The organism is Roseburia sp. CLA-AA-H209 (assembly GCF_020687575.1).
Lineage (GTDB): Bacteria > Bacillota > Clostridia > Lachnospirales > Lachnospiraceae > Roseburia_C > Roseburia_C amylophila.
Genome location: NZ_JAJEQU010000014.1, coordinates 1 through 57,671 on the forward strand (window position 1 = coordinate 1; position 57,671 = coordinate 57,671).

50 protein-coding genes, 1 tRNA gene and 1 other RNA gene (1 of these 52 running past the window's edge) are annotated in these 57,671 nt (G+C 41.0%); 3 read left to right on the top strand and 49 right to left on the bottom strand.

All coding sequences use genetic code 11. From position 1 onward, the window contains the following. Positions 1-303 precede the first annotated feature (303 nt). The 21 genes from LKD41_RS12055 to gap form a co-directional block, all read right to left on the bottom strand. Positions 304-543 (bottom strand): DUF6061 family protein, encoded by a 240-nt coding sequence (locus LKD41_RS12055; protein ID WP_020994096.1) that lies wholly within the window; start codon positions 541-543, stop codon positions 304-306. A 286-nt stretch (positions 544-829) separates the two neighbouring features. Further along, the gene (locus LKD41_RS12060; RefSeq protein WP_227701329.1) at positions 830-1,075 is read right to left on the bottom strand and encodes a hypothetical protein; all 246 of its coding nucleotides are present in this window, start codon (positions 1,073-1,075) and stop codon (positions 830-832) included. A gap of 187 nt (positions 1,076-1,262) precedes the next feature. Next, positions 1,263-1,606: a transfer-messenger RNA gene (gene ssrA / locus LKD41_RS12065) on the bottom strand. Positions 1,607-1,708: 102 nt separating this feature from the next. Next, a complete protein-coding gene (gene smpB, locus LKD41_RS12070) occupies positions 1,709-2,176 on the bottom strand; it encodes an SsrA-binding protein SmpB (RefSeq protein ID WP_022242388.1) in 468 nt (155 codons plus the stop codon). Continuing rightward, the gene (rnr, locus tag LKD41_RS12075) at positions 2,157-4,322 is read right to left on the bottom strand and encodes a ribonuclease R (protein WP_227701330.1); all 2,166 of its coding nucleotides are present in this window, start codon (positions 4,320-4,322) and stop codon (positions 2,157-2,159) included. Before rnr ends, smpB begins: the two co-directional genes overlap by 20 nt. Before the next feature lie 142 nt (positions 4,323-4,464). Then, complete coding sequence (gene secG / locus LKD41_RS12080; protein WP_022242390.1) at positions 4,465-4,704, bottom strand: preprotein translocase subunit SecG; 240 nt, start codon at positions 4,702-4,704, stop codon at positions 4,465-4,467. Positions 4,705-4,816: 112 nt separating this feature from the next. Then, entirely contained in the window at positions 4,817-6,082 is a 1,266-nt protein-coding gene (eno, locus tag LKD41_RS12085) for a phosphopyruvate hydratase (protein ID WP_022242391.1), read from the bottom strand. A gap of 84 nt (positions 6,083-6,166) precedes the next feature. Beyond that, positions 6,167-7,600: an adenylosuccinate lyase gene (purB, locus tag LKD41_RS12090; RefSeq protein ID WP_022242392.1), complete on the bottom strand. Its 1,434-nt coding sequence runs from the start codon at positions 7,598-7,600 to the stop codon at positions 6,167-6,169. 131 nt (positions 7,601-7,731) lie between these two features. Further along, positions 7,732-9,177 (bottom strand): amidophosphoribosyltransferase, encoded by a 1,446-nt coding sequence (purF, locus tag LKD41_RS12095; RefSeq protein ID WP_227701331.1) that lies wholly within the window; start codon positions 9,175-9,177, stop codon positions 7,732-7,734. 21 nt (positions 9,178-9,198) lie between these two features. Beyond that, on the bottom strand, positions 9,199-10,071 hold the full coding sequence (locus tag LKD41_RS12100; protein ID WP_022242394.1) for a phosphoribosylaminoimidazolesuccinocarboxamide synthase: 873 nt from the start codon (positions 10,069-10,071) through the stop codon (positions 9,199-9,201). Positions 10,072-10,410: 339 nt separating this feature from the next. Next, positions 10,411-11,952 (bottom strand): 2,3-bisphosphoglycerate-independent phosphoglycerate mutase, encoded by a 1,542-nt coding sequence (gpmI, locus tag LKD41_RS12105; protein WP_118638855.1) that lies wholly within the window; start codon positions 11,950-11,952, stop codon positions 10,411-10,413. Between the two features lie 40 nt (positions 11,953-11,992). Beyond that, positions 11,993-13,405: a CapA family protein gene (locus LKD41_RS12110; RefSeq protein ID WP_227701332.1), complete on the bottom strand. Its 1,413-nt coding sequence runs from the start codon at positions 13,403-13,405 to the stop codon at positions 11,993-11,995. Between the two features lie 117 nt (positions 13,406-13,522). After that, positions 13,523-13,951, bottom strand: coding sequence for a Fe-S cluster assembly sulfur transfer protein SufU (gene sufU, locus LKD41_RS12115; RefSeq protein WP_022242397.1), 429 nt, complete (start codon positions 13,949-13,951; stop codon positions 13,523-13,525). Beyond that, positions 13,941-15,152: an aminotransferase class V-fold PLP-dependent enzyme gene (locus LKD41_RS12120; protein WP_227701333.1), complete on the bottom strand. Its 1,212-nt coding sequence runs from the start codon at positions 15,150-15,152 to the stop codon at positions 13,941-13,943. The genes sufU and LKD41_RS12120 overlap by 11 nt, the downstream gene beginning before the upstream one ends. A 1-nt stretch (position 15,153) precedes the next feature. Beyond that, positions 15,154-16,230 (bottom strand): SufB/SufD family protein, encoded by a 1,077-nt coding sequence (locus tag LKD41_RS12125; RefSeq protein WP_227701334.1) that lies wholly within the window; start codon positions 16,228-16,230, stop codon positions 15,154-15,156. A gap of 21 nt (positions 16,231-16,251) precedes the next feature. Continuing rightward, on the bottom strand, positions 16,252-17,658 hold the full coding sequence (sufB, locus tag LKD41_RS12130; protein ID WP_227701335.1) for a Fe-S cluster assembly protein SufB: 1,407 nt from the start codon (positions 17,656-17,658) through the stop codon (positions 16,252-16,254). 3 nt (positions 17,659-17,661) lie between these two features. Further along, positions 17,662-18,414: a Fe-S cluster assembly ATPase SufC gene (gene sufC / locus LKD41_RS12135; protein WP_227701336.1), complete on the bottom strand. Its 753-nt coding sequence runs from the start codon at positions 18,412-18,414 to the stop codon at positions 17,662-17,664. 17 nt (positions 18,415-18,431) lie between these two features. Then, positions 18,432-18,872: an RrF2 family transcriptional regulator gene (locus LKD41_RS12140; RefSeq protein ID WP_022242402.1), complete on the bottom strand. Its 441-nt coding sequence runs from the start codon at positions 18,870-18,872 to the stop codon at positions 18,432-18,434. A 195-nt stretch (positions 18,873-19,067) separates the two neighbouring features. Continuing rightward, a complete protein-coding gene (gene tpiA, locus LKD41_RS12145; protein WP_022242403.1) occupies positions 19,068-19,820 on the bottom strand; it encodes a triose-phosphate isomerase in 753 nt (250 codons plus the stop codon). A 66-nt stretch (positions 19,821-19,886) separates the two neighbouring features. Beyond that, the gene (locus tag LKD41_RS12150; protein WP_022242404.1) at positions 19,887-21,098 is read right to left on the bottom strand and encodes a phosphoglycerate kinase; all 1,212 of its coding nucleotides are present in this window, start codon (positions 21,096-21,098) and stop codon (positions 19,887-19,889) included. A gap of 181 nt (positions 21,099-21,279) precedes the next feature. After that, on the bottom strand, positions 21,280-22,296 hold the full coding sequence (gene gap, locus LKD41_RS12155; RefSeq protein ID WP_022242405.1) for a type I glyceraldehyde-3-phosphate dehydrogenase: 1,017 nt from the start codon (positions 22,294-22,296) through the stop codon (positions 21,280-21,282). 849 nt (positions 22,297-23,145) lie between these two features. Between gap and LKD41_RS12160 the strand changes: the two genes are divergently transcribed. Then, on the top strand, positions 23,146-23,958 hold the full coding sequence (locus tag LKD41_RS12160; RefSeq protein ID WP_177387629.1) for a histidinol-phosphatase HisJ family protein: 813 nt from the start codon (positions 23,146-23,148) through the stop codon (positions 23,956-23,958). Positions 23,959-24,310: 352 nt separating this feature from the next. On the opposite strand, the gene LKD41_RS12165 is transcribed toward LKD41_RS12160, so the two are convergent. The 12 genes from LKD41_RS12165 to LKD41_RS12220 all read right to left on the bottom strand — a co-directional run bounded on the left by LKD41_RS12165 (position 24,311) and on the right by LKD41_RS12220 (position 39,538). Next, positions 24,311-24,898, bottom strand: a complete 588-nt coding sequence (locus tag LKD41_RS12165; RefSeq protein WP_177387627.1) for a hypothetical protein — start codon at positions 24,896-24,898, stop codon at positions 24,311-24,313. 5 nt (positions 24,899-24,903) lie between these two features. Further along, the gene (locus tag LKD41_RS12170) at positions 24,904-26,241 is read right to left on the bottom strand and encodes a deoxyguanosinetriphosphate triphosphohydrolase family protein (RefSeq protein ID WP_177387625.1); all 1,338 of its coding nucleotides are present in this window, start codon (positions 26,239-26,241) and stop codon (positions 24,904-24,906) included. A 177-nt stretch (positions 26,242-26,418) separates the two neighbouring features. After that, complete coding sequence (locus LKD41_RS12175) at positions 26,419-27,714, bottom strand: DNA cytosine methyltransferase (RefSeq protein WP_227701337.1); 1,296 nt, start codon at positions 27,712-27,714, stop codon at positions 26,419-26,421. Between the two features lie 11 nt (positions 27,715-27,725). After that, a complete protein-coding gene (locus LKD41_RS12180; protein WP_227701338.1) occupies positions 27,726-28,607 on the bottom strand; it encodes a hypothetical protein in 882 nt (293 codons plus the stop codon). A gap of 10 nt (positions 28,608-28,617) precedes the next feature. After that, positions 28,618-29,091: a hypothetical protein gene (locus tag LKD41_RS12185; protein WP_227701339.1), complete on the bottom strand. Its 474-nt coding sequence runs from the start codon at positions 29,089-29,091 to the stop codon at positions 28,618-28,620. Positions 29,092-29,863: 772 nt separating this feature from the next. Next, the gene (locus LKD41_RS12190; protein ID WP_117840778.1) at positions 29,864-30,676 is read right to left on the bottom strand and encodes an HAD family hydrolase; all 813 of its coding nucleotides are present in this window, start codon (positions 30,674-30,676) and stop codon (positions 29,864-29,866) included. Next, positions 30,676-32,289 (bottom strand): phosphoenolpyruvate--protein phosphotransferase, encoded by a 1,614-nt coding sequence (gene ptsP, locus LKD41_RS12195; protein ID WP_227701340.1) that lies wholly within the window; start codon positions 32,287-32,289, stop codon positions 30,676-30,678. The genes LKD41_RS12190 and ptsP overlap by 1 nt, the downstream gene beginning before the upstream one ends. 19 nt (positions 32,290-32,308) lie before the next feature. Beyond that, on the bottom strand, positions 32,309-33,745 hold the full coding sequence (locus tag LKD41_RS12200; RefSeq protein WP_022242409.1) for a glycoside hydrolase family 1 protein: 1,437 nt from the start codon (positions 33,743-33,745) through the stop codon (positions 32,309-32,311). A gap of 173 nt (positions 33,746-33,918) precedes the next feature. Beyond that, a complete protein-coding gene (locus LKD41_RS12205; RefSeq protein ID WP_227701341.1) occupies positions 33,919-35,859 on the bottom strand; it encodes a beta-glucoside-specific PTS transporter subunit IIABC in 1,941 nt (646 codons plus the stop codon). A 297-nt stretch (positions 35,860-36,156) separates the two neighbouring features. Then, on the bottom strand, positions 36,157-36,993 hold the full coding sequence (licT, locus tag LKD41_RS12210) for a BglG family transcription antiterminator LicT (protein WP_227701342.1): 837 nt from the start codon (positions 36,991-36,993) through the stop codon (positions 36,157-36,159). Between the two features lie 230 nt (positions 36,994-37,223). Continuing rightward, a complete protein-coding gene (mnmA, locus tag LKD41_RS12215; protein ID WP_022242412.1) occupies positions 37,224-38,303 on the bottom strand; it encodes a tRNA 2-thiouridine(34) synthase MnmA in 1,080 nt (359 codons plus the stop codon). Positions 38,304-38,371: 68 nt separating this feature from the next. After that, complete coding sequence (locus tag LKD41_RS12220; protein ID WP_227701343.1) at positions 38,372-39,538, bottom strand: cysteine desulfurase family protein; 1,167 nt, start codon at positions 39,536-39,538, stop codon at positions 38,372-38,374. Positions 39,539-39,622: 84 nt separating this feature from the next. Between LKD41_RS12220 and LKD41_RS12225 the strand changes: the two genes are divergently transcribed. Beyond that, on the top strand, positions 39,623-40,945 hold the full coding sequence (locus LKD41_RS12225) for a polysaccharide biosynthesis protein (RefSeq protein WP_227701344.1): 1,323 nt from the start codon (positions 39,623-39,625) through the stop codon (positions 40,943-40,945). Here the strand turns inward: LKD41_RS12225 and LKD41_RS12230 are convergent. The 12 genes from LKD41_RS12230 to LKD41_RS12285 all read right to left on the bottom strand — a co-directional run bounded on the left by LKD41_RS12230 (position 40,942) and on the right by LKD41_RS12285 (position 53,317). After that, positions 40,942-44,130, bottom strand: a complete 3,189-nt coding sequence (locus LKD41_RS12230; RefSeq protein WP_227701345.1) for an FtsX-like permease family protein — start codon at positions 44,128-44,130, stop codon at positions 40,942-40,944. The genes LKD41_RS12225 and LKD41_RS12230 overlap by 4 nt on opposite strands. A 40-nt stretch (positions 44,131-44,170) precedes the next feature. After that, positions 44,171-44,872, bottom strand: coding sequence for an ABC transporter ATP-binding protein (locus tag LKD41_RS12235; protein WP_117840773.1), 702 nt, complete (start codon positions 44,870-44,872; stop codon positions 44,171-44,173). A gap of 526 nt (positions 44,873-45,398) precedes the next feature. Beyond that, entirely contained in the window at positions 45,399-45,797 is a 399-nt protein-coding gene (locus tag LKD41_RS12240; RefSeq protein ID WP_227701346.1) for a serine/threonine protein phosphatase, read from the bottom strand. 17 nt (positions 45,798-45,814) lie between these two features. Further along, entirely contained in the window at positions 45,815-46,105 is a 291-nt protein-coding gene (locus LKD41_RS12245; protein WP_022242418.1) for a hypothetical protein, read from the bottom strand. A 19-nt stretch (positions 46,106-46,124) separates the two neighbouring features. After that, the gene (locus tag LKD41_RS12250; RefSeq protein ID WP_227701347.1) at positions 46,125-46,358 is read right to left on the bottom strand and encodes a helix-turn-helix domain-containing protein; all 234 of its coding nucleotides are present in this window, start codon (positions 46,356-46,358) and stop codon (positions 46,125-46,127) included. 86 nt (positions 46,359-46,444) lie between these two features. Next, a complete protein-coding gene (locus LKD41_RS12255; protein WP_227701348.1) occupies positions 46,445-47,815 on the bottom strand; it encodes an MATE family efflux transporter in 1,371 nt (456 codons plus the stop codon). A gap of 199 nt (positions 47,816-48,014) precedes the next feature. Beyond that, positions 48,015-48,097, bottom strand: a tRNA-Leu gene (locus LKD41_RS12260). A 64-nt stretch (positions 48,098-48,161) separates the two neighbouring features. Further along, entirely contained in the window at positions 48,162-49,442 is a 1,281-nt protein-coding gene (locus LKD41_RS12265) for a diaminopimelate decarboxylase (protein ID WP_227701349.1), read from the bottom strand. Between the two features lie 80 nt (positions 49,443-49,522). Beyond that, positions 49,523-51,493: a sensor histidine kinase gene (locus tag LKD41_RS12270; protein WP_227701350.1), complete on the bottom strand. Its 1,971-nt coding sequence runs from the start codon at positions 51,491-51,493 to the stop codon at positions 49,523-49,525. Further along, the gene (locus tag LKD41_RS12275) at positions 51,490-52,188 is read right to left on the bottom strand and encodes a response regulator transcription factor (protein WP_022242694.1); all 699 of its coding nucleotides are present in this window, start codon (positions 52,186-52,188) and stop codon (positions 51,490-51,492) included. The genes LKD41_RS12270 and LKD41_RS12275 overlap by 4 nt, the downstream gene beginning before the upstream one ends. Positions 52,189-52,275: 87 nt before the next feature. Next, complete coding sequence (locus LKD41_RS12280) at positions 52,276-52,611, bottom strand: branched-chain amino acid transporter permease (RefSeq protein ID WP_022242693.1); 336 nt, start codon at positions 52,609-52,611, stop codon at positions 52,276-52,278. Next, positions 52,601-53,317 (bottom strand): AzlC family ABC transporter permease, encoded by a 717-nt coding sequence (locus LKD41_RS12285; protein WP_022242692.1) that lies wholly within the window; start codon positions 53,315-53,317, stop codon positions 52,601-52,603. Before LKD41_RS12285 ends, LKD41_RS12280 begins: the two co-directional genes overlap by 11 nt. Positions 53,318-53,478: 161 nt before the next feature. Here LKD41_RS12285 and LKD41_RS12290 point away from each other — a divergent pair, with 161 nt between their 5' ends. Beyond that, the gene (locus tag LKD41_RS12290; protein ID WP_227701351.1) at positions 53,479-54,174 is read left to right on the top strand and encodes a lytic transglycosylase domain-containing protein; all 696 of its coding nucleotides are present in this window, start codon (positions 53,479-53,481) and stop codon (positions 54,172-54,174) included. A 186-nt stretch (positions 54,175-54,360) separates the two neighbouring features. Here LKD41_RS12290 and LKD41_RS12295 read toward each other — a convergent pair whose 3' ends face one another. From LKD41_RS12295 to LKD41_RS12310, 4 genes are all read right to left on the bottom strand, one after another. Next, positions 54,361-55,059, bottom strand: a complete 699-nt coding sequence (locus LKD41_RS12295; protein ID WP_227701352.1) for a 5'-methylthioadenosine/adenosylhomocysteine nucleosidase — start codon at positions 55,057-55,059, stop codon at positions 54,361-54,363. Between the two features lie 90 nt (positions 55,060-55,149). Further along, a complete protein-coding gene (locus LKD41_RS12300; RefSeq protein WP_117946762.1) occupies positions 55,150-55,629 on the bottom strand; it encodes an S-ribosylhomocysteine lyase in 480 nt (159 codons plus the stop codon). A 203-nt stretch (positions 55,630-55,832) separates the two neighbouring features. Next, entirely contained in the window at positions 55,833-57,290 is a 1,458-nt protein-coding gene (locus LKD41_RS12305) for a glycoside hydrolase family 1 protein (RefSeq protein ID WP_227701353.1), read from the bottom strand. A gap of 11 nt (positions 57,291-57,301) precedes the next feature. Then, positions 57,302-57,671 carry the 3' portion of an MBL fold metallo-hydrolase gene (locus LKD41_RS12310; protein WP_117696761.1) on the bottom strand. Its footprint extends 482 nt past the window's final position, so the window shows 370 of its 852 coding nt (coding positions 483-852); its start codon lies beyond the right edge, outside the window; the stop codon is at positions 57,302-57,304.

Consider the following 57,671-nt stretch of genomic DNA (forward strand, 5'->3'; position numbering starts at 1 on the left):
AGAATAGCTTATGTATGTAACAAAGGCGCAGTAAATGTTGCTATAAGTAACAAAAGATTAGCCTCATTTGGACTAATCTCAATGTTAGATTACTACACCGAAAAGTGTGTTATTTGTTAAGTTGATTGAACCGCCGTATACGGAACCGTACGTACGGTGGTGTGAGAGGTCGGAATTTCTCATTTAAGAGAAATTCCTCCTACTCGATTATCATAGCTGGTAGTGTATAAGCGTGGGTTCATCATATCGGGTGTGGTATCTTTAACTACAGGAAACTCCCTACAACACTATCTCACTTCTTGCTTAATAAAGTTCTAATGAATCTTCTGCATCCACCCACATCTGTAAATTGCCATCAAGATATAATCTTGCATATTCCAAAGGCTCATCCACAGCCAATGAAGTAAGCGCACATTCTGATCCATATGTGGTTTTTAAATTTTTTTCAGCTTCCCAGCAATCAATGCGAAGCATATATCCAGCACTTGTGTAAACATCAATACTATCGTGGTTTATATTATATTCTGCATAAATTGTTCTCATCGTATCTTATCTCCATTTTCTTTTGATAATCAGTTACAGAGTTAAATATCGAAAACATTTCAATCAGTTCACCATGTCGTTATTGTTATATGTTATATTGTGTTATGAAATTTTCTTTCCCTTAATTTTTCCCATATTAAGGTTCATGAAAAGCAATGGGAAAATGTAACACAAGGGAAAGAGTAAGGGAAAGTTCACTTGCTACAAACTTAGTATTTTCAAGGGTTTGCGAAGAATTTGATAATCAAATATAACAGTTATTAAATTTCCTAAAATATGTGAAATATCAACTTGAATTTGTCAATTCGTTTGTTTCTCTATAAACTGTCATTCCGAATATTTTAATTTCGAACCCATCAATATATGGTTTTACACCATCTACTTCTGGTGCAAGTCGATGTATTTTTGTAACCTCATACACTAATGCTTTATACCTAACACTTCCGCCGTCTTTTAAGTTCATACGAACAGGGGTTAATAGGATTACTAAAACAACTATAATTGCAATTACCACAAAGAATTTCTTTTTCATACAATCACACTCCTTTGCCAAATTCCGATTTGTCAAATTCAAATCCGCATTATATCTTAAAAATAACGGCATTATATATCACTTTCGCAACCATACAATGCCGTTACTTTTATTTTCTTCGATACACCAAACCAAACATATTCCTGTATACGATAATATCATATACAGAGTTCGACTTGTTCAGCTTTAGTGGACTAGACGGGAGTCGAACCCGTGTCCAAAAACCAATCCCCTGTCCTTCTACGAGCGTAGTTCATAATTTGACATTCCCTCTGCAATTCCGGTATGAACACCGTAACTGTTTCAGTAGCTTCATCATACGCCCACGGGTTCAAAGCTTTGCCCGTGTCGTTTCTCACATAGTCGAAGCCTGGGTCCTAAAGTGTGAGTGCTCTAGGTCAGACTGCTGCCATTAGGCAGCGTAAGCTAATTTATTATCGTTAGCGTTTAATTTTAAGTTTGGAATTTAACGCATCACCCTGCGGCTCGCTTCTCCAGCTTCATAATCCCTGTCGAAACCTTTACTAGCCCTTATATATTTATTCTATTATAACCTGCCTCCGCTATTCCTGCAAGAGGCAAAGATAGAACCACTGTTTGTATTGCCATTAACTGACAATTTTTATCCGCCTATTAACCAAGATTTCTTACTTTGAAATCCCGCTCTGCTTCACGGCGCATATCTTTCTTTGCAATATCATTCCGCTTATCATAAAGCTTCTTACCTTTTGCAAGCGCAATCTGGACTTTTACCAGACTTCCCTTGAAATATACTTCCACCGGAACAATGGTATAACCTTTTTCCTTAATCTTCTGCTCTAATTTACGAATCTCGTTTTTGTGCATCAGAAGCTTCTTCGGACGAAGCGGATCACGGTTAAAAATGTTTCCCTTTTCATATGGGCTGATATGCATACCATATATGATGACTTCCCCATGTTCAATGTGTATGAAAGACTCCTTGATACTGCATTTTCCCATACGGAGTGATTTTACTTCTGTTCCATGCAGGCTGATTCCTGCCTCATAAAGTTCTTCCAAGAAATAATCATGTCTTGCCTTCTTATTATTGGCAATCATCTTAATCGATTCTTTTCCCATTCTTCATTTCTCCTGTTCCTGTTGCCTCTGCCAATTCAAAATCGATGGTTCTTACAATTTCATCTACACCGATTACCCGGATATATACCTTCTGTCCCAGCTTGTAATGGCGGTTTGTTACTTCGCCCACCAGTTCAAAAGTGTCTTCAAAATACTGATAATAATCATCGGTAAGACTGGTTACATGCACAAGCCCTTCCACGGTATTTGGCAATTCTACATACATTCCATAGGATGTCACCCCGGAAATAACGCCTTCATAGACTTCTCCGATATGCTCTGCCATATACTGTGCTTTTTTCAGCTTCTCAGTCTCACGCTCTGCCTCATCTGCCCGACGTTCTGTCTCGCTGGAATGTTTGGCTACTTCCGGCAGAATCGTTTCGTAATGCGCCATCCGCTTATGATTCATCCTGCCCCGCAATGTTTCCTTGATGATACGGTGTATCTGTAAATCAGGATAACGGCGAATTGGCGATGTAAAATGACAATAGCAGCTTGCTGCCAGTCCGAAATGTCCGGTGTTTTCTGTGGTATATTTTGCCTGTTTCATGGAACGGAGGGTCAGCCGGCTGATTAATGCTTCCTCCGGTGTTCCTTCGATTTTTCCTAACAGCTTCTGCAATTCCTTCGGGTGAATTTCCTCCTGGCTAATATGCAGTGTATATCCGAAATTTCCGATTAATGTTGCAAGTTTTCGGATTTTTTCTTCGTCCGGTGTCTCATGGGTACGATAGAGAAATGGTATCTCCTGCCAGAAAAATTCCTGTGCCACCGTCTCATTGGCAATCAACATGAAATCTTCAATTAATTTTGTAGCTGTATTTCTGTCATATGGCTTGATTTCCAATGGTCTGCCATTTTTATCCAAAAGGATTTTCGTTTCCGGAAAATCAAAATCAATCGAACCGCGTTTCATACGATTTCCTCGAAGCAGTGCTGCCAGTTCTCCCATTTTTTCAAACATCGGAACCAGGTCCCGATACGCTGCAATTGTTTCTTCGTTATGGTCTTCTAAAATTTCTTTTACCGCTGTATAAGTCATTCTGCGGTCAATTTTTACCACAGACTCTACAATTTTATGGTCAATGACCTTGCCCTTCGGGTTAATGGTCATGATGCAGCTCAATGCAAGCCGGTTCTCTCCTGCATTCAGGGAACAGATTCCATTGGACAATGCATGGGGCAGCATAGGAATCACACGGTCAACGAGATATACACTGGTTCCGCGGTTCAATGCCTCCACATCCAGTGCACTGTGCTCCTGCACATAGTTGGACACATCTGCAATATGCACACCCAGAATATAATTTTCTCCATCCATAGTAAGGGATACCGCATCATCCAAATCTTTGGAGTCTTCTCCGTCGATTGTCACCATCTGCCAGTCCCGCAAATCTTCCCTGCCTGCCATATCAGCCTCACTGACTTCTTTGGCTACATTTTCCACCTGTTTCATAATCTTCGGTGCAAATTCTGTCGGCAGGTCAAAGCCTCTTACAATGGATAAAATATCTGTTCCCGGGTCATTGATATGACCAAGTATTTCAACAACTTTTCCCTCCGGTTTCTTACCGTTTTTACCATAATCGGTAATCTCAACGACAACTTTGTGTCCATCTACTGCTCCTTTGGAGCGTTCGATTGGAATAAAAATATCCTGTGCCAGCTTCTGGTTATCCGGTACCACAAATCCGAAGTTCTTACTGCTCTGATAAGTTCCGACAATCTGATGCAGACCTCTGGATATAATTTTTATAATTCTGCCTTCCCGGCGTTTTCCGGTCTTCTGCGGATTTACTGCAACAGATACAGTGTCCATATGCATGGCTCCGTTGGTATTCTCCTCCGGGATATAGATATCTTCCTCTTCACCCTCTACCGTCACAAAGCCAAAGCCTCTGCTGTTTCCGGTATAAACACCGGTTAAGAATCTTCCGGAAGCCTTTACATATTTGCCCTTCTGGGTCAGCTCTACCTTACCTTCTTCCAGCAAAGCATCCAAAACCGCATGCAGCTCTTCCCGCTGCTCTTTGGATACCTGCAGAATCATTGCAATCTCTTTGGCTTTCATCGGGACATATAAGTCATCACAGATAAACTCATATACAATTTTCTTTCTTTTTTCCAGTGCTTCTCTATCCATTCTTTTCTTTCCTATTTTTTCTCGCTGCTCATGAAACAAAGAATGTGCCTTGTCACATTCTCGCGGAGCTTTTTTTACTTTACAGGAAAGCAATTCCTGTAAAGTAAAAAAAGCTGTCGTTCACACGACAGCTCTTTGGTTCTTAGAAACTTCCAATATTCAGTACGATGGAAATTAACAGGAATAAGATTACCAGTACTCTGGTTACCTTTACCAACATTCCTTCCATAGAACGACCTTTATTCTTGCCCCAATAAGTATCAGCTGCTCCGCTGATTGCTCCAAGTCCTGCGGACTTACCTTCCTGAAGAAGAATAATTACTGTCAATGCGATACATATAATAATAAATACAACTGTTAAAACCGTTTTTAAAACTGCCACGAATGACACCTCCTGTGGATTTATAATACTCGTAACTTTGACAGTATATCATACACACGGACAAATTACAACCACTTATTTCGCATTTGTATTGAAATTTTGCTGAAATCTATTACGATTCTTCGATCCGAATCAGACGATTATATTTTGCCGTCCGCTCGCCACGGCACGGTGCTCCTGTTTTAATCAGATCACTGCCAAGCCCTACTGACAAATCCGCTATGGTCGTATCCTCGGTCTCGCCGCTCCGGTGGGACATGATGGTCTCATAACCATGTTCTTTTGCCATGCGGATGGCTTCCATAGTTTCTGAGAGCGTTCCAATCTGGTTTGGCTTAATCAGAATCGCATTACCGCATCCCATGGAAATTCCTTTATTCAGGCGCACCGGATTCGTGACAAATAAATCATCGCCTACCAGAATCACTTTATCTCCCACTTTTTCTGTCAGACGTTTCCAGCCATCCCAATCCTCTTCATCCAGCGGGTCTTCAATGGAATAAATCGGAAAACGGCGAATCATCTTTTCCCAATGAACAATCAGTTCATCCGTGGTATAACGCTTGCCGGATTTCGGCAGATAATATTCTCCCGGTGCATTTCCTTTCCATTCACTGGCGGCTGCATCCAGAGAAATCATAAACTGCTTGCCTCTGCCGCAGCTGTACCCTGCTTTGGTAATGGCTTCCATAATAAGCTGGATGGCTTCCTCCTCATTTGCAATGTTCGGAGCAAAACCGCCTTCATCTCCCACTGCCACAGACAACCCACGGTTCTTTAATAATTTTTTCAAATGATGATAGACTTCTGCACACCAGCGGATTCCTTCCGTAATGCTGTCGGCTCCAATTGGAAGTATCATAAATTCCTGAACATCCAGATTATTATCGGAATGTGCGCCGCCATTTAAAATATTCATCATCGGCACCGGAATCGTCACTGCATTTACGCCGCCCACATAGCGGTAAAGCGGCATCTGTAATGCTTTTGCCGCTGCTTTAGCACAGGCTAAGGACACACTTAAGATTGCATTGGCACCAAGGCTTCCTTTGTTTTCTGTTCCATCCAGTTCCAGCATCAGTGCATCTAGATTTTCCTGCCGCAATACGTTTCTGCCTATCAGTGCTTTTGCAATTCTTGTATTTACATTTTCCACCGCCTGCTGCACACCATTTCCACCATAACGCTCGCCGCCGTCTCTTAATTCAATGGCTTCAAATTCTCCAGTGCTGGCTCCGGAAGGTGCTGCCGCCCGGGCAGTCGACTTCTTTCCGGTTGTCTCTGTCTCCACAGTTACTTCTGTTTCTATTGTGGGATTTCCTCTGGAATCTAATATTTCTCTTGCATGGATTCGTGTAATCGTCATTTTTACAGCCATAAAAAAATCTCCTTTTGAAAATATTCTGAATTAATAGTTCAGTATCTCCAAAAGAAGATTTTTTATTCTTTCGAAATAATTCGATTATACGTTAATCTCGGCTGTCATACCAAGAATCTCTTTGTTGTCATCCAAAATCGGCTGTACCACATTCTTTAAGAAGGCATCTACTTGAATTGGTGCTCTTCCTACATATTTTGCAGGGTCCATATTCTGCTTCAGCTCTTCTAAGGTTGTATGGAATGCAGGTTCTGCTGCAATCAGCTCAAGAAGGTTATTCTCTTTACCCTCCTGTTTTACATTTTTGCCTGCTTCCATGGAAAGTACACGAATCTTCTCATGTAATTCCTGACGGTCACCACCAGCTTTTACAGCATCCATCATAATATTTTCGGTTGCCATAAATGGAAGCTCGCTCATCATATGTTTGTAAATAACTTTTTCATATACAACAAGTCCGTCTACTACATTTAAGCAAAGATCTAAGATTCCGTCGATTGCAAGGAAGCCTTCCGGAATGGAAAGACGCTTGTTTGCAGAGTCATCAAGAGTTCTCTCAAACCACTGGGTTGCGGATGTAATTGCCGGGTTTAATGCATCAATCATGACATAGCGGGAAAGGGATGCAATACGTTCACTACGCATTGGATTTCTCTTATATGCCATTGCAGAGGAACCAATCTGGCTCTTCTCAAACGGTTCTTCCACTTCTTTCAGGTGCTGCAGAAGACGGATGTCATTGGACATCTTATGTGCACTTGCTGCGATGCCTGCTAAAATGTTGGCAACTCTGGTATCTACTTTTCTGGAATAGGTCTGTCCGGATACTGCATAGCACTCCTTGAAGCCCATTTTCTGTGCAATCATCGGATCAATCTTATCGATGGTTTCCTGATCTCCGTCAAAAAGTTCCTGAAAGCTTGCCTGTGTTCCTGTGGTTCCCTTGGAACCTAAAAGTTTCAGGCTGCCTAATACATAATCTAAGTCTTCCAAATCCATAATAAATTCCTGGCACCACAGTGTTGCACGTTTTCCAACGGTAGTTGGCTGTGCCGGCTGGAAATGGGTAAATGCCAGTGTCGGCTGATTCTTATATTTATCTGCAAATTTTGCCAGTTCTGCAATGACATTTACTAATTTCTTACGAACCAGTTTTAATGCCTCTGACATAATGATGATATCGGTATTATCTCCAACGTAGCAGGAGGTTGCTCCTAAATGGATGATTCCTTTTGCTTTCGGACACTGTACGCCGTAAGCATATACATGGGACATAACATCATGACGGACTTCTTTTTCTCTTGCCTTTGCCACATCATAGTTGATGTCATCCTTGTGTGCCTTTAATTCGTCAATCTGTTCCTGTGTAATATCAAGTCCAAGTTCTTTCTCGGTTTCTGCCAGTGCAATCCAAAGTCTTCTCCAGGTACGGAATTTCATATCCGGGGAAAAGATGTACTGCATTTCTTTGCTGGCATAACGCTCTGATAATGGGCTGTTATATCTATCGGTACTCATATGTGTGCTCCTTTTTCTTAAAATAATATAAATAAATTACACAGTGCTCCGCCCGGCTGTCCGATGCAGTCTGTTTCATGCAATCATGAACATCCTGCCCGGCAACCGGATGACTGCTGTGTCAGTCTGCTTTATCGCTCATAGTCACCACGAATATCCTCTTTTGGCGGCTCCATCGGATATTTTCCGGTAAAGCATCCTTTACAGATTGGAAGTCCTCCTACCATCTGCTCCAGACGCTCTATCTTTAAGTATCCCAAAGAATCTGCACCGATTATCTTCCGGATATCTTCGATGGTTCTGTTATAGGCAATCAACTGTTCCCGCTCCGGAATATCGGTTCCAAAGTAACATGGCCATAAGAATGGCGGGGAACTGATTCTTACATGCACTTCTGTGGCACCGGCTTCTTTTAACATATTTACAATACGGTCAGATGTAGTTCCACGCACGATGGAATCGTCAATCATAATGATACGCTTGCCACGGACTGATTCTGCCAGTACATTTAATTTTACTCTTACGCTGGATTCTCTGCTGCTCTGCTTTGGTTTGATGAAGGTTCGTCCCACATAACCATTTTTTACAAAAGCAGTTCCATATGGAATTCCGGACTGCAGGGCATAACCCTGAGCTGCTGCATTTCCGGACTCCGGTACTCCTACTACCAGGTCTGCATCTACCGGTGAATCCATTGCAAGGAAACGTCCTGCCTGGATACGGGATGCATAAACGCTGACTCCGTCAATATGGCTGTCCGGTCTCGCAAAATATATGTATTCAAAAATACAACGTGCTTCCTGTTCTTTTGGAAGACACATAGTCATATCAGACTGAATGCCGCCTTCCGGTGAAATTGTTACCACTTCTCCCGGCAATACGTCTCTGACATACTCTGCATCAATGGTCTCCAAGGCACAGGTCTCAGAAGTAATGATATAAGCATTGTCACGTTTTCCGATTACAAGGGGTTTGAAGCCATATGGGTCTCTTGCGCCAATCAGCTTACGAGGGCTGGCTACAACCAGCGCATAAGCTCCTTTTAACTTCTGGCAGGCTCTGCGTACTGCTTCCTCGGCTGTCTTGGAATTCAGACGCTCTCTTGCAATGTGGTAAGCAATTACCTCAGAATCAATGGTGGTCTGGAAAATTGCTCCAGTATATTCCAAATCTTTGCGAAGCTCCTTCGCATTGATGAGGTTTCCGTTGTGTGCCAATGCCAGCGTACCTTTTACATAATTCAATACCAGCGGCTGTGCATTCTCACGGGTGGAAGAACCTGCAGTGGAATAGCGGACATGACCGACTCCGATATCACCTTTCATTGCTTCTAACTGTTTTCCGGTAAATACTTCGTTTACCAGTCCCATATCTTTATAGGAAGTAACTTTTCCCTTCGGTCCGTTTGTCTCACTTACTGCAATACCACAGCTCTCCTGTCCTCTGTGCTGTAATGCAAACAGACCATAATAAATACTGGAAGCCACATCATTTCCGTCAAAATCATACATGCCGAAGACGCCACATTCTTCATGCAGGCCGTCCCATGGGCTTTCCTTTAATTCATTGTTATTCATAGGGTTCTCCTGACTATATTTTTAAGCAAATTTCTTACCGGTCAGTAATTCAAATGCTTCTTCGTATTTCTCAATTGTCTTCTTAATTACTTCATCCGGAAGGAGATAATCACTGTCTGGATTTGCTTTTAACCAGTCTCTTACAAACTGTTTGTCATAAGAAGGCTGTCCCTGTCCCGGTTTATATCCTTCTAATGGCCAGAAACGGGAGCTGTCCGGTGTCAGCATCTCATCACCTAAAACTACATTTCCATTCTCATCGAGACCAAATTCAAACTTGGTATCTGCAATGATGATTCCTTTGCTTAATGCGTATTCTGCACATTTCTTGTAAAGTGCGATGGTATATTCTTTAATCTTTTCTGCGTACTCAGCACCCTTGCCCGGGAATGCTTTCTCTAATACGTCAATACTCTGTTCAAAAGAAATATTCTCGTCATGGTCACCAATCTCAGCTTTGGTACTTGGTGTGTAAATCGGCTCAGGTAATTTATCGGATTCTACAAGTCCTTCCGGTAATTTGATTCCGCAGACGGTTCCGTTCTCTTTGTAGCTTGCCCAGCCACTTCCGGTAATATATCCACGAACAATACATTCGATTGGAATCATTTCCAGTTTCTTGCACATCATGCTGTTGCCATCATATTTCTCATTCTGGAAAAATTCCGGCATATCTTTTACATCAACGGAAAGCATATGGTTTGGCACGATATCCTTTGTAAAATCGAACCAGAATCTGGACATCTGTGTCAGAATTGCGCCCTTATTGGTAACCTTATTCTTTAAAATATGGTCAAACGCTGAAATTCTGTCTGTTGCAACAATGATAAGGCTTTCTCCATTATCATATACTTCTCTTACTTTTCCTTCTTTAAATGGTTTAAATTCCTGCATACTGCTTTTGTCCTCCATTTTATGCTTTCGCAAATTTTTGTTATGATAAAAAACACTACTGGAAAATTATAATACAGTGCCTTTTAGAAAGTCAATGAATTTGGGCGAAGTGCGCCTTTTGCCCCATATAGAAAAATGAGCGAAATTTATTAGTTTTTTTGTCTAATATTTTCTATTTATAAGTATCATTAATATATGTGCTGGAAAATACTTATCTATAGCAAAAGATTCTGTACCTTACACTTGAGATACAGAATCTTTTTATTTACGCGAGCAGCGAGATAACTTAAGAAACTCGCAAAGCGTGTTTCTCGTAGTTTGCATTTCGCCCTTACGGTCTTATTTTTTGATTAACAAAGATTTCCCTGTCATTTCTTTTGGCTGTTCCATTCCCATCAGCTCGATTAATGTAGGAGCGATATCTGCAAGACATCCACCCTCTCTTAAACCGTATGCAGGGTCTGCATTTACCAGAATGAATGGTACCGGATTGGTAGTATGTGCTGTAAATGGTTCGCCTGTTTCATAATCGATTAACTGCTCTGCATTTCCGTGGTCTGCGCAGATGAACATCTGTCCGTCAACCTCTTTTAATGCTGCAACAGCTTTGCCTACGCACTCATCAACTGCTTCTACTGCCTTGATTGCTGCAGCCTGAACTCCGGTATGTCCAACCATATCCGGGTTAGCAAAGTTGATTACGATTACATCATATTTTTCAGATTTGATGGCATCTACTAATTTATCACATACTTCGTATGCACTCATTTCCGGTTTCAAATCATAGGTTGCTACCTTTGGAGATTTTACCAGAATTCTTTCTTCGCCTTTGTTTGGCTCCTCTACACCGCCGTTGAAGAAGAAGGTTACATGAGCATATTTCTCAGTCTCAGCGATTCTTGCCTGAGTCTTGCCATTGTCTGCAAGAAACTGTCCAAATGTATTGGTAAGTTCTACCTTGTGGAATGCAACGGTTTTGTTTGGAATGGTTCCATCGTATTCTGTGAAACATACATAAGTTACGTTCTTTCTTGTGCCTCTGTCAAATCCGTCGAACTCATCTGCGCAGAATGCTCTGGTAATCTCTCTTGCACGGTCAGGACGGAAGTTAAAGAAGATAATGGTGTCGTTATCCTGTACGGTTGCAGTTGGAGCACCATTTTTCATAATTACAGTCGGAACTACGAACTCGTCTGTTACATCTTTTGCATAAGATGCATCAATTGCTGCAACAGCGCTGTCTGCTGTCTCGCCAACACCTTCTGTAATTGCTTTATATGCTTTTTCTACACGATCCCAACGGTTGTCACGGTCCATTGCATAGTAACGTCCGTTGATGGTTGCGATTTCACCAACACCGATTTCTTTCATTTTTGCTTCCAGCTCTTCGATAAATCCTTTTCCGGAAGTAGGTGCGGTATCACGGCCGTCTAAGAAGCAGTGTACATATACTTTGTCTAAGCCTTCTTTTTTTGCCATTTCCAGAAGTCCGAATAAATGTGTAATGTGGCTGTGAACTCCACCATCGGATAATAATCCATATAAATGAAGTGCAGAACCGTTGTCTTTTACATTTTTCATGCCGGCAAGCAATGCTTCGTTTTTAAAGAAATCTCCATCTTCGATTTCTTTGGTAATTCTGGTTAATTCCTGGTATACAATTCTTCCTGCACCCATGTTCATATGTCCTACTTCGGAGTTACCCATCTGTCCGTCCGGAAGTCCTACGGCAAGTCCGCTGGCATTTCCTTTTACCCATGGATAATCTTTCATCAGTGCATCAATGTTTGGCTTGTTTGCCTGGGCTACTGCATTACCCTCAGTTTTGTCATTCAGACCAAAACCATCTAAAATCATCAATACGGTTGGTTTTTTACTCATGTTTTTTCCTCTTTTCTTTAAAATCTTCTATTGAAACGGATTACTCCGTTGCTGTCACATAACCATCATCATCTATGGTAATTCCCACGGAAAGGGATTCCATAAAATCAAAAATACGTCTTTTCTCACTTTCATCTGTCACCAGTGAGGTCTTGTAATTCTTCTGTATACACGGCAGAAACCGGAAATCAATAGTTCCGTCATCCCGGATGATTACCTGGGATAAGCCGGTATCTAATGTTGACGCCGAAAACCAGAAATTGCCAAGACTGTAGATAATCGGCACGCCATCCATATATTCCATGCCCTGCAGGCAATGGGTATGTCCGCCGATAATGACATCCACACCGGCTTCCACAAACTGTTTTGCAAGAGCCACCTGGTCGGAACCAAAATAGTTATTTCCTTCTGTTCCCCAGTGTACAAAAGCAATCACATAATCGCTGTTGTCTCTTGCTTCTTCTATTACTTTCAGAAACTTGTCCGGATTTAAGGTCTTTAACACGCCCGGTGTCGTCTCAGTTGCTTCCTTCGTATAATTTAAAGAGCGTTCAATCTGTGTAGCTGATACAATTGCTATTTTCTTTCCATTTGCCACAAAATATACCGGACGCATGGCATCCTTTAAATCTTTTCCTGCTCCTACATACGGAATTCCTGCTTCTTCCAGTGTATCTATGGTATCAATCAATGCAGCTTCGCCATAGTCATAGACATGATTATTGGCAAGACTGACAATATCTGTTCCAAATGTTTCTAACAAGTCGACACGCTTTGGATCTGCCCGGAAAGTATAATCCTTGCCAGCTAAAGGTTCCCCTCTTGTACTGTAGGTGAACTCATTGTTTATCATCATAATGTCTGCATTATTCATTTCCTGCAATAAATCTTTGGAAAAGCAGTCATTGATTCCATTTGGCTGTCCATCCATGTGTTCCGTTGTGCCCCAGCCTTCTGCAAAATTAATATCGCCGGTAAAATCCAGCACAACCTCATCCTCAGAGCTGCATGTCTTCCAGTAAACCTGCTGCAAATCCTCTTCATTCATGCCGGTATCCTGACAATAAAGAAGCCACAGCACATGTATGGAATTTCCGGTCTCTTCGTACCAGACATTTACATTCTGGTCTTCCTGAGACTCCTGTGCAATATTTAATACTGCTTCTTTTCCATAATTGGCATAAACCCAGTTTAAGAAACTTTCGTCAATCCGATAATCCCCGATAAATTCTTTGCTGCAGGAATCCAGCAGTGCTTCGTATGCATCATCCAAATCTTCTATCACCAGCTTCTTCGTCTCTGTAGAGACTTCTTCTGTTTCCGTCACTGCATATTCTATTTTCTCGCTGCTTTCCGGTTCTGCATTTACCTGCGCTTTCCTGTCACATCCACTGCAAACCATTCCAAACAACAATATTCCTATCCCTGCCATCTGCAAAGCTTTTCTTCTCAAATCGGTATCCTCGCTCAACTCCTCTTTCGTCTCTTGTGTCCTGCTTTATTGCCGATAACATTATACACTATCTTTCTTTTTCTAACAATCCTTATTTTGCAAGCGTATTCTGTTATATCAAACCTCATCATTTAACATTTCTTCTAAGGTATGCCAGCCTAATACAGCGCACTTTACTCTTGCCGGCATATGGGAAATATCCTTTAATGCCGAAGCTTCTTCCAGCTCGTCAATCTCTTCATCCGAAGCTTCTCCTTTTATCATTTTTAAGAATAATTCTCCTAAATGCAGTGCTTCCTCTTTCTTCTTTCCGACAATCATGCCCAGCATAATATCGGCAGATGCCTGGGAAATAGCACAGCCATCTCCTACAAATGCACCGTCTACGATTTCATCACCATCTAATTTTAATTTTAAAAAAATGTCATCCCCGCAGTTTGGATTCACGCCCTCTAATACCAGGTCGGCATCCGGAAGGTCATGCTTGAACTCCGGGTGAATATTGTGTTCAGTAAGGATTTCATTATAAAAACTTCTACTCTCCATATCCCATTCTCCTTCTGACTCCTGCTACGCTTTTCACCAGCGCATCGACTTCTTCTTCTGTATTGTAGAACATCAGGCTTGCTCTTGTTGCGGAGCGGACGCCCAGATACTCTAACAATGGCTGTGCACAATGATGACCTGCCCGGACAGCCACACCATCGGATTCCAATACTGCACTGACATCATGTGGATGCACATCTTCAATGGTAAATGTCAGGATTCCGGTATGCTCTTCTGCCAGTTCCGAACCCAGCACATGAACCTTCGGAATTGCTTTCAGTCCTTCTAAGGCTCTTTTCGTAAGTGTAAGTTCACGCTCCTGCATGGTTTCAAAACCGATTTTATTAATATAATCAATAGCGGCTGCCAGTCCCACTGCACCTGCTGCATTGACGGTTCCTGCTTCAAACTTATGAGGAAGCTCTGCATATTTTGCACCGTCTCTTGTTACAGAATCTATCATTTCTCCTCCGGTAAGGAATGGCGGCATTGCCTTTAAAAGTTTTTTCTTTCCATATAAGACACCAATTCCCATCGGTCCCATTAACTTGTGACCGGAAAATGCCAGAAAATCCACATCCAGCTTCTGCACATCAATCGGCATATGTGGGGAGCTCTGGGCTGCATCCAGCACGACTACTGCATTGCTCTTTCTTGCTCTTCGCACAATTTCCTCTACCGGAGTCGGACGTCCCAGCACATTGGATACTTGTGTGATTGCCACCAGTCTTGTTTTATCGGAGAAAGCTTCGTCTAGCTTTGCTTCGCTTAAGCTACCATCCTTTTCACATTCCAGATAAATAAGCTTTGCGCCGGTCTGTTTTGCCACCATCTGCCACGGCAGCATATTGCTGTGATGTTCCATAATGGAAACCACAATTTCGTCCTCCGGGCAAAGATTATTTAAGCCATAGCTGTACGCTACTAAATTCAGGCTCTCTGTGGTATTTCTGGTAAATATAATTTCTGTCTCAGATGCAGCATGGATAAACTGCTGAACTGTTTTTCTCGCTGCCTCATAGGCATCGGTTGCTTCCAGACTCAAAGGATAGAATCCACGCAGCGGATTGGCATTATGTTTTTCATAAAATTCCTTTTCCGCTTCAATGACGCATGCCGGCTTCTGTGCGGTTGCCGCATTATCAAGATAGATGACATCCCGGTCTTTAAAAAGAGGAAAATCCTTCTTAAAATCGTACATCCTAAATCACCTCTTCCAGCGCTTCCTTCGCAATTTTTTCTGCTGCTTCATCCTTCATCAAATCACAGATATGCTCCAATTTTGCACCTGTCACAATACGTTCTGCAGCTTCCTTATCAATACCTCTTGCGCCAAAATAGAACATGGTATCTTCATCTAATTCTCCAATGGTTGCTCCGTGATTTCCTTTTACGTCTTCCTGTGCACACAAAATCAATGGAATGGTCTTATTTTCCACATCATCACCCAGCAGAAGTACGCTTTCCTCTTCCTGTCCTTCTGCGCCGGAGGAACCACGTTTGAAATCAATGGTTCCACGGAAAACCTTATGTGCCTGTCCCCGAAGTGCTCCGTCAGAGTTGATATAACTCATGGTTTTCTCGCCGAAATGATTGGCTACCATATTATAGTCTAAAATCTGCTGTGCCTGACCAAGATATCCGGTCTCTGTAGCAAAATTACTTTCTTTTCCATTCAAATCCATGCGGCATCCGGAATAGAGATTCCCTTTTCCAAGGAACAACTGGATATATTCTACCTTTGCTCCTTCGCCAATTAAATTGCCGCCTATATCACTTAATAAAGTCTCATGCTCCTGCGGCATCTGAACCTGAATTAATCTTACAGATGCACCGCTTTCGACTTTCATTCTGACACGGACTGCCAGAGATGCTTCTGCGATACTGTCTTCCTCTTTTGTGGCATCCGGAGCCACACGGCTGTCCATCACAACAGTAAGTGTACTGTTTTCTTTTGCAACTATCTCTACACAGCCTGCCGTATGTGCATCTTTTTTACCGGAAATGTGCAGTCTTACGGTTTTATCCTGTCCTGCATTATCTGCAAGAATCTGATATTTTGCAGTATTTTCTGTTGCAAAGATTGCATCTGCTTCTCTTCCGGCACCGGTTTCAATGTCCGAAAGCTGCTCTGTTTCAGTAGATACTGCATCTCCCTCTGCTGCAATCTCACAAGGTTCTATCTTATTGCTCCATTTTATCGGAGTTTCATTTACCTTCAGCCAGTTCCAGGTAGGAGAAGGCAATTCATTGATTTTCATACTTACATTTTGTTCCATGCTCTTTCCACATCCCTTCTGCTATCCTATGCTGCCCTTCATCTCAAGGCGAATCAAATTGTTCATTTCCAGTGCGTACTCTAAAGGCAGTTCCTTGGAAACATTATCCGCAAATCCGCTGACGATGCAGGCTCTTGCGTCCTCTTCACTCATGCCTCTTGACATCAGATAAAAAATTGCTTCATCACTGATGCTTCCAATCTGGGCTTCATGTCCCACATTAGCATCCTTGGTACGGATGTCCATTGCCGGAATGGTATCGGAACGGGACTCAGAATCTAACATCAGAGACTGACAGGATACTGCTGACTTCGTGCCTTTCGCTTTCTTCGTTACCACAACGGAACTACGGAAAGTACTGATACCACCATCCTTGGAAATGGAACGGGTATTCATATAGGAGCTGGTGTCCGGTGCGCAGTGTACCACTTTGGCTCCGGTATCAAGGTTCTGTCCTTTTCCTGCAAAAGTTACACCGGTAAATTCCATGCGGGCGCCCTTTCCTTTTAAGACACTCATCGGATACAGATAGGATACATGTGAACCGAAGGAACCGGATACCCATTCAATAGTTCCGCCCTCTTCTACCAGTGCCCGCTTGGTATTTAAGTTATACATATTCTTTGACCAGTTCTCGATGGTGGAATAACGAAGTTTTGCATTCTTGCCAACATACAATTCCACGCATCCTGCATGCAGATTGGCTACGTTATATTTTGGTGCGGAACATCCTTCGATGAAATGAAGGGATGCTCCCTCATCTACGATAATCAATGTGTGTTCAAACTGTCCGGCACCTTTTGCATTCAGTCGGAAATAGGACTGCAGCGGAATCTCTACGTCCACACCCTTTGGCACATAAACGAAAGAACCGCCGGACCAGACTGCACCGTGCAATGCTGCAAATTTGTGGTCATTTGGTTTTACCAGCTTCATAAAGTGCTTCTGTATCATATCTGCATATTCACCATGCATTGCACTTTCCAAATCCGTATAAATAACGCCCTGTGCGGCAACTTCTTCTCTTACATTATGATAAACCAGTTCGGAATCATACTGTGCGCCAACACCTGCCAGTGACTTTCTCTCTGCCTGTGGAATTCCAAGACGCTCAAAGGTATCTTTAATGTCCTTTGGCACCTCAGACCATTTTCCCTTCATCTTTGTGTTTGGGCGGACATAGGTTACGATATGCTCCATGTCCAGTCCTTCAATCGATGGTCCCCAGTCTGGCACTTCCATTTCATTGTAAATCTGTAAAGACTGTAAACGGAAATTCTGCATCCAGACAGGGTCATTTTTCTCTTTTGATATCTGCTCTACGATTTCAGGAGTAAGACCTTCTTTCAGCTTATAAGCATCCTTCTCATCATCCCGGATATCATATATGCTTCTGTCGATATCTTCTACATAGCTTTTCTCTTCCATTCCTTACACTCCTTGCTCGTATTTTGCAAAACCATTCTCGTTTACTTCATCAATCAGGGAAGCATCTGCTGTCTTAACAATATGTCCTTCCACCATGATGTGTGTGTAATCTACGTGTAATGCCTCTAAAATCTTGGTGCTGTGTGTAATAATCAAAAGGCTTCCCCTACTGCTCTTCTGGTATTCTTCGATTCCTTTTGATACAGTTCTTACCGCATCTACATCCAGCCCGGAATCGGTTTCATCCAAAATCGCAAGCTCCGGCTTTAACATCAACATCTGTAAAATTTCAGCTTTCTTTTTTTCGCCGCCGGAAAATCCTACATTCAAATCACGTTCTGCATAAGATGGATCCATCTGTAAAAGTTCCATTTTCTCTGCCAGTTCTTTCTTAAAATCATAGAAACGGACTCTCTTTCCAGTCTTCTGTTCCAATGCACTACGGATAAAGGAACTTAAGGTAACGCCCGGTACTTCCAGTGGGTTCTGGAAAGATAAGAACATGCCGCTCTTTGCGCGTTCATTCACCGGCTCTCCGGTAATATTTTTTCCCTGAAAAAAGATTTCTCCGCTCTCTACCTGATAACGTGGATTACCAACCAGTGTATAACCCAGTGTAGATTTACCGGTTCCGTTTGGTCCCATCAGTACGTGTGTCTCATGTCTTCCTATTTCAAGATTTACGTCATGTAAAATATGTTTTTCTTCTACACTGACGTTCAGATTTTTAACCTCTAAAAGTAATTCTTTGCTCATTTTTCTTCCTCCTGCATCTATTGTTTCTTCTTCGCTGCTTTCTTCTCCGCTTCCTGCTTCGACTGCAGAACATCCGCCAGCGTCATTTCATCAAAATATTTATCTATCAAATCTGCCAGTCCCTTCCAGATTGGAAGTGTACAGCAGGAATCTGATTTTTCACATGGCTCCTGGTCTTCTCTTAAGCAGGATACCGGTGCAAGCGTTCCTTCTGTCAGCCGCAGGATATCACCAACCCTGTATTCTTCCGGTTTCCGCTTCAGACGATAACCGCCCTTCTTGCCGCTGACTCCTTCTATCATATGTCCCTTGGAAAGAATGGTCGAAATACTCTCTAAATATTTCTGGGAAATATTCAGTTTCTCGGCAATTCCTTTTAACGGAATATATTCTTCCGCATCATGCTCCGCCAGCTCGACCATGACCTTTAATGCATACCTTCCTTTGGTTGAAATCATGCTCTGCATTCCTCCTTTTCTGGTTCATTCGCATCATATACCCATTCGCCTACTATGTCAATAGGTGAATTGGTTCTGGTTTGTTCTTTTCGGGAAACAAAAAACGCCACCAAATGCATTTCATCGGTAAATTTTACCAATGCCATAATGCATTTCGTGACGTTTCTTATGAAAATATTCTATTTTCCGAAAAGCTTATTTATTGTAGTTTACAATCTTTCCGAAGTCAGCCTTTAAGGAAGCGCCTCCTACCAGACCACCATCGATATCAGCTTTTGCGAACAGCTCTGCTGCATTTCCTGCATTTACAGATCCACCGTACTGGATACGGATAGACTCAGCTGTTGCTTCATCATATACTTCACGGATGCAGGCACGGATTGCACCACAAACTTCTTCTGCCTGATCAGAAGTAGCTGTTTCACCGGTTCCGATTGCCCAGATTGGCTCGTAAGCAATAACTGCTGTTGCAGCCTGCTCTGCTGTTACGTTCTGGAATGCAATCTTAATCTGCATACGGATCCAGTCAAGGTAGATACCCTGTTTTCTCTGTGTTAAAGTCTCTCCACAGCAGATGATTGGTGTAATACCATGTTCGAAAGCTTTTAATACTTTCTTATTTACAGTCTCATCTGTCTCTGCGAAGTATTCTCTTCTCTCAGAATGTCCTAATACAACGTATTTTACGCCAGCGTCTGTAAGCATTGCCGGAGAGATTTCTCCTGTGTATGCTCCGCTCTCTTCAAAATACATATTCTCTGCACCGATGCAGATGTTAGAACCTTTTGCTGCTTCCATTGCTGGAATAATATCAATTGCTGGTACGCAGAATACTACATCTACGTCTTCGTTTGCTACTAATGGTTTTAATTCATTTACCAGTGCAACTGCCTCGCTAGGAGTTTTGTTCATTTTCCAGTTGCCGGCAATAATTTTTTTTCTTGCCATTTTAAAATGTCCTTCTTTCTTAAATATATAAGCTTTTGCCTGCATACAGGCATGTGCTTTGATTACTTATTTATCGTTTGCTGCTGCAACGCCTGGAAGCTCTTTACCCTCTAAGAACTCTAAGGATGCTCCACCACCTGTTGAGATGTGGCTCATCTTGTCACCGAATCCAAGCTGGTTAACTGCTGCTGCAGAATCTCCACCACCGATAATGGTTGTTGCATCTGTATCAGCTAAAGCTTTTGCTACAGCGATAGTACCTGCTGCAAGAGTTGGGTTCTCGAAGACACCCATAGGTCCGTTCCAAACAACAGTCTTAGCAGTCTTAACAGCATCTGCGAAAAGTGTCTGTGTCTTAGGTCCGATATCACAGCCTTCTCTGTCTGCCGGCATCTTGTCTGCATCATAAGTTTCTACTTCAACTGGAGCATCGATAGGATTTGGGAAATCTTTGATTGTTACAGCATCTACCGGAAGAAGAAGTTTCTTTCCAAGTTTCTCTGCCTTTGCCATCATTTCTTTACAATAATCGATCTTAGTATCATCTACTAAAGAGATTCCGATTTCATATCCTTTTGCTTTTAAGAATGTGTAAGCCATACCACCACCGATGATTAAGGTATCACATTTCTCAAGTAAGTTGTTGATTACATTTAATTTATCAGCAACTTTTGCACCACCAAGGATTGCAACGAATGGTCTTACCGGATTCTCTACTGCATTTCCAAGGAAGTCGATTTCTTTCTGCATTAAGTATCCAACTACTGCAGTGTCAACTAACTGTGCAACACCTACGTTAGAACAGTGTGCTCTGTGAGCTGTTCCGAATGCATCATTTACAAATACATCACAGATAGAAGCAAGGTCTTTAGAGAAAGCTTCTCCGTTCTTTGTCTCTTCTGGTCTGAAACGTGTATTCTCAAGTAAGATAACATCGCCATCGTTCATAGCTGCTACTGCTGCTCTTACGTTCTCACCAACAACTTCAGGGTCAACAACGAATTTAACTTCCTGTCCTAATAACTCTGTAAGTCTTGCTGCTACTGGTGCAAGAGTTTTGGTCTGTTTGTCTTCTTCTGTTTTTACTTTTCCTAAATGGGAGCAAAGGATAACCTTTCCACCATCAGCGATTAATTTCTTGATTGTAGGAAGCGCTGCAACCAGACGGTTCTCGTCTGTAATCTTTCCTTCTTTTAATGGTACGTTGAAATCACATCTGCAAAGAACGCGAAGTCCTTTTACATTAATATCATCTATAGATTTTTTATTTAATGACATATTAAGTAGTCTCCTTTAAATTTTATTTCTAATAGCAAGAAAGAGCCCGGTCCTAAAAGACCGGACCCTTTTCCTGAGTCTTATCTGCACTCTGGCAGCCTGTCGTTTAAAAAAGTAGTCTACCGTGCAGTGATTGTTCGTTAAACTACGGGAAACACGCTTTGCGGGTTTCTCTCGTAAATTATGCTAACTCGCTGAAGTATTTGATTGTACGAACCATCTGAGATGTGTAGCTGTTCTCGTTATCATACCAAGAAACAACCTGTACTTCGTACAGATCATCAGATACCTGGTTAACCATGGTCTGTGTTGCATCGAACAGAGAACCGAATCTCATTCCAACGATATCAGAAGATACGATTTCGTCTTCATTGTATCCGAAGGACTCGTTAGCTGCTGCTTTCATAGCTGCATTGATATCTTCTTTTGTAACGCCAGCTTTCTTAACAACTGCTGTTAAGATTGTTGTAGATCCTGTAGGGGTTGGAACACGCTGAGCAGATCCGATTAATTTTCCGTTCAGTTCTGGGATAACAAGTCCGATAGCTTTTGCTGCACCAGTGCTGTTTGGAACGATGTTAACTGCTGCTGCACGAGATCTTCTTAAATCACCTTTTCTCTGTGGTCCATCAAGAGTCATCTGATCACCTGTGTAAGCATGGATTGTTACCATGATACCAGACTGGATTGGAGCATATTTATTTAATGCATCAGCCATAGGTGCTAAGCAGTTTGTTGTACAAGAAGCTGCTGAAATGATTGTATCAGATGCTTTTAATGTCTCATGGTTTGTGTTGTATACGATTGTAGGAAGGTCATTACCTGCTGGAGCAGAAATAACAACTTTACGAGCACCTGCATTGATGTGTGCCTGTGCTTTTTCTTTGCTTGTATAGAAACCTGAACACTCTAATACAACGTCAACTTTTAATTCACCCCATGGGCAGTTGTTTGCATCTGGGAATGCATAGATTTTGATTTCTTTTCCACATACGATGATAGAATCATCTGTGCAGGATACTTCATCAGCATGCTCATATTTACCCTGAGAAGAATCATATTTTAACAAGTGTGCTAACATTTTAGGGCTTGTTAAATCGTTGATTGCTACTACTTCGTATCCTTCAGCACCAAACATCTGTCTGAATGCCAGACGACCAATACGGCCGAATCCATTAATTGCTACTCTTACTGCCATTATTAATTCCTCCTAGAAATTTAATATAAAATATCTTTATTTGGGATTGTACCCAATCTGGTATTATTCTAACCAATTTTTGTCGAAAGTTCAAGTAGTTCCCATCACTTTGTTAATTTTTTCACTATTTTTATTTCTTCTTTCTCATTTTCAAACAAATGTTACAATAGCTTTTCCATTTTTCATACTGTCTTTTGACAGATTGTCAAATTTCTATTATAGTATTCTGTGTATTATATACAAAGATTTTACTATACTTGTGAAAATGTAACATTTTTCTTAGTAGAAATGTGTAAACACCGGGTAAGGTTTGTGCAATATGTAGGCGAAGGGAATGGGAAAGCTTCTTCCCGAAAACACTGGAACAGTTATGATGTGAGAATCCGCAGCACTTCACGGGCAGTATTTTTCTTGAAATTAGGCTGTCTTTCCGGCTGCTTTGACCGGATACTGCTTTTGTCTGCCAGCAGCGGATACCACACTTTGTCTGAAGGGACTCTAAGAATTCCTGCAAAGATATTTGATTTGCGGCAACCGGCACAAATTCATATCCATATTCAGATTGTGCCTCGCTGGTACATCCATGTACCAGCGTTGCCGGGTTGCAAAAGGAATTCTACGAGTCCCTAACAGACGCCGTTCACGGTATCCGCACGCCGGCAGACAAAATGCAGTATACTGTCAAACATTGGAAAGACTGCTTATTATAAAAGAAAGAAAAATACTGCAGGTTGAAGTGCCGGCTTCTTACATACAAACGTTCCGGTGCTTTTGGGAAGAAGCTTTCTCATCCAGTTCCCCTACCTGCACAACCTTACCCGCCATACACCCCACAGAAAGGAGTACACTATGCTTTGGGACACACATATGCACACTGCTTTTTCTACCGACAGTGAGACCTCACCGGAATCCATGATTAAAGCCTCTATCGAACTGGGACTTGGCGGAATCTGCATTACCGACCATATGGATTATGATTATCCAAAAGAACATCCGGAGGATGAACCGGAATTTATCTTAGACACTCCGGTCTACTTCCCAACTATCCAGAAGCTGGGACAGCAATACAAAGATAAAATAAAAGTGCTGACCGGCATTGAGCTTGGATTGCAGCCTCATCTTGCTGCAAAACATCAGAAACTGATAAGCCGATATGACTTTGATTTTGTCATCGGCTCTTCCCATGTAATCCACGGCAAAGACCCTTACTACTCCCGCTTTTTTGAAGGAAAAACCGAGCAGCAGGCTTACCAGGAATATTTTGAATCTATCCTGGAAAATCTTGCGGTATTTAATAATTTTGATGTATATGGACATATCGATTATGTGGTACGCTACGGTCCAAACCGGAACCTTGAATATTCTTATCAGAAATATGCCGATGTCATTGATGCGATTTTAGAAAAGCTCATTGATATGGGAAAAGGAATTGAAATCAATACCGGTGGTTTCAAATATGGTCTGGGACATCCGAATCCAACAGAAGATATTATAAAACGTTATCACGAACTAGGCGGTGAAATCATTACCATCGGTGCCGATGCCCACAAACCGGAGCATGTTGCATTTGATTTTGCAAAAGTACCGGATATTTTAAAGGCCGCAGGCTTTCAGTATTTTACTGTATTCGAAAAGAGAAAACCGGCTTTTCTTCCTCTATAATTTTTTCAATATTTATGCTATGAGAAACATGCACAACACATTTCTCATAGCATTATTCTCACCTATTTTCCTCATTGTCGCATAAATATAAAAAACAGCAACCAACATTTGTAACAGTTCTTTCATACTTTCACTTTATTGGTTACTGTTCGAAAAATCATTTTTCACTCTTTAGGCTAAAATTTACATCATGTAACAACACACTTTTTCAAACTCTCAATTTCAAAATTATATCTACTTTATATTATTAATAACCATTTCATAATCCCACTTATTTGATATACTAAAAAATCTCCTATCAGTTCTCTCACATTATATATTTTTTAATAAAATATTTCCAAAACAAATTATATTATACTGTTCTAGCTTCATAAAATACCAAATACCTATCTCCCACCTTTTTCTTTTCTCCATTACATTTATATGCGAAACTCCATTCTAGAAGAACACTTTTTTCTTGCAATAAATCATCTCTAAACATTCTCTTTACTTCACGAACATAGGATATTATTTCATCAAGCTCATCTTTAGTCAGAAAAAATTTATCTCCATAATATTCTCTGTTTTCTCCTGTAATAATATATGTAACATCACATTTGCTATCAGAAACCAAATTCCACAAATCATCTTTTACAGCTTCAATCACAATTTTATTACTATATACATTCAATGTACCACTTTTTTCAGCTATAAAATATGGATAATAAATTACCATACCATTTTCCCCATATTTCTCTGAAGTTTCTTTTGCAAATATTTTAGCTTTCTCCGCTACTGCTCCAACACATCTAGGCAAATTTAAGTCTTCTCCATGATGAACTGCCGTTCGGACAGTCCATAATATGTCTGCATCAAATTTTGTATCTTTATTATAGATTTTCCATGGTATTGTTGGTAACAACGAATCTTTCAACTCGAAAAAACCAAATAATTTATTCATTCTATTTACCTCATTTTTTCTTCTAAATCACTATTTTTCAACCTTCTATATGTTGTTTTAACATATTCATCCATCATACCTGATATATAATCCAGCACTAGCCTTTCTTGCAATACATTTTTCAATCCTTCATCCCTACTTTCGCTTTCATATATTTTTTTATATTGATTTATTATATTATCAGCCCGATATTCTGGCGGTAAATATCTTGAATTATTCAAATAAAAATCATATAAAGTACTTAACATCTTCTCGCCATGTTGCTCATATGCATAAACTTCATCTGTATTTGTTATACATTCATATGTTGTCCTTTTTAGTCCAGAGGCTAATATACCATAATTAACAAAACCTATTTCCTTTTGTCTTTTTGTCCCCTTTTTTCGTTTTTCATCATCTGTCAATGTTACTATTCCTATATCATTTATTAGTGTGTTTATAATACGAGAAGTAACTTCTTTTCTATACAATTTTGAAAACTCTGCAGATGATATGTCATTTGTTTTATAACCTGCTCTTTCCTTACTTTCCTCGATAATTTTTTCTAAGCACTCTATACTTTTTTCATCTTTATTATTTTTATAAAAATCATGAAAAATATCGTCTAACGTAAAACTTCCTAGCCTCAATCCATCCTCTAAATCATGTGCAGCATATGCTATTTCATCTGCCAAGTCAACAATTTGAACATCAATCGTTCTTAATTCAACATCCGTTTCACTAATAATATTCTGAACCAATTCATAGTCCTTATCATATATAAATTTTTGCTTTGATAGTGATTCTTCTGACAGCTTCGAATTATATTTATTAAAATACTTCAATACACCCAGTAACGTTCTATACGTTAGATTTAAGCCTTGAAAATTTGCTCTTTTCTGTTCTACCGTTGTTAAAATTCTAAATGTCTGAGCATTTCCTTCAAATCCACCTGCAGATTTTGCTAATTTATTTAGATATCGTTCTCCAGCATGACCAAAAGGTGGATTTCCTATATCATGTGCTAATGCCGCAGCTTCAACAACATATATTTCATCCTGACTATATCCTATTTCTTTTGCAATTGACCTTGCAATCTGCGCTACTTCTAAACTATGTGTTAATCTATTTCGTATAAATTGATCCGATTGTACTGCAAACAATTGCATCTTTCCTTGAAGACGTCTAAATGATGATGCATACAGTATTCTCGTATAATCTCTTTGGTACTCTCCATCAGCCCTATAACGATTTCCTTCCTGATACAACCTTTTCTGTAAACCAGCATTTTCAGAAATAGGTTTTAAAAAAATATCTTTAATTTCGCCTGATTGTTGTTTTAAAATAGTGTCATTATTTTGCATATCTTTTCTCCCTTTCACTTCAATTAAATTAACTTTCTATTATTTTCCAACTCCTATCCAATTTTTCTTTAATAATACATAATTAAATATTTCTAATTTGTTCCTGTCAAAAAATATTTTCTTAAAAAATCTTCTTTAATCTATGCTTCACTATAGCCAACAAGATTATTTATTTTACTACGCCATCATTCTTTCCTCTTTTTCATCCCTCTGAGCAGTAATATATTCATTCTTTTCTTTCTCTGCTAATTTTCTCTTAGCAAACTCCGCAATGGGATCAGCCACAGATAATGCTAATCTTACCGGTACAGCATTTCCAATCTGTTTATACACCAAGTCCAATTTAGCATTATCATTTTTTTTACTTGTACCCCGGCTGAATTCATACCAATCAGGAAACGTCTGTATTCTAGCAATTTCTTTCACCGATAATCTTCTATTATTCTCTTCTCCATCACTAAAAATATACCTATCTTTACCCACATGAATCATTGGTTTCCCCGCCGGATGAATTGGTGCCTGCCTTCCCGATGCTTGAATTGTAAAACTTGGTTGTGACCATAATTTTTTACGATTACGAGACATAAATATCGTAGAATAAGAACCTATAAAATAATCACCCGGATTATCTTCCAAATCACCAATTGCATCACGAAGTGTCACCACTTCTTTTAATCCTTTAATACCATAACCATGTGTCGGTTCTGGGTAAATATACTCAAAATCAATATCATTTCTGACTCCAACTAAAATCACACGTTTTCTTATTTGCGGAACACCATATTCCACTGAATTAAGAAGTTTGTAATATATTTTATATCCTGCTGCTGCAAAATCCTGTACAATCTGTTTAAATACTTCTCCTTTACCAAGTGTCATCATCCCCTTAACATTTTCTGCCACAAAAATCTTTGGTTTACTCTGCATCAAGCAACGAATAAAATGAAGATACAAGAAGTTTCTCTTATCATCCACTAATCTCGGACCAGCTTCTGAGAATCCCGGGCACGGAAAACCGCCTAATACAATATCTGCTCTAGGAAAATCTTTAATCTTTCTTATATCACTCTTATCCATATAAATATATCTTCCCGCATTCTGTATGTAGGTTTCTCTTGCCTCATCAAAAATATCATTCACATAAATAGTGTTAAATACATTATTTTTTTTATTGTCATCAAACACCTTTTTATCGTTGAAAGCTGCTTCCATAACAGACTCTCCCATAACAGCTTTTAATCCAGCCAATTCAAAGCCCAAATCAAGGCCACCACAACCAGAAAACAAAGATAATAAATTCCACTTACTTGAATCATAATTAAGTTTATCAAAGTCTATTTTCTGACTACAATTTGCAAATGCCTGCCTTTCTTCTTCAATTTTAGAATCAAGTAATTTTTTCACCTCTCCCACTTCATAGTTCGGTGATGGTTTAAACTTGCCTCTCCCACGTTTTTCTATTATAATAGCCATACTAATCACCTCTAAATTATTTTATCTGTTCCTACATTTTCATCATCTATATCATCTGTATTTTTTATATGAAGCAGTTTCATATACTTCAACAATCTTATGGCCATTTCATTTCCTTTTATCTTTAACGGAGAATTATATACCAATTTAGGTACTAACTTATTTTCTTCTGCATTCCAAAATACCTGAACCGACAACGGTCTATCTCCATCCCATTTTTCTGCAAATGAACGATAATTAAGTGCTTTACATGCAAAATAAATATCTGGATGCATATTAACATAGTCTCTAATAGGAACCATCTTGTCAATTACATCCTGTGCTGACTGTACACTTTCGTCCATCAGTATATAGTTTGCAATTCCGCTACCTTCTATTACCTGACCACAAACCACAGCATTGCGCTTATCATCTGACAGATTGTTTCCTGCATAAACATCAATAACCTGTTCTTCTGTAAGTAACATTTTTCCAGATAAATCTCCACTCTTCTTATTAAGCAACTCAAATTTCCACCCTAAAGTAATTGCTCCTTTTTCAGTCCTTCGAAACTTATTTTTATATATGAGCATTCTTTCTTCAAATTTATCATGTATAGCAATTGTTGATTTTTTTATTATTTCAGACCAATTATCTCCCAAAAGTTGTTCTGCTCTTTCTGCACTCATTTTATTTTCGATAAAATCTGCATTTTCTTTTTTATATGATATCTTTATTTCAGTTTCATCATTTACCGACTTTGCTAAAATGTAAATATCTGTTTTAGGTTCTCCCTTATGACAAGTTGGCTTTCCTGCAAGGACTACTGAATAATTCTTATCTTGAAATATGAACTGTGTTCCTTCTTTCATAAAGGCTAAAATTTTTCTCTCTGCATTACTAAAATCTCCCATAAAGTACCTCCTAATACTGCTTTCTACATATTTCTTTTTTTGTAATATTATCAAATGAATTAACCTGTAATTCTCCCACATCTACTGCATTCTCTTTGATAAATTTTAATAAATTTGGATACTTTTCTAAATAATAATACATCTGAGGACATACAAAATCCACCTTAAAACTTCTAAGTGTATTTAAATCTATTGACTTTGTCATTTGAAACGAAAGAATTGGCATAGCATATGTGTGTCTTATCAAAAAATCATTTACTCTATCGCACACTTCTCTATCATCCTTATATTGCTCTTTCCATATATTAATATCAATCCTGCGCCCCAAATGAATCCTTCCAACAATTTGCATCATAGGGCTACTAACATACATATATGCCATTATCTCTTCATCTGGAAATGTTCTTCTATATTCAAATATTTTGTTTCCTTCTTTTATTTTGTCAAACCATTCAGGTTTAAAACTCAATAACATTGTTCGCATATCGTTTCCAACTCTTCTAACCAATATTATTAATATTTTGTATCAAGTACTAAAAAGTCACACAAAATTTCAAAATAATTATATCATGTTTTCGTTGTCTTCTCCACTTATATTTTTGTCCTTCTCTATTGAAAATCCAATACCGCTTTCACACAATTAATAATTGCAATTTCAACCCCCTTATATAATTCTCTAAATTTCTTTATTTTTCTTTTGATTTTTATCTATTTTTGTATTCATTTTTTCTCACATCAAATCAGTTATTTATACATAGGAGATTTTTATTGATATCCTCACCTTTTCCACTTACGTCATTCTCCTCCACATAACTGTGTGATTAGACTTTTCAAGCCGTAAATAGGTTTCCAGCATTACCTCCTTTATTTTTAGTACGGTTTGCGAACCTGTACTTAATATTAATAATATTAAATTGAAGATTTTTTACTATGAACTAAAGCGCCTGTGGACACATCTGCATAGCGGATAGTTTATTTGTATAAGAGAAAAAAGTAACGGCGCGGTTCGTCAACTTAAGAGGCATAATAAGTACAGTTAGGGGCATTTGGAATTTCAAATAATATCAGGCAACGCTGGCACAGGGATGTGTCAGCGAGGTGCATATGAACATGGATGTGAATTTGCACCGGTTGCCGGAACTTATTCTATATTCATCGAAATTCTTAGTGCCCTTTACTGTATTTATGTTGTCTCTGCAGTTGATGAACCGCGCCGTTACTTTGTATCATAAGAAAACTATTTTCATTTCAAACTTTTATCCCAACAGATGCAGCCGTTCGAATGCATGATACAGTCCGTCTTCATCAATCTTATCTGTAACCATATCCGCATACTGTTTTACTGCCGGAATCGCATTTCCCATTGCCACTCCTGTTCCTGCAAATTGCAGCATTTCCACATCATTTGGTCCATCACCAAAAGCAATGGTATCTTCCCTGCCTATCTTTAACTCATCCATAAGCCGCTGCATTCCGGTTGCCTTGTTGACTCCCATCTTCGTCATTTCACCGGACATCTGACGATCCTTGCCAAAGCTTGCTCCGGTTATCTTGATATAATTTCCGACTTCCTTCTGCATCACATCCACCGGAATATCGGCATCAAAATACATTCCACTTTCAAGAGCCGGCATCTGTTCCGGATGTTCAACAAGCGTCAATCCGTTTAGAGCACCGTCAATATCAAGTCCAAGCCGCATACAGCGTTCTCTCATTTTCTTTGCATTCTCTTCATCCACATAACGTCCGTTGATTCCCTGCAGCATAAAGCATGCACCGTGCTCCTTCAGCACCTCTACCATATCCTGCACCTTATCATTTGCCAGAACGCTATGGTAAATCACCTTATCATTTGCAGACACATAAGCACCTGCCGAAGCCACAATGGCATCAAATCCAAACTCTAAAAGCCATGGATACACATTCGTTACAGTTCTTCCGGTACATAACGAAATCAGATGTCCCCGCTTTCTGGCAATGCTTAATGCTTCCCTGGCAGATTCCGGCATGTGCATGGTGAAATCCACCAGGGTTCCGTCTACATCCAAAAAAATCAGTTTACGGCTCATTATTCTGCATCCCGAATCGCTTTTCGAACCGGAAGAACACAGCCAGGAGAAACAGATAATTCATCTACCCCCATCTCTAAGAAACGCTGGGTCAGAGTTGTATCTGCCCCAAGTTCTCCACATATTCCTGCCCAGATGCCTGCCTTGTGTGCATTTTCCACGGTCATCTGAATCAGCCGGAGCACTGCTTCATGATGCGGATTATAGAAGCTGTCAAGCTTTGCATTCTGACGGTCAATTGCCAGTGTATACTGGGTCAGGTCATTGGTTCCGATACTGAAGAAATCAACCTCTTTTGCCAGTTCATCACTCATTACTGCTGCTGCAGGAGTTTCAATCATGATACCCTGCTCCACATTCCCAAAAGGAATCCCTTCCTTTGTAAGTTCTTCTTTCACTTCTTCTGAAATTGCTTTAATCTTACGCACTTCATCTACCGAAATAATCATCGGATACATAATTGCAATATTTCCGTAATTGCTTGCGCGGAATAAAGCACGAAGCTGGGTCTTAAAAATTTCCGGCTGGGTCAGGCAGATCCGGATGGCACGATATCCCATTGCCGGATTGTCTTCTTTGTCGAGGTTAAAGTAGTCCACCTGCTTATCGGCTCCGATATCCAGGGTTCGGATAATAACCTTCTTTCCTGCCATGGTCTCTGCGACCTGCTTATAAGCTGTAAACTGTTCTTCTTCTGTTGGGAAAGTATCTTTTTCAAGATAAAGAAATTCACTACGGAAAAGTCCGATTCCACCGGCATCATTTTTAAGTACTGCCGCTAAGTCAGAGACATTTCCGATGTTGGCATAAAGATTGATTTTCTGACCACTCTTTGTCACATTTTCTTTTCCCTTTAAAGTCAGCAATAATTCCTTCTGCTTTGCATCCTCTTCTGCTTTTTTCTTATATTCTGCCAAAGCTGCTTCATCCGGTTCAATGATAAGAGTTCCGGTATAGCCATCCACAATTGCCTGTTTTCCGTTCCACTCTTCCTTGATTTCCACACCAATCAGTGCCGGGATGCCCATAGTTCTTGCTAAAATTGCAGTATGTGAATTCGTAGAGCCCAGCTGTGTTACAAATGCCAGCAGCTTACTTTTATCCATCTGTACGGTTTCACTCGGAGCTAAATCCTTTGCTACGATAATAACCGGCTCATCTCCAAGGTCGCTTCCCATATCATTTCCACATAATACATTGATGACACGCTCAGAAATATCCTTCATATCAATGGAACGGGCTTTGAAATACTCGTCATCCATATTTGCAAATACTTCTGCAAAGTTATCTCCGGTAACACCTACCGCATACTCTGCATTTACGCTCTGGCTCTCAATAAGATTGTGAACGGAATCATTATAATCTCCATCCTCTAACATCATGGCATGCACATCAAAAATCTGTGCATTTACTTCACCCACTTCTTTTAATGCTTTCTTGTAAAGCTTGTGGAGCTGTTCAATTGCAGTCTGCTTTGCTGCTTCATAGCGGGCAATCTCTGCTGCCGGATCTTCTATTCTCTTTCTTACCACCTGATTTTCAGCTTTTAAAAGGAGTTTTACCTTTCCAATTGCAATACCGCTGAATACCTTTTTTCCATTAAACTTTTCCATAGTCCATACCTTCTTTCTTTTATAAGTTTTCTCCATTTGAAGCAATTACTTCTTTATACCAGTCGAAGGATTTTTTCTTTCTTCTTGCAAGAGTTCCGGTTCCATCATCATATTTTTCTACATAGATGAAGCCATATCTCTTTGCCATTTCTCCGGTGGATGCACTTACTAAATCAATGCAGCCCCATGGTGTATATCCCATCAGGTCAACGCCATCTTTTACCGCTTCTTTCATCTCTTTGATATGATCCCGCAGATAATCGATACGGTAATCATCCTGAATGCTTCCATCTTCTTCTAATTTATCATAAGCGCCAAGGCCATTTTCTACTACCATAACCGGAATCTGATAACGGTCATAAATTTCATTTAAGGAATAATGTAAGCCCTGTGGGTCAATCTGCCAGCCCCAGTCGCTTGCCTTAAGATATGGATTCTTAAGACCGGCAATCAGGTTTCCATCCGTCTGCTCGCCATTTGGATCTTTTGATACACAACTGCTCATATAATAGCTGAGAGTATAGAAATCCACACAGCCTTCCCGCAGAATTTCTTCATCGCCCGGTTCCATTTTAACATGAATATTATTTTCTTCAAAATACCGCTCCATATACGCCGGATATTCTCCTCTTACCTGCACATCGGAACAGAACCAGTTCATAATCCGCATTTCCTTCTGTGTTGCTAATACATCCTCCGGATTGCAGGTAAATGGATACTTGGTCATAAAGACATTCATATCACCGATAAGATATTCCGGATATTTTTCATGTGCTAATTTTACTGCCTTTGCGCTGGCAACAAACTGATGATGCAATGCCTGGAAACGAACCTTCGGGTCATCCGGAATCTCTGTAATTTTTCCCTCATAGCCTTTTACAGTTCCAAGGGAAAGCAGGTTGCCAAGCGGTGTGGTTCCGCCATTGATTTCATTGAAGGTCAGCCAGTATTTTACTTTGCCCTGATATCTTTCGAAAATTGCCTTGCAGTAATTTAAAAAATAATCAATACATTCTCTGGCTTCCCAGCCATTGTATTTTTCAATCAGTGCATATGGCATTTCATAATGGGAAATGGTTACCAGCGGCTCAATGCCATATTTTAAACACTCATCAAATACTTTATCGTAGAATGCCAGTCCTGCTTCGTTTGGCTCATTCTCCATTCCGGTCGGAAAAATTCTTGTCCATGCAATGGATAAACGGAATACTTTAAATCCCATTTCTGCAAATAATGCAATATCCTCTTTGTAATGATGATAGAAATCAATTGCTTCGTGGCTCGGATAGAGATATTCCGGATGAATGGTTCTTGTTACCTTTTTCGGCTCGGTATGGGAACCATTCGTACACATATCAGAAACAGATGCTCCTTTTCCGTCTACATCCCATGCTCCCTCAAACTGATTGGCTGCGGTTGCACCGCCCCAGAGAAAATCTTTACGAAATGTCTTCATTGCTTTTTCCTCCTGCTTCTTATTATTTTTATTTGTGAAAATTTATAATTTCTGTTTTTATATTTTTCTTTTCTCATTCTGCCCTGCAATAAGGCTTCTGATTTTGTTGGATAGAGCACGAGCCCTTTATCAGAGCCCGCACCCTTAGGTATAAAAAACTATGGAAAACTAATTTATAAAACGGTAATCAATGTGTCCAACGCTGCAACTTTCTTTGCATCTGTCGGAACTACATCTGCGTAATCTGCTGTGTTGCTGATGATAACCGGAGTCAGAACGGAATATCCTGCTTCTGTAATCTTTGCAATATCAAATTCCAATAAAAGGTCACCTTTCTTTACTTTGGCTCCCTGTGCTACCTTCGGTGTAAATCCTTCTCCATCTAATTTCACGGTATCCATGCCCACATGAATCAGGATTTCTGCTCCGCCATCGGATACTATTCCAATGGCATGACCGGTTGGGAAGAAGGTTACTACTTCGCCATCACATGGTGCATATAATTTGCCTTCGGACGGGAGAATAGCAACACCCTGACCTAATGCTCCGCTTGAAAATGCTTCATCTTCTACTTCTTCCAAGGCTTTTACTTCTCCGGTAAGAGGAGATGCAATTACCTGGTTTGCTGCGGTTTTTGTGCCTTTCTTTTCTATTTTTGCTTCATCATTCTGTGGAGCATCATCATGATAGGTAATGTAAGTTGCTACGAACGCAACTACCATAGCTACTGCCATACCGATTAATACCCAGATCAAACTGTAAACGCTCTTTGACTCACCATCGATGAATGCCGGAAGTCCGAAGAATCCAAGACCACCCATCATATAAGTTTTAACTCCGGCAAATCCTATGATTCCACCACCAATAGCGGATGCAATACAGGAAATTACGAATGGTTTTTTCTTTGGAAGTGTAATACCATAAATACATGGCTCTGTTACACCAAAGAGTCCTGAGATAAACGCCGGTAATGCAATATTTCTAAGTTGCTTATCTTTCGTCTTTAATACAATAGCCAGTACAACCATGGACTGCGCAAAAGATGCTGCGAAATATGGAGAAAGGATGAAGTCATATCCTAAAGTTCCATAATTAATCATTGCCAGTGGAACAAGTCCCCAATGTAATCCGAAGATTACCAGTACCTGCCAGAATGCTCCGACTAAGATACCTGCTACAAGACCTCCTACAACCGGAAGGTTATAGATTGCTCCGAAAATAATACCGATAATGTTGCAAAGGAAAGTAGATACCGGTCCGATTACCAGATAGGTAAGTGGAACCATTACTGCCAAAGTTACAACCGGAACGATAAATGTTTTAATAACGTCCGGAATTACTTTCTTTAATCTCTTTTCCAGCCAGGCAGCACAAGCCACTGCAATAACAATTGGTACTACCGAAGAAGTATAACCACTGGATGGCATAATAACAGGAATTCCAAAAAAGGTTGTATAATAATTCATTTCAAAGGAAGTTCCTGCAAACAGGGAACCTATCAGTTCTCCTGAAGTCAGATTAACCAGTGCCGGATAGGTAAGTGATATACCAAGTGCCATTCCGATAAATTCATTCATCTTAAATTTCTTTGCTGCAGTATATCCTAAGATAATCGGCAGAAAATAGAAGAATCCGTCTCCAATGGAATACCAGAGCTGATATGCTCCGCTTGTGGTAACATCAATTCCTGACTGACTTGCGATAAAAGACCACAGTGCCAAAAGACCTTTGATAATACCTGCTGCACAAAGCACACCAAGGAATGGCTGGAATACACCGGAAATCAAATCAATGAGTCTTGCACCAAGCCCCATCTTCTCTCCGCCGTCTTCTGCATCCTCGGAAACAGCTCCGTTTCCGACCAGATGTGCATGTTCACAAACCACATCATAGACATCCGGTACATGATTTCCGATTACTATCTGATACTGTCCGCCAGATTTCATTACTGTCACAATTCCTTCCGTTGCTTTTAATACTTCTGTGTTAGCCTTGGACTCGTCTTTTAATTTAAAACGAAGTCTGGTAACACAGTGTGCAAGGCTTATGATATTCTCCCTGCCGCCTACGTTCTGGATAATAATTCTTGCCAGTCCATCATACTTACTTGCCATAACAATCCCTCCATTTTTATTTTTTATAGCATGTTCATTTTTATCTAAAACACTCTTGTGTTTTATTCATTTTGTTAAAAACAACGAATGTGCCTTGGCACATTCTCGCGCCTGCGGCGGTCGCTTGCGACATCTACCTTATACGCCGCAGTGTGCATCCTCGCGGAGCGTTTTTTAATTTACAGGAAAGCAATTTCCTGTAAATTAAAAAAGCCCAAACAAATAAAACTCTTCCTATGAGTCTTATTCGTCTGGGTTTTGCCGTCTTAACGTAACAATCCCTTGCCGAAAGGGTATTTACTTATTCATACTGTGAATCACACGATGAATGTGTACTGCCAGATAGGAAATCTCTACATCCGAGACTTCATAATCAAGCTTCTTCTTCATGTAACTCTTTATCTTCTGTGCACATTCGTAGGAATGTGGGAAACGATCCGCAATCAACTGGTCAAATTCTTCATCATTACGTTCACTGTCTTCCCGACTGATTACCCGCTGTACAAAGAATCTTAAATGCGTTACAAAACGCTCATAGGACAGGCTCTTTTCATCCAATTCCACCTGAAAGGTATATCTGACTATATTGAGTATATCCTTTATCATTGCCGGCATATTCCTGGACTGATTCATCTGACCGCCCATCTGTGCATTTACCAGATGCATCGCAATAAATCCAGCTTCATCCTCCGGCAGCTCCACGTCTAGTTCCTGTTTTACAATATCTAAGGCTTTCAATCCCACCTGAAATTCTGCATTGTAGAATTTCTTCATCTCCCAGGAAAGCTCATTCGCAACAACGATGCCCTGCTGCTTTCTCTCTATGGCGTATCCCAAGTGGTCTGTTAATGTCACATAAATATTTTTACTTAAATGATAACCTAATGTTTCTCTGGCATATGCGATAACCAGCTCGGCTGTCCGGATATATTCATACGGCATGTCCTTTACCACCTGCATGAACTGGCTGGTACTTTCGTCCGGAAGGGAGAATACTTTTTCTATCTTTGTCTCATCTATTTCTTCTCCGGCTTTCTTTCCGAAGCCTATGCCCTTTCCCATAACGATGATTTCTTTACCTTTATCGTCCTCGGAACTAATTACATTATTGTTAATTACTTTGATAATCTGCATTACGTTTCACCTGTTTATGATATAAAAAAAGCTGCATTACACTCTAAATAATCCGACCTAACAATTATCTTAAAGTGCAATCCAGTCTTGCCTATCTCTAGTAACAATCCGGTTTGCGTCCCTGCTTATTACATTACAAATGTACTATATTTTATCAGAAACGTCAAGTCCGGAATGTAAACTTCGTATATAATATATAATTTTACCATTTCATTTTTGTGCACAATTCACTATTTTCCTATAATAATTCCACCGCCTGCGACAAATTCCCCATCATAAAATACCACCGCCTGACCCGGTGTCACAGCACGGACCGGTTCTTCAAAATGACAGCGGATTCTGCCCTCTCCGATATTTTCCACGGTACACATGGCTCCTGCATGTCCATAACGGATTTTACCTAAGAGACGTCTGCCATCAAAATCGGTAAGTCCCATATAATTGACATGGTCTGCAACCAGTGTATCCGTAAATACATCCTCTGGCGAACCTACCACTACTTCATTGGTTTCCGGTCTGATCTCTGTTACAAAAATCCGTTTGCCATATGGTATATTCAAGCCACGGCGCTGTCCTACGGTATAGTGGGTAATTCCTTTGTGCCGTCCGATAATTTCACCATCTTTTGTCACAAAGTTTCCCTCTCCCGGAACTGCATCTCCAACCTCACGGTCAATAAAACCTGCATAGTCATTATCCGGGATAAAGCAGATTTCCTGGCTGTCTCTCTTATGAGCCACCGGAAGTCCCACCTCTTCTGCGATTTTGCGGATTTCATCTTTATGATAAGCACCTACCGGCATCAATGTATGGGATAACTGCTCCTGTGTCAGGTTATATAATGCATAGGTCTGATCCTTGGCTGCTGTTACAGATTTTGCCACTGCGAAACGTCCGTTGTCACATTTTGCAATTCTTGCATAATGTCCGGTTGCAATATAATCTGCTCCGATGCTTAAGCTTCTGGCAAGAAGTGACTCCCATTTTACATAACGGTTACAGGCAATACATGGATTCGGCGTTCTTCCTGCCAAATATTCTGCCACAAAATAATCCATTACATACTGTTTAAATTCCTGTTTAAAGTTCATCACATAATATGGTATTTCCAACCGGTCAGCCACTCTTCTGGCATCATCCACGGCACTGAGGCCACAGCAGCCACCATTTTCCTGCTGCTGTGTCTCTTCCTCATCCTGCCAGATCTGCATGGTTACACCAATCACATCATAGCCCTGTTCCTTTAAAAGATATGCCGCAACGGAAGAATCCACTCCGCCGGACATTCCAACTACTACTTTTTCCTTCATATATTTAATCCTATCCTACAGGCAAATTTTTAGCTGCACTCACAGTTTACCCACACTGTCAGCATCCGTCAAGTGAATTTTACGGTTTCCTTCTGTCCCCTTAGGATTGTGACATTCTTTTTGATGCAGGCAGTCACATAATCAATCTGCTCTGCCGTAATTTTTTCATTTAAAGTAAGCCGCAATGCTCCCCTTGCAATTTCCGGCGGTACACCGATGGCTGTTAACACATGGGATGGCTCATGTTCTCCAGAAGAACACGCTGAACCTGCCGATGCACAGATTCCATCCATATCCAGCATAACCAAAAGATTCCCACCTTCTAACTCATCAAAACAAAAGTCCACATTATTCGGAAGGCGGTTGTTCCATTCCCCATTCAGCCTTACCTTCGGCACCTGCTTTAATACTGAATAAATCAAGTAATCCCGCATCCTTGTCTCGATTTCCATCCGCTCTTTTAAGCTTTCCATTGCCATGGCTGCCGCTTTTCCCATGCCTACAATTCCCGGCACATTCTCAGTTCCCGCCCGGACACCGCTTTCCTGGCCTCCTCCATGGATAAAAGGAGGTATCCTCTTTTTCTTTCGCACATATAAAAATCCGGTTCCCTTAGGTCCGTTGAATTTATGTGCGCTGGCACTCATCATATCAATATTCATTCTGTTGACCTCAATGGGAATATGTCCATATGCCTGTACGGCATCCGTATGAAAACAGATTCCATATCTCCTGGCAAGCATACCGATTCTTGCTATAGGTTCTATGGTACCAATCTCATTATTTGCCATCATAACAGAAATCAATATGGTATCCGGCCGGATTGCCTGCCGCACCTGCTCCAAGGAAACCGTTCCCTTGTCATTTACCGGAAGGTAAGTAATCTCATAACCATTCTGTTCCAGATATCCGCAGGTTCTTAAAATGGCATGATGCTCTATTTTCGTGGTAATGATATGCCGGCCACGCATAACCATACTTTCTGCGGTACATTTCAATGCCCAGTTATCAGATTCACTTCCTCCGGCTGTAAAATATATTTCCTCCGGCTGCGCCCCGATGCTCTGCGCAATTATCTTCCGGCTTTCTTCTATGGCATCATGACTTTTTTGCCCCAGATCATACAGGGCAGATGGGTTTCCATAACGACGCTCATAAAAGGGCAGCATTGCTTCGATTACTTCCGGTGCTGTCGGTGTTGTTGCTGCATTATCAAGATAAATCATTTTCTTCATGCTTCTTTCCCTCTGAGAATAGTTCTTTCTGCCTCTGATTTATCATATACTTTTGACAAATCTGCTTTTTCATGGAGGCTCCAATTGAAACCGTTGAAATCCATTTCAAATCCACTGATTGCCGGTACTCTCCTGCTTACTGTGACCGGACTTTCCAACAGAGTAATCGGTTTCTTCTATAGAATATTCCTCTCCCGCATAATTGGTGCAGAAGGTCTTGGAATTTATCAGCTTATTTTTCCGGTTTTTGCCCTCTGTATTGCCTTCAGTTCCTCAGGCATCCAGACCGCTGTCTCCCGCTTTGTTGCTGCAGCCGACCATAAAAATACCGGCATGAGTTACCTCTATGCCGGTCTGGTTCTTTCTGTGGGAATTGCACTCTCACTTACTGTTATTCTGATTTCTTATTCTGATTTTATTGCCATTCATATTTTAGATGAATCCCGTTGTGCTCCACTCCTAGTTATTCTTTCCTACTGCCTGATTCCTGCCAGTGTCCATGCCTGTATCAATGGTTATTATTATGGGAAGAAGAAAACTCTGGTGCCATCCGTAAGCCAGCTTATGGAGCAGGTTGTCCGGGTCTTAAGTGTCTATATACTTTATCTTATCTGCCTGGAAAAAAGTTATCCCATCACCCCATCCATTGCTGTCTGGGGTGTTGTCTGCGGTGAACTGGCCTCTTCACTCTTTTCCGTAAGCTGCCTTCATTTCCAAAAGTGCAGCAGGCATATAAAAAGAATTTTTAAGGAGCTTTCCCTCTTTGCGCTGCCCCTTACCACCAATCACGTAGCATATCACTTATTTTCCAGTATTGAAGCCATTCTGATTCCCATCTGCTTAAAAAAATATGGCTACAGCAATCAGGATGCCTTGAGCGTCTTCGGCATTTTTACCGGAATGGCAATGCCAATGATTCTTTTTCCCAATGTCCTTGTAAATTCTGTCTCGGTGCTGCTGATGCCTGCTATTTCAGAAGCCTATGCAAGAAAGGATTTTCACTTAATCCGCCGTACTATTAAAAAAACGGTGTTTTATTGTCTGCTTCTTGGCTTTTCCTGTACCTTCGGTTTTCTTCTGACTGGGAAATGGATTGGACAATTCGTTTTCCAGAACACATTAGCCGGCAGTTTCATACTCATATTAAGCTGGATCTGCCCTTTCCTCTATCTGTCCACCACCCTTACTTCCGTTCTTCACGGTCTAGGGAAACCGGGACGTGCGTTCTACATTAATATGAGCGGCTGCACTTTACGCATTTTCTTTATCTATGCACTGATTCCAACATATGGCATCCGCTGCTACCTCTATGGCATGCTTGCAGGCGAACTGCTGACTACTTTTTTATCCTTTCTTGCGCTCCTTCGGTTTGCCAGAAAGAAATCGCCAGAAAACAGCCTGCTTTAGTCTATTGATTTTAAGGATTCTGCCATGTTGATACGTTCTAATTTGCCTGTCATCATACAGTTTACAATCCATGCAAAGCCCATCGTCAGCAAAACACTAAAGAGATAACTTACTGCATTAATCTGTACATTAAAGGATACCATATCAATCTGTATCTCACCCATTACAAAACGATGGAACCATTTTCCTAAAATCAGTCCCAGTCCGCAGCCGATGGCAGTTAAGACCATATTCTCCCGAAACACATAAGATGCCGTTTCCTTTGGATAGAAGCCTAATACTTTAATGGTAGCTATCTCTCTCACCCGTTCCGTAATATTGATATTATTAAGATTATATAATACGATAAATGCCAGTGCTCCGGCACAGATAATAATGATAATGACAATATAATTCATACAGGACATCATCTGTGAAATCCGGCTTAACATATCGGAATTAACGGTTACTGCCGTCACACCATCTGCTTTCATCAGTGCCGCACTCACTTCATGAATATCTGACGCATCCGGCAGTCTCACATACACATTTTTAAATACCACATCCCCAATCTGTTTTTCATAGGATTCCGGTGCAATGTATACATAATTATAAATATGATTCTCACAGATTCCGGTGACTTTTAAGTGCATCTCATTGTTGTCACTGTCACGCAGCAGAATCGTATCGCCTTTTTTGACTGCATAGGTTTCTGCCACTTTCTTCGAAAGTACTGCTTCTCCTTCTTTTGGATAAGCAATCGGCTCCTGTTTCTTTGTATGCAGCGAAATAAAGTCTCCTACTTCATCCGGATTTTCCACTGCCACCATATGAATCGACTTAGTTCCTTTATCTGTCACCAGGTCAATGGTCTTTTCCATGGCATACATGCCTGCTGCATTTTCCTTTTCCAATACAGAATCTAAAGATTTAAGGTCAGCCTCTCCCGGCATCTTTCCATCTTTTAATGTAACTCCAATGTCGTAAAGCTGGATTTCTTCATACTGCTGGTCTGCCACTGCCACTACAGAATCTCTTACACCAAAGCCCATCACCAGCAATGCCGTACAGCCGCTGATTCCGATTACCATCATAAAGAAACGCTTCTTATAGCGGACAATATTTCTTACGGATACCTTCTGCAAGAATTTAAGTCTCTTCCAGATAAATGGTACATGCTCTAAGAATACACGTTTTCCGGCTTTTGGTGCTTTCGGCCGCATCAAATCTGCCGCCACTTCTTTTAACTCTTTATGGCAGGACAGCCAGGTCGTCCCAACGGAGCAAAGTACTGCAACGGTAAGTGAAACCAGTACTAATGGCAGGTCAGACACATAATAAATCCCACCCATTTTATAGACAATTCCATAGGCGGTTATGATGACTAACGGGAAGAAATGGATTCCCAGCACATAGCCGATTAACGTTCCGCTGATGGCTGCAGAGCCGGAATAGAAAAGATACTTTCCCATTATCTTTCCTTCACTAAAACCCAGTGCCTTTAGCACACCAATCTGTGTCCGCTGTTCTTCCACCATCCGGTTCATGGTAGTCATACAGATTAACGCTGCCACCAGAAAGAAGAATACCGGAAATACATTGGCAATTCCTTTTACTACACCGGAATCATTTTTCAGGCACACATAACCTACATTGGTATTCCGGTCCAGTACATAAGTCTCCGGTTTCTCGATTTCATCTATCTTACTCTGTGCATCTGCTATCTGGTCATCCGCATCCTGCATCTGCTCATCAAATTCACTCTGCTTCTCCTGATACTGCAGTAAGCCGTCTGCCAGCTCTGTTTCTGCAGCCTCAAGCTGATCTTCTTTTTCTTCTATCTGTTCTTTTGCTGCCGCAAGCTGGTTCTCCCCATCCGTAAGCTCTGCCTCGGCAGCTGCCAGTGCATTTTTTCCATCTTCTATCTGCTGCTTTGCGGCTGCCAGCTGGCTTTCCGCAGAAGAAAGCTGACCTGCGGCTGCTTCTAATTCCGCATTCTTTGCATTTAATTCTGCTTCTGCACCGGCAACCTCCGTTAAACCGGCTTCAATCTGTGCCAGCATCTCTTCATAGCCCGGAGTATTTTCCATCAACTGCGCTTTTGCGGCCTCAAGGCTGTTTCTCTGATCCGTCACCTGCTGCTTTGCTGCCAAATAAGCATTCAATCCCTGCTCATACTCTGCCTTTTTTGCTGCCAGTGCACTTTCCTGCCCGGAAATCTGCTGCGATGCGCTCTCTAATTCTGCCGCCTTAGAAGACAATGCATCCTTCCCGGACTGCAGCTCCGATGCTTTAGCAGAAAGTTCGGTCTTTGCAGAAGCAATCTGATTTTTTCCATCGGAGATCTCTGTTTCTCCATCCGTAAGCTGCTGCTTTGCCGATTCTAATTCCGCTTCCGCTTCTGCCCGCTTTTCCTCTAACTCTTCCTTCTTCTCATCCAGTTCGTCCTGTGCGTCTTTTACAATCTTTTCATAACGGATATCTGCCTGTTCCTTTGTATAGGCCTCCCAGTCTGCTTCCTTTGCGTCCATATAGGAATCATACTCATCGGAATAGATGTCATAATCTTCATCAAATTTAATATAGATTTCTGTGTCATAATCTACTGCAAATCCATCTTTTAATATATAGGCAAATCCGCTGATTCTGCCATTTCCAATGGATGTATTGCCACGTTCAAACTGGATATAGCACGGTGACTGTACTAGTCCGGTAATCGTATATTCTTTGTATGCAAATTTATCTAAATCATCTGTTGTATTATTTTCCGAAAGAACCAGCTTGCTTCCAATGGCATCTTCTGAAAAAAGTACGGAATCTACCACACATTCATCAGCAGACTGCGGCATTTCTCCGGCAACCAGCTTCAGTTTATTGACCTTCTCTGTGATGGAATGCATCTTGATAACGCGCTCATTTTCTCCGGCATCCTTATAAAGGACCTCTGCCGATATGGCACCCTCTGCCGCCCGGACATCTTCTTTTTCTGCCAGTGCTTCTACATTTTCTTCTGTAAAGCCAAGTGTGGATACCAGACGATAATCATAGAATTGCAAATCCTTTAAATAGACATCCGCAGAATGCACCATGACCGACTGGGTAATCTTAAGGCCGGAAAAAAATGCAACACCCAGTGCAATAATGGCAAGGATAGCAAAATATCTTCCAAAGCTTTTCTTTATCTCACGAAATATATTTCTCTTCATCATGGATTTCATATTTCAAACCCTTTCTTTTCCACATGGACTACCATTCAATCTCATCGACATCCACGATATGTTCATTTTTCTCTATCTTTTGAATGGTTCCGCTCTTTACGGTAATGACACGGTCTGCCATTGCAGTCAGTGCCTGATTATGTGTAATTACAATGACGGTTTTGCCTTGTTTTCTGCAAGTATTCTGCAGCAGTTTTAAAACGGCTTTTCCGGTATTATAATCCAGTGCGCCTGTCGGTTCATCACAAAGCAGCACCTTCGGATTCTTTGCCAGTGCTCTTGCAATTGCTACTCTCTGCTGTTCTCCACCGGATAGCTGTGCCGGGAAATTGGCTTTCCGTTCACTTAAGCCCACCTCATCTAAAACTGTTGCTGCATCTAACGGTTCCTTGCAAATCTGTGCTGCAAGTTCAACATTTTCCAATGCTGTAAGATTCTGCACCAGATTATAAAACTGGAATACAAATCCCACATCATATCTCCGGTAACTGGTAAGCTGCCGCTTATTATATGCTGAGACTTCTTCTCCATCCAGATATACTTTTCCGGTGGTCAGATAATCCATTCCTCCCAATATATTTAATATTGTTGTCTTTCCCGCTCCGGACGCTCCTACGATAACGCAGAATTCTCCCTTTTCTATTTCAAAATTCACATCATGTAATGCTTCTATCGTAACTTCTCCGGTTTTATATACTTTACTTACATTCTGAAAGGATACAAATGCCATTTGATAGCTTCCTCCTTTTATTCTGATTATTCAGGTGATTGTGCAAACGGAAAGTTATAAAAACCGTCTTTCCGGTTGCTTTGGCTGAATCGCTGCACTGTCCGTCGAAGACAGATGCCACATAATGCCTGCAAGGGACACTGGGAATTTCGTTATCGTATTAATTTCATCCGGCAACCGGCACAAATTCACATCCATGTTCAGTTGTGCCTCGCTGGTACATCCCTGTACCAGCGTTGCCTGTTTCCTGACGAAATTCCCAGTGTCCCTAACAGCCTTTATCAGGCATCTGTACTTCGACGAACCATGTAGCAATTCTTACAAACATCGGAAAGATAGTTCTGATGACAAAATCTATCCCATTCACAATCACCTGTTACCTGCTTATTGTAATGGTAGCACAATCTTTTCACTTTTTGAAATTAAATTTTTCTAAAGTCAAAAAATCCACTTTCTTAGAATCACAGTCAGAATCTGCTATTCTAAAAAAGTGGATTATACATTCAAATATCCGAAAAATTTTTTCTTATAACAACGGAACTATCACTGCATCAAACATACAATTTAAACTCTCTTCATATATCTCCTGATACGTGCGGTGAAAAGTCTCAGTAATTGCCATTGCCTGCTTTGGTACTTCTTCGTAAAGTCCAAATGCCGCCTCATATACTTCCGGATTCTTATCGTAAAATGCTTCTGTCATGGCATTTTCAAATTCAAATCGTGCGCCCTTGGAAAGATGCTCTTTAAAATCCTCTTTCCGTACATTTTTCACATAATCATCCTGAAATATATTTAATCCTTCTGCCTTGACTAATTCCTCTAAGCCTTCTTTTACATCTTCGTAAGTCATGGTCTTGAAATTCTCTACAAAGAATTTGTCAAAGGTCTCCTTATCCGGAAACTGCTTTGTTAAGCTCTCCATCTCTTTTTCCTCCTGTCTTATACCGCATGCAAAATCATGCGTTCCCGATATACCACTTCCATATGGTCTAATACTCTTCTCGCCCGCTGATACTGGTTATAATGTGTGCTGATAACGCAGACTTCCTTCGCCCCATTATAAGCAACTCTCTTATAAAATGGAACTCTCACCCAGTTCTGTGTAAATGGAATCTCATGGCTTACCAGTGTCCGCATCATCTGACTGCTGACTCTGGCATTGGTAGTTCTGCATAATTCCACATCCCGGTCAATATTTTTCCCCATGGTCTTCGGTTTGTTCTTCTTCATAATAATACCCTGTCTCCTTCTATTTGTCCATGATCTGAATCTCTACGTTCTTCCCCAGACAGCCTGCTACCTTCACCAGAAAATCCAGACTTGGATTATATCTTCCGCTCTCCAATCTGGAAATATTGGATTTCTTCGTGCCTGCCCGCTCTGCAAGCACTTCCTGGGTAATATGCTGTTCCTTGCGCACCGCCTTCAACTGACGCACCACATCCGAACGCGTCGACTGCTCCCTGCTCTTATTCTTCTCCATTTCTCACCTCAACAACTGTCTCTATGTTATCATATATGATAACTTATTGTCAACGAAAAAGAGCCTCAAAAAAGGCTCTTTTTGAACTATTCTTCTATCTGACGCAGCACCTTGCGGAACTGGAAATAGAACAGTACAGACGTAAAGCTTACCGCCAGTACATCCGCTACCGGCTCTGCCATATAAACTGCCATTGCCTGATTGCCGGTAAAAATGTGCGGCATAATATAAATAAGCGGCAGTAATAATACGAATTTACGCATCACCGCTACAATAATGGAAGATACTGCTTTTCCCAGTGATGTAAATGCCATCTGACACGCCATCTGGATTCCGAATATCATAATTGCCATAAGATAAATCCGGAGTGCATTTCCCGTATATGCAATCAGTGCCGCATCCGAAGTAAACATGGCTGCAAATGCTCTTGGAAATGCCATCACCAATGCCCACAAAACAAAGGAAAATCCAACATCAATTTTCAATAATAAGAAATAGGCTTCTTTTACCCTGTCTGCTCTTTTGGCTCCATAATTATAGCTGATAATCGGCTGCGCTCCCTGACCCAATCCCTGTAACGGAAGTAGTGCAAACTGCATGACACTGGTTAATATGGTCATGGCTCCTACTGCCATATCTCCGCCATATCGTAATAACGAAGAATTAAAGCAGACTGAAATCACGCTCTCGCTTGCCTGCATAATAAACATTGCTGTTCCAAGTGCAATACTCGGCCAAATAATATTTGCCTGCAAAACCATATTTTTTCCTTTCAGGCGAAGATGCGTTTTCTTTCCGCATAAGAAAGCCAGCACCCAGATACAGGAACATGCCTGAGAAAGAACCGTTGCCAGCGCTGCTCCTTTTACACCCATTCCAAATCCAAAGATAAATACCGGATCCAGCACAATGTTAATCACTGCACCAATCAGTACCGACAGCATACTGGTTCTGGCAAATCCCTGCGCCGTAATAAATGCATTCATCCCCAGGGTCAACTGCACAAAAATCGTTCCTATAGCATAAATATTCATATAATCAGCAGCAAAAGAAATCGTATTTTCGCTGGCTCCAAATGCCAGAAGAAAGCCTCTGTTTCCAGCCAGCAGAAATGCAGTCAGTATCAGCGATACAATAATCTGGGTGCAAAAACAGTTCCCCAGCGTTTTTTCCGCCTTGTCCTTCTCTCCTTTTCCCATAAATATGGTTGCCCGTGGAGCACCACCATTGCTAATCAGTGCTGCAAACGCAGATACTACCATAATAAGCGGCATGCATACACCAACTCCGGTCAGTGCCATTGCACCATCCCCCGGAATATGGCCGATGTACATACGGTCTACTATGTTATACATCATATTAATCAACTGGGCTGCAACGGTAGGCAATGCCAGTTTTAATAACAGCTTTCCTACCGGTTCTGTTTCTAAAAATGTTCTGTCATTGGTCTGTTCCATGTAATTCTCCTTACCTTCTACTCGCGTAACTACGGGAAACACGCTTAGCGAGTTTCTCGAGTTATCGCGGTGCTCGCCAAATCTGAACAGAAAAGAAGTTCGCCAAAGCGAGCTTGGCTCCTTCTTTTCTCCCAGATTTTTCTCGCTACTCGCGTAAAAAAAGAACCGACCTGTAGTCGATTCTTTTCCAAAATTTTAATGCCGGCAGCGGGACTTGAACCCGCACGTGGTTGCCCACAACAGATTTTGAGTCTGCCTCGTCTGCCATTCCGACACGCCGGCATTTATTCGGTTCCGTCGAACCGAACAAATGAAAGTTTATCATATTTTCTAATAGATTGCAAGTTTATTTTTCCGGGTCTTTCATATTTTTCAAAATATCAAAGCAGTCAAATGTTGCAAAATAATCCTTCGGTGTCTCTGCACGACGGATAAGCTGTACGGAGCCATCTTCCTTCAGAAGTAACTCAGCGGATTTTAATTTACCATTGTAGTTATAACCCATGGAATAACCATGTGCTCCGGTATCATGAATTACCAGATAATCGCCCATGTCAATCTTCGGCAACATACGGTCCACGGCAAATTTATCATTGTTCTCACAAAGAGAACCGGTTACATCATATTTGTGGTCGCATACGCTGTTGTCCTTGCCAAGCACGGTAATGTGATGATATGCACCATACATTGCAGGACGCATCAGGTTTACTGCACAGGCATCCACACCAATGTATTCCTTGTGTGTATGTTTCTCATGAATTGCCTGCGTCACAAGGCATCCATAAGGTGCTAACATAAAACGGCCCATCTCAGTATAGATAGCTACATCATCCATACCTGCCGGAACTAAAATTTCATCATAAACCTTGTGTACGCCTTCGCCGATAACACGGATGTCGTTTGGTTCCTGGTCTGGTGTATAGTTCACACCAACTCCACCGGAAAGGTTGATAAAGCTGATATGGCAGCCTACTTCTTCTTTTAATTTAACAGCTACTTCAAAAAGCTGTTTTGCAAGCATCGGATAATACTCGTTGGTTACGGTATTACTTGCTAAGAATGCATGAATACCAAAATTCTTTGCACCTTTTTCTTTTAAAATCTTAAAGCCTTCAAATAACTGCTCCGTTGTAAATCCGTATTTTGCATCTCCCGGATTATCCATGATACCGTTGCTCATTTTGAACACTCCGCCCGGATTATATCTGCAGCTGATGGTCTCTGGAATCTTACCGATTGTCTTCTCTAAGAAGTCGATATGGGTAAAGTCATCCAGGTTGATGATTGCGCCAATCTTGTCTGCAAATTTATATTCATATGCAGGGGTATCATTGGAAGAAAACATAATATACTTTCCGTCAAATCCCTGGGAATCAGCTAACATCAACTCTGTCTGGGATGCACAGTCGCAGCCACAGTCATACTCTTTTAAAATGTTTAAGATAAATGGGTTCGGGGTTGCCTTTACTGCAAAATACTCACGAAATCCCGGATTCCATGCAAATGCTTCTTTTACTGCCTTTGCATTTTCACGGATGCCTTTTTCATCATAAAGGTGAAACGGGGTTGGATATGTCTTTACAATTTCTTCAATCTGTTCTTTTGTCACAAATGGTTCTTTCTTCATAATAGTTAGTCTCCTTCACGCCTCAGCTAAGTAGTATTCTAAAATTCCCACTGTGACTTGTCAACCCGTCAAAGTAATTTTTATGCATTTTCTGTAATGCGTGGAAAGGTCAGCGTTACCTTAAAGAAATCTCCATCCACTAACAGGTGGAAGCTTCCATGCATAAGCTCCGTCAGGCTCTGGGCAATGGATAATCCAAGACCGCTGCCTTCCGTATTTCTGGAGCTGTCTCCCCGGACAAAGCGTTCCTGCAGTTCCTCTCCCGTCATATGCAAAGGACTCTTGGAAATATTTCGAAACACGATGGAAACATTTCTCTCATCCTGCTCTAAGTCAAGATATACTCTGGTTCCCGGCTGTGCATATTTATAAATATTATTCAACAGATTATCAAAAACTCTCCACAGATGTCTTCCATCTGCCAGAACAGAAAGTTCTTCTTCGGGATGATGAATCACAAGCTCTAAATTCTTTGCCTGCAGCCGTTCCTCATATTCGCCCGCTGCCTGTGTCAACAATACCTCCGGCACACATTTTTCCCAGTTGACTTTTAACACACCGGAGGATGCCTTGGATGCTTCAATTAAATCTTCAATTAATTTCTTTAACCGGGCAGACTGTCGTGTCAGCACTTCCAAGTATTCCTGCACCTTCGGATTTTCCACATCCTCTTTGGTCAGCAAATCCACATAATTAATAATAGAAGTAAGCGGTGTTTTAATGTCATGGGATACATTGGTGATAAGCTCTGTTTTAAAATGCTCGCTCTTCATCCGCTCATCCAGTGCTGTCTGCATTCCGCTTCCAATCTGATTCAGATGCTCTGCATAATTTTTAAATTCTCCACGCATATGGCTGGTGTCCATCTGATAATCATAGTCACCCTCTGCAATCTTCTCACCACCCTGCTTCAACTGATTGAGATTTGCCAGTATGATGCAGAATATCAGGAAAAGTGCTGCCTTTTCTACCAGAAATACCAGGAAAATCCACTCCCAGTTGTAACTGTCTTCCAGCATCAGAACACCGATAAATTCTATGAAAGTAATGCCCAGTGCAATCACTACACCTTTATAAATAAACGGCATATGCTTTTTAATATAAGACAATGCCTGTTTCAGCCATTTTACAAACCGGCATAACAGCGTGTTTCTCCACAACGTCTTTGTCTTATGCCTTACTGAGCAGCTCATGAGAAATACTAAAAGCAGGGTTGCTGTCAATACTGCCAGTATCACAATGGCAGCAAAGGAGCCTATGTCCGTTCCGTAAAATCCCCATATGTTTCCAAAAAATCCTGCCACACAGGCTGCAACGATATAAAGCATCAGTCCATAGAGTTCCAGCGGAATCTTATCGATAAAACTTCTCTGTATTCTGCCCTCTTCATCCTTCTTTCCGGCAGTCCGTACCAGCGTAACCAGTAAAATAACTGCTCCAATTGTACTTACTGCAAGTACCGCAAAGATTGCATAGCGGGTCTTATATGCAAAATCAATATATTTCATTTTAAAATACAAATCATCATGATAAGTCAAATCCCCCAGCGGGAAGAATGCCACTGCATAAATATCACCTCTTGAAAGATTTGCATCCTGTTCTTCTACTTCCGTAAATATCTGCTCCGGACTGTTTAAAACATCTATGGTAATTCCCGGATAACAATAACTGTCATAATTTCCCACGATTGCCATGTATTCCGGAATGACGCTTGCCAGATTTCCGTTTTCTATGGTACAGATTCGTTCCACGGAAGTATCTACACTCTTTTTAAATACATAAAAATTAAAGTTCGTCTCATCAGCCAGGCTGTATGCACAAGACCGCGCATCCTCTATATCATAATTTACAAAGTCTGAAAAAATTTCTGCTGCCAGACAGGAACCAATCTGCTCCTGAAAGTCTGCCGCTGTTTCCTTCTGGCTGTTTCGATAGATCTGGCTGTCTATCATTTCCAGCGTAAATACTGCAGATAAAAATGCAATTGAAGTCAGTAAAATAAATGCAATGACTGCGCTTGCTCTTCTGATGCTTCTTTTTTTCTTTTTCATGGCGTGTTTCCTCTTTCCATCTTATAGCCCTGTCCCCACACCACTTTTAAATATCGTGGATTTGCAGGGTCATACTCTAATTTTTCCCGAAGATGGCGAATATGCACTGCCACTGTACTTTCTGAGCCAAACGGCGCATCTTTCCATACTTTGCGATAGATATCCTTTGGAGAAAATACAACTCCGGGCTGTTCCATAAACAGTTTCAAAATATCATACTCTGTAGGGGTAAGACTCACCGCATCTCCGTCCAGCGTCACAACCTTGGCACTGTCATCTAATTCAATGCCACCGATGGCAAGATTCTTCTTTGTCATGTTTCCACCTCCCAGCTGCATATAACGGCGCAGCTGGGATTTTACTCTTGCCTGGACCTCCACCGGATTAAATGGCTTGGTAATATAATCATCTGCTCCCACCATAAGTCCTAAAACCTTATCGTTGTCTTCACTTTTTGCAGTCAGGAAAATCACAGGGACATTGCTGTTCTCACGAATCTTCACCATGGTCTGGATGCCGTCCATTTCCGGCATCATAATATCCATGAGCACAAGATGTATCTCTGTTTTCTGCATCATTTCAATTGCTTCCCGACCGTTATAAGCCTCGTAAATTCCATAGCCATCCGATGCAAGATAGATTTTTAACGCGGACACGATATCCGGTTCATCATCACATATCAATATGTTATACATTTTCTTTTCCCCTTTCCAAGTACACCATTATTGTATCGAATGAACCTTTAAGAACCAAGGCACCAAGTCTTTAAGATTTCTTTAACATCACGCAAATACTGTCTGTATCAACACCATATAAAGCACGGTTCCCACACCGATGCTCAGTAAATTATTTCTTTTCCACACATGTAAAACGATAACTACGAAAACTGCAATAAATTCCGGCAGACCAAAGGGAAACTTCACTACATTTACTGCCTTTAAGCAGTAAATAACAAGCATTCCCACAACTGCAGGCGGCAGCACTTTTCCAAGATATTTTACGATTTCCGGAATTTCTTTTTTCCCGCTGAATAATACAAACGGAATTGCCCTTGTTGTAAATACAACCAATCCGCAAACCACAATAATTAATAACGACCGTTCCACGCTAATCGGCATTTTCCGCTACCTCCTTTTCTTCCATCACCTTACGACCGGATAAAAGAATTATCATAATACAAATCATGGATGGCAGAATGAAATTATCACTGCCAAAGATAAGCAGGCAGATAAGGGATGCTGCAATTCCGGTCAGCGCCGGCAAGTGATTCCTGCTGGTCAGCCACTGCTCCACAAAAATTACGACAAACAATGCTGTCATGGCAAAATCAATACCCGTTGTGTCAAACGGAATCAGCGTTCCGGCAATGGCTCCGATGGCAGAGCCAATAATCCAGTAAAGTTGGTCTAACAACGCAATGGAAAATAGGAATTTGTGCTCATCCACGCCCTCCGGCACTTTTGTAATAAAGAATAAGGAATAGGTCTCATCTGTCAGGGAAAAAATCATATATAATTTCTTTTTTCCCATATCACGGAATTTTTCTATTAAAGACAGTCCATAAAAGACATGCCGGATATTTACCATAAATTCTAAGAATATAATCTGCAGGAAACTGACTCCCGGTGCAAAGAAATTAACAGCCAGATACTGTCCGCTTCCGGCGTACACCAAGATACTCATCAGAATTGCCCAAAGAAAATTGTAGCCTTTTTCCTGGTACATCACGCCAAATGCAATTCCTATAAAAAGATAACCTGTCAATACCGGTATCGTATACGGAAATGCTGCCTTCACTGCTTTGACATAGCCATTTTGTTTCATTCTGTAATCCTTCTTTCTAATTTGCCCTTTCTACATCAAACACAATAACTCTACAATATGAGACTTCAAAAAACAAGTTTTTTATGCTATACTAGAATAAATTGTAATTTTAATACACAGCCTGGAATTCGCATCTTAATGAGAAAGAAGAATTTCAGATTATGAAAGGAGTTCTATCCATGCAGATTGATCCGATTACCGCTGCGCTTGGAAGTACCGCTGCTTCCACAACCTCTGTAAACGGTGTAAATAATTTTGAATCCTATTTAAATAATGCAGGCAACAATTCCCTTGCATCTATCTTTCAAAAAGCCTCCGATACCTATGGTGTCTCTGTTTCTCTTCTGACCGCCATGGCAAAGCAGGAATCCAATTTTCAGGCAAATGCCACTTCCAAATCAGGAGCCATGGGCATCATGCAGCTAATGCCTTCCACTGCTTCTTATTTTGGCTGTACCGACCCTTATGACCCGGAACAGAATATTATGGCAGGTGCCAAATATATCAGCGAGCTTTTAAATAAATACAACGGAGATACCTCCCTTGCTCTTGCCGCCTACAATGCAGGCAGCGGCAACGTAGCAAAATACGGTGGAATTCCTCCATTTAAAGAAACCCAGAATTATGTAGCCAAGATCACCGGCTATATGCAGGAAGGTGTCACTCTTCCGGACGGAACAGCCGTTGCTGCAAGTTCAAACAGCAATGCTGCCTACAATGCAGGCACTATAGATAATTCCCTTTCTGTCAGCCAGTGGGATTCCCTTGAACAGGATGCCCTGCAGGATATTCTTGACCGCTTCTTTAATTATGATGATTATTTACGTTTTTTGAATATGTTTATGAAATTTATGTAAGATGACTGCAAAAATGCAACCCGGATATTTGTTGCTTCCTAAAAAGCATAGTTTTAGGGGCATTACAAATATCCGGGTTGTATTTTTTTTGCGGATTCCTGGAGGAGCTGGGAATTCTGGCTTCGCTGACTCTCGTCAGGGTAAAAGGCTGGCATTTCTGCGGTTTTTTACCCAATTCAAAGATTCTTACAGCTCCTTCATCATTTCCTGTACTAACTTTGCACAATGCTCTGCTGCTTTCTTTTCAAAAGTTGGATAATCCTCCTGTGCAGAGCCATCTGCTTTATCTGAAATTGCACGAATGACTACATATGGGATGTTATTTAAAGTTGCTGCCTGCGCGATGGAGGCTCCCTCCATCTCCGTACAGTCCGGATGAAATTCTGCAATCAATGCATCCTTTATCTCTTTGCTGGAAATAAACTGGTCACCACTTACTACGCGGCCTTCTGTTACATGAATATCCGGATTTACTTTTTTACATACCTCTACGGCAGTCTTACACAACTTTTCATCTGCCACAAAAGCAAGCTGCTCTAATCCCGGAATCTGTCCTTTTGTATAGCCTAATGGTGTCACATCCATGTCATGCTGAATAGCATCCTTAGATACTAAAATATCTCCGATATCTAATACAGGATTCAAAGAGCCTGCTACACCGGTATTGATAATATGTGTTACATCATATAAATCTGCAAGAATCTGCACGCACATTGCTGCATTTACTTTTCCTACACCGCACTGTACCACTACTACCGGCATTCCTTTTAAATTACCCTCATGAAATTCCATGCCGGCTTTCTTTGTAATCTGGTCTGTATCCATATTTTTCTTTAATGTTGCTACTTCTAATTCCATAGCTCCGATAATTCCGATTTTACTCATGTTTTCTTTCCTCTTTCTGCCGATTTCCTACTTATGCATTACGCAATACATTTTTCATATCTGCTTTAAAGCAAATTTTCCAAGCATTCTCTACGCCGGATAATTCAGATGCGCATCATCAATATGATAGAGCACATTGTTTAAATAGCGGTCTGCCAGATAGTTTGCCATACCAAGGTTCATATCAAGATAGTTGCCGCAGTCTTTTGGACTCGCACCCGGTACTTCACCTTTAAAGTCACGGATAAACTCAAACATGCGAATCATCAGTGGCACAATATCTTTGGATGTATAATCTCCTGCCAGCAGCAAATAAAAGCCGGTTCTGCAGCCCATCGGTCCAAAGTATACGGTTTTGCTGGCATACTCTGCGTCATTTCTTAAAAAGGTTGCGCCAAGATGCTCTATGGTATGCACCTCTGCGGTATTCATAACCGGTTCATCATTCGGTGATGTCATTCTTAAATCAAAGGTTGTTACTGTACTGTCTCCTACGGCATCCTTTCTTGATACATAGACACCCGGCTGCAGTTTAATATGGTCAATTGTAAAGCTTGCGATTTTCTCCATGTGCTTCTTCCTTCTTTCTCTTTTTTCAGAGTAAATTTATCATGCATTTTCTATTGTGTCAAATTTTCTAACAGTAACCCACAAGATTTCTTGCTACTCACCTGCAGAACCTGCCACCGGCAGCTTCTTACGGATGCGTTGCAGCGTAAAAAAGTAAGATGCATACTCTTCGTACACATCTTACTTTTTATCTCCACCATCCTTTATGCGGTAATATTTTTTCCGTTTTCCTGAATGCACTTTGCATACCAGTAATAGCTGTCTTTTGGGATTCTCTTAAAATCTCCGCTGCCGTCATCATGTCTGTCCACATAAATGAGCCCGTAACGCTTCTTCATTTCGCCGGTTCCGGCACTGACAATATCCATGGCTGACCAGATGGTATAGCCGAACAGGTCTACACCGTCCTCGATTGCCTCGCCCATTGCTGCGATATGGTCATTGAGATAGGAAATACGGTAATCATCGTGGATGCTTCCATCTGCACCGACTTCATCCGGTGCACCAAATCCATTTTCCACCACCATCATCGGAAGATGATAGCGATCCCAAAGTTCATTTAATGTATAGCGCAATCCCTTCGGGTCTATCTGCCAGCCCCACTCACTGGCGGTCAGATACGGATTCTTGGCTCCCTCCAAAAGATTTCCATCGGTCTGCTCTGCTGCATCATCTATCGTGGCACAGTTTGTCATGTAATAGCTGAAGGTATAGAAGTCCACACAGCCTGCTTTTAAAATTCCATCATCCTCCGGCTCCTTCTGAATCGTAATTTGATGTTCTTTAAAATAACGGTTCATATAAGACGGATAACTGCCGAACACGGCTACATCTCCGGCAAATTTATTTAATAGCCGGTCTTTGTGCTGGCACTCTAACATATCTTCCGGCCGGCAGGTCAGCGGATACTGCGTAATGTGTCCAATCATACAGCCCACTTTTATTTCCGAGCTGATTTTCCTTGCTTCTATCACCGTTTTTGCTCCGGCAATAAACTGGTGATGTAATGCCTGGAATCTTACTTTTTCGTCTACGGTCATGGATTTAAGAGAAATGAATGCTTCCCCGCCGAGATATTTCCCATCAATCAGCCCCAGCGACTTATAAGCACCCATTGGCATTACGCCAAAGTTAATCTCGTTAAATAAAAGCCAGTAATGTACCTCTTCTTTAAAATAATTCATTACACAACAGGCATAACGAACAAAATCATCAATTACTTCCCTGTTTGCAAAACCACCCTTTTCTTTTACCAGATACCACGGCATTTCAAAGTGGCTTAATGTCACCACCGGCTCTATGCCAAAGGATTTGCACAGAGTAAAAATATTCTTATAAAAGGAAAGTCCTTCCTGATTTGGCTCCTCTTCGCATCCGGTTGGAAAAATTCTTGCCCAACTGATACTCATGCGATAACATTTGCAGCCCATCTCCGCCAAAAGGCGGATATCTTCCTCATAATGATGATAATGGTCTACCGCATCATGGCTCGGATAGAATGCTCCTTCTTCCATGGTACTGCGAAACATCCGTGGTCTTCCGATTCCGCCACCTTTTATATTGTCCTGTATGGTAAGTCCTTTTCCTCCTTCTAAATATCCTCCTTCGCACTGGTTCGCAGCAGTGGCTACGCCCCATAAGAAATTTTCTTTAAATTCCACTTACACTCCCCCTATCGCTCTATTTTCCTTCCGAGGAATTCACCCAGCCGCTCATCAGAATATATGAGATTTACAGTCTGATAAAAATGCTGATAACCGTCTCCTGCAAAAGAATGGAATGGTGCATCCTTTTTATAATTCTCCTGCAGTTCCCATTCGAAACAGTCTATCAAATCTGTCAGATAATTTTTCTGAATCGGAATAATGTCATGTGCCGGATAAATTTTATAATCCTCTGTTACTTTTAATGCCAGCTCCTTCAAGCTGTGAAGTGTACTCCGGAAGGGAGCCTGCACATCATTTCCCTGAAAATGCCAGATGTTGTGTGCAGATATCTGGTCTCCGGAAAAGAGCCATTTTTTCTCCTCTTCCAGAAGCATA

What these genes read in the sequence shown, in the direction of transcription:
- LKD41_RS12055 (WP_020994096.1), bottom strand. Translation starts at nt 543, where the DNA reads ATGAGAACAATTTATGCAGAATATAATATAAACCACGATAGTATTGAT.
- LKD41_RS12060 (WP_227701329.1), bottom strand. Translation starts at nt 1,075, where the DNA reads ATGAAAAAGAAATTCTTTGTGGTAATTGCAATTATAGTTGTTTTAGTA.
- smpB (WP_022242388.1), bottom strand. Translation starts at nt 2,176, where the DNA reads ATGGGAAAAGAATCGATTAAGATGATTGCCAATAATAAGAAGGCAAGA.
- rnr (WP_227701330.1), bottom strand. Translation starts at nt 4,322, where the DNA reads ATGGATAGAGAAGCACTGGAAAAAAGAAAGAAAATTGTATATGAGTTT.
- eno (WP_022242391.1), bottom strand. Translation starts at nt 6,082, where the DNA reads ATGGCTGTAAAAATGACGATTACACGAATCCATGCAAGAGAAATATTA.
- purB (WP_022242392.1), bottom strand. Translation starts at nt 7,600, where the DNA reads ATGAGTACCGATAGATATAACAGCCCATTATCAGAGCGTTATGCCAGC.
- purF (WP_227701331.1), bottom strand. Translation starts at nt 9,177, where the DNA reads ATGAATAACAATGAATTAAAGGAAAGCCCATGGGACGGCCTGCATGAA.
- LKD41_RS12100 (WP_022242394.1), bottom strand. Translation starts at nt 10,071, where the DNA reads ATGCAGGAATTTAAACCATTTAAAGAAGGAAAAGTAAGAGAAGTATAT.
- gpmI (WP_118638855.1), bottom strand. Translation starts at nt 11,952, where the DNA reads ATGAGTAAAAAACCAACCGTATTGATGATTTTAGATGGTTTTGGTCTG.
- sufU (WP_022242397.1), bottom strand. Translation starts at nt 13,951, where the DNA reads ATGGAGAGTAGAAGTTTTTATAATGAAATCCTTACTGAACACAATATT.
- LKD41_RS12120 (WP_227701333.1), bottom strand. Translation starts at nt 15,152, where the DNA reads ATGTACGATTTTAAGAAGGATTTTCCTCTTTTTAAAGACCGGGATGTC.
- LKD41_RS12125 (WP_227701334.1), bottom strand. Translation starts at nt 16,230, where the DNA reads ATGGAACAAAATGTAAGTATGAAAATCAATGAATTGCCTTCTCCTACC.
- sufB (WP_227701335.1), bottom strand. Translation starts at nt 17,658, where the DNA reads ATGGAAGAGAAAAGCTATGTAGAAGATATCGACAGAAGCATATATGAT.
- sufC (WP_227701336.1), bottom strand. Translation starts at nt 18,414, where the DNA reads ATGAGCAAAGAATTACTTTTAGAGGTTAAAAATCTGAACGTCAGTGTA.
- LKD41_RS12140 (WP_022242402.1), bottom strand. Translation starts at nt 18,872, where the DNA reads ATGATTTCAACCAAAGGAAGGTATGCATTAAAGGTCATGGTCGAGCTG.
- tpiA (WP_022242403.1), bottom strand. Translation starts at nt 19,820, where the DNA reads ATGGCAAGAAAAAAAATTATTGCCGGCAACTGGAAAATGAACAAAACT.
- LKD41_RS12150 (WP_022242404.1), bottom strand. Translation starts at nt 21,098, where the DNA reads ATGTCATTAAATAAAAAATCTATAGATGATATTAATGTAAAAGGACTT.
- gap (WP_022242405.1), bottom strand. Translation starts at nt 22,296, where the DNA reads ATGGCAGTAAGAGTAGCAATTAATGGATTCGGCCGTATTGGTCGTCTG.
- LKD41_RS12160 (WP_177387629.1), top strand. Translation starts at nt 23,146, where the DNA reads ATGCTTTGGGACACACATATGCACACTGCTTTTTCTACCGACAGTGAG.
- LKD41_RS12165 (WP_177387627.1), bottom strand. Translation starts at nt 24,898, where the DNA reads ATGAATAAATTATTTGGTTTTTTCGAGTTGAAAGATTCGTTGTTACCA.
- LKD41_RS12170 (WP_177387625.1), bottom strand. Translation starts at nt 26,241, where the DNA reads ATGCAAAATAATGACACTATTTTAAAACAACAATCAGGCGAAATTAAA.
- LKD41_RS12175 (WP_227701337.1), bottom strand. Translation starts at nt 27,714, where the DNA reads ATGGCTATTATAATAGAAAAACGTGGGAGAGGCAAGTTTAAACCATCA.
- LKD41_RS12180 (WP_227701338.1), bottom strand. Translation starts at nt 28,607, where the DNA reads ATGGGAGATTTTAGTAATGCAGAGAGAAAAATTTTAGCCTTTATGAAA.
- LKD41_RS12185 (WP_227701339.1), bottom strand. Translation starts at nt 29,091, where the DNA reads ATGCGAACAATGTTATTGAGTTTTAAACCTGAATGGTTTGACAAAATA.
- LKD41_RS12190 (WP_117840778.1), bottom strand. Translation starts at nt 30,676, where the DNA reads ATGAGCCGTAAACTGATTTTTTTGGATGTAGACGGAACCCTGGTGGAT.
- ptsP (WP_227701340.1), bottom strand. Translation starts at nt 32,289, where the DNA reads ATGGAAAAGTTTAATGGAAAAAAGGTATTCAGCGGTATTGCAATTGGA.
- LKD41_RS12200 (WP_022242409.1), bottom strand. Translation starts at nt 33,745, where the DNA reads ATGAAGACATTTCGTAAAGATTTTCTCTGGGGCGGTGCAACCGCAGCC.
- LKD41_RS12205 (WP_227701341.1), bottom strand. Translation starts at nt 35,859, where the DNA reads ATGGCAAGTAAGTATGATGGACTGGCAAGAATTATTATCCAGAACGTA.
- licT (WP_227701342.1), bottom strand. Translation starts at nt 36,993, where the DNA reads ATGCAGATTATCAAAGTAATTAACAATAATGTAATTAGTTCCGAGGAC.
- mnmA (WP_022242412.1), bottom strand. Translation starts at nt 38,303, where the DNA reads ATGAAGGAAAAAGTAGTAGTTGGAATGTCCGGCGGAGTGGATTCTTCC.
- LKD41_RS12220 (WP_227701343.1), bottom strand. Translation starts at nt 39,538, where the DNA reads ATGAAGAAAATGATTTATCTTGATAATGCAGCAACAACACCGACAGCA.
- LKD41_RS12230 (WP_227701345.1), bottom strand. Translation starts at nt 44,130, where the DNA reads ATGAAGAGAAATATATTTCGTGAGATAAAGAAAAGCTTTGGAAGATAT.
- LKD41_RS12235 (WP_117840773.1), bottom strand. Translation starts at nt 44,872, where the DNA reads ATGGCATTTGTATCCTTTCAGAATGTAAGTAAAGTATATAAAACCGGA.
- LKD41_RS12240 (WP_227701346.1), bottom strand. Translation starts at nt 45,797, where the DNA reads ATGGAGAGCTTAACAAAGCAGTTTCCGGATAAGGAGACCTTTGACAAA.
- LKD41_RS12245 (WP_022242418.1), bottom strand. Translation starts at nt 46,105, where the DNA reads ATGAAGAAGAACAAACCGAAGACCATGGGGAAAAATATTGACCGGGAT.
- LKD41_RS12250 (WP_227701347.1), bottom strand. Translation starts at nt 46,358, where the DNA reads ATGGAGAAGAATAAGAGCAGGGAGCAGTCGACGCGTTCGGATGTGGTG.
- LKD41_RS12255 (WP_227701348.1), bottom strand. Translation starts at nt 47,815, where the DNA reads ATGGAACAGACCAATGACAGAACATTTTTAGAAACAGAACCGGTAGGA.
- LKD41_RS12265 (WP_227701349.1), bottom strand. Translation starts at nt 49,442, where the DNA reads ATGAAGAAAGAACCATTTGTGACAAAAGAACAGATTGAAGAAATTGTA.
- LKD41_RS12270 (WP_227701350.1), bottom strand. Translation starts at nt 51,493, where the DNA reads ATGAAAAAGAAAAAAAGAAGCATCAGAAGAGCAAGCGCAGTCATTGCA.
- LKD41_RS12275 (WP_022242694.1), bottom strand. Translation starts at nt 52,188, where the DNA reads ATGTATAACATATTGATATGTGATGATGAACCGGATATCGTGTCCGCG.
- LKD41_RS12280 (WP_022242693.1), bottom strand. Translation starts at nt 52,611, where the DNA reads ATGCCGATTAGCGTGGAACGGTCGTTATTAATTATTGTGGTTTGCGGA.
- LKD41_RS12285 (WP_022242692.1), bottom strand. Translation starts at nt 53,317, where the DNA reads ATGAAACAAAATGGCTATGTCAAAGCAGTGAAGGCAGCATTTCCGTAT.
- LKD41_RS12290 (WP_227701351.1), top strand. Translation starts at nt 53,479, where the DNA reads ATGAAAGGAGTTCTATCCATGCAGATTGATCCGATTACCGCTGCGCTT.
- LKD41_RS12295 (WP_227701352.1), bottom strand. Translation starts at nt 55,059, where the DNA reads ATGAGTAAAATCGGAATTATCGGAGCTATGGAATTAGAAGTAGCAACA.
- LKD41_RS12300 (WP_117946762.1), bottom strand. Translation starts at nt 55,629, where the DNA reads ATGGAGAAAATCGCAAGCTTTACAATTGACCATATTAAACTGCAGCCG.